The sequence below is a fragment of the Citrobacter sp. Cu233 genome (assembly GCF_030332225.1).
In the GTDB taxonomy this organism is placed as follows: Bacteria; Pseudomonadota; Gammaproteobacteria; order Enterobacterales; family Enterobacteriaceae; genus Citrobacter.
The window spans coordinates 57,672-115,342 of record NZ_JAOWIF010000043.1 but is presented as its reverse complement, the minus strand read 5'-3'; the positions used below and the strand labels follow the sequence as shown (position 1 = coordinate 115,342).

At 52.4% G+C, this 57,671-nt stretch carries 55 protein-coding genes and 1 riboswitch (2 of these 56 cut by a window edge); of the genes, 37 read left to right on the top strand and 18 right to left on the bottom strand.

The genetic code is table 11. The features are described 5' to 3' along the window. From OGX95_RS21355 to OGX95_RS21300, 12 genes are all read left to right on the top strand, one after another. A protein-coding gene (locus OGX95_RS21355; protein ID WP_286630907.1) for an STY4199 family HEPN domain-containing protein crosses the window boundary here: on the top strand, positions 1–389 show its final stretch. 1,471 nt of this gene lie to the left of the window's left edge; only the last 389 of its 1,860 coding nucleotides appear in the window; its start codon lies beyond the left edge, outside the window; its stop codon occupies positions 387–389. Between the two features lie 38 nt (positions 390–427). Then, positions 428–2,539 (top strand): hypothetical protein, encoded by a 2,112-nt coding sequence (locus tag OGX95_RS21350; RefSeq protein ID WP_286630905.1) that lies wholly within the window; start codon positions 428–430, stop codon positions 2,537–2,539. A 276-nt stretch (positions 2,540–2,815) separates the two neighbouring features. Next, on the top strand, positions 2,816–3,886 hold the full coding sequence (dhaK, locus tag OGX95_RS21345) for a dihydroxyacetone kinase subunit DhaK (RefSeq protein ID WP_286630904.1): 1,071 nt from the start codon (positions 2,816–2,818) through the stop codon (positions 3,884–3,886). 11 nt (positions 3,887–3,897) lie between these two features. Further along, complete coding sequence (gene dhaL, locus OGX95_RS21340) at positions 3,898–4,530, top strand: dihydroxyacetone kinase subunit DhaL (protein ID WP_286630994.1); 633 nt, start codon at positions 3,898–3,900, stop codon at positions 4,528–4,530. 10 nt (positions 4,531–4,540) lie between these two features. Then, positions 4,541–5,971, top strand: a complete 1,431-nt coding sequence (gene dhaM, locus OGX95_RS21335; RefSeq protein WP_286630903.1) for a dihydroxyacetone kinase phosphoryl donor subunit DhaM — start codon at positions 4,541–4,543, stop codon at positions 5,969–5,971. Positions 5,972–6,143: 172 nt separating this feature from the next. Next, positions 6,144–7,856: an alpha,alpha-trehalase gene (locus OGX95_RS21330; RefSeq protein ID WP_286630902.1), complete on the top strand. Its 1,713-nt coding sequence runs from the start codon at positions 6,144–6,146 to the stop codon at positions 7,854–7,856. 209 nt (positions 7,857–8,065) lie between these two features. Beyond that, positions 8,066–9,088: an ABC transporter substrate-binding protein gene (locus OGX95_RS21325; RefSeq protein WP_286630901.1), complete on the top strand. Its 1,023-nt coding sequence runs from the start codon at positions 8,066–8,068 to the stop codon at positions 9,086–9,088. After that, on the top strand, positions 9,088–10,074 hold the full coding sequence (locus OGX95_RS21320; RefSeq protein WP_286630900.1) for a FecCD family ABC transporter permease: 987 nt from the start codon (positions 9,088–9,090) through the stop codon (positions 10,072–10,074). The genes OGX95_RS21325 and OGX95_RS21320 overlap by 1 nt, the downstream gene beginning before the upstream one ends. Further along, positions 10,071–10,832, top strand: a complete 762-nt coding sequence (locus OGX95_RS21315; protein WP_286630899.1) for an ABC transporter ATP-binding protein — start codon at positions 10,071–10,073, stop codon at positions 10,830–10,832. Before OGX95_RS21320 ends, OGX95_RS21315 begins: the two co-directional genes overlap by 4 nt. A 9-nt stretch (positions 10,833–10,841) precedes the next feature. Next, the gene (locus OGX95_RS21310) at positions 10,842–11,654 is read left to right on the top strand and encodes a class I SAM-dependent methyltransferase (RefSeq protein WP_286630898.1); all 813 of its coding nucleotides are present in this window, start codon (positions 10,842–10,844) and stop codon (positions 11,652–11,654) included. After that, positions 11,651–12,508 (top strand): ModD protein, encoded by an 858-nt coding sequence (modD, locus tag OGX95_RS21305; RefSeq protein ID WP_286630897.1) that lies wholly within the window; start codon positions 11,651–11,653, stop codon positions 12,506–12,508. The genes OGX95_RS21310 and modD overlap by 4 nt, the downstream gene beginning before the upstream one ends. A 23-nt stretch (positions 12,509–12,531) precedes the next feature. After that, entirely contained in the window at positions 12,532–14,502 is a 1,971-nt protein-coding gene (locus OGX95_RS21300) for a TonB-dependent receptor plug domain-containing protein (RefSeq protein ID WP_286630896.1), read from the top strand. A 47-nt stretch (positions 14,503–14,549) separates the two neighbouring features. Here OGX95_RS21300 and OGX95_RS21295 read toward each other — a convergent pair whose 3' ends face one another. Next, entirely contained in the window at positions 14,550–14,804 is a 255-nt protein-coding gene (locus OGX95_RS21295; protein ID WP_048212573.1) for a GlsB/YeaQ/YmgE family stress response membrane protein, read from the bottom strand. A 201-nt stretch (positions 14,805–15,005) separates the two neighbouring features. Here OGX95_RS21295 and ycgR point away from each other — a divergent pair, with 201 nt between their 5' ends. Further along, positions 15,006–15,740: a flagellar brake protein YcgR gene (ycgR, locus tag OGX95_RS21290; RefSeq protein WP_286630895.1), complete on the top strand. Its 735-nt coding sequence runs from the start codon at positions 15,006–15,008 to the stop codon at positions 15,738–15,740. An 11-nt stretch (positions 15,741–15,751) separates the two neighbouring features. On the opposite strand, the gene emtA is transcribed toward ycgR, so the two are convergent. After that, positions 15,752–16,363: a membrane-bound lytic murein transglycosylase EmtA gene (emtA, locus tag OGX95_RS21285; protein ID WP_040232326.1), complete on the bottom strand. Its 612-nt coding sequence runs from the start codon at positions 16,361–16,363 to the stop codon at positions 15,752–15,754. A 98-nt stretch (positions 16,364–16,461) separates the two neighbouring features. On the opposite strand from emtA, the gene ldcA reads away from it, so the two are divergent. Both ldcA and OGX95_RS21275 read left to right on the top strand, forming a co-directional pair. Further along, positions 16,462–17,376, top strand: coding sequence for a muramoyltetrapeptide carboxypeptidase (gene ldcA / locus OGX95_RS21280; protein WP_286630894.1), 915 nt, complete (start codon positions 16,462–16,464; stop codon positions 17,374–17,376). 97 nt (positions 17,377–17,473) lie between these two features. Beyond that, positions 17,474–19,207: a potassium/proton antiporter gene (locus tag OGX95_RS21275; RefSeq protein ID WP_040232328.1), complete on the top strand. Its 1,734-nt coding sequence runs from the start codon at positions 17,474–17,476 to the stop codon at positions 19,205–19,207. A gap of 51 nt (positions 19,208–19,258) precedes the next feature. Here the strand turns inward: OGX95_RS21275 and dadX are convergent, their stop codons facing one another. Continuing rightward, on the bottom strand, positions 19,259–20,329 hold the full coding sequence (dadX, locus tag OGX95_RS21270; protein WP_286630893.1) for a catabolic alanine racemase DadX: 1,071 nt from the start codon (positions 20,327–20,329) through the stop codon (positions 19,259–19,261). A 12-nt stretch (positions 20,330–20,341) separates the two neighbouring features. Next, a complete protein-coding gene (locus OGX95_RS21265) occupies positions 20,342–21,640 on the bottom strand; it encodes a D-amino acid dehydrogenase (protein ID WP_286630892.1) in 1,299 nt (432 codons plus the stop codon). Between the two features lie 322 nt (positions 21,641–21,962). On the opposite strand from OGX95_RS21265, the gene OGX95_RS21260 reads away from it, so the two are divergent. Then, complete coding sequence (locus tag OGX95_RS21260; protein WP_286630891.1) at positions 21,963–23,495, top strand: SpoVR family protein; 1,533 nt, start codon at positions 21,963–21,965, stop codon at positions 23,493–23,495. 102 nt (positions 23,496–23,597) lie between these two features. Here OGX95_RS21260 and fadR read toward each other — a convergent pair whose 3' ends face one another. Continuing rightward, positions 23,598–24,317: a fatty acid metabolism transcriptional regulator FadR gene (fadR, locus tag OGX95_RS21255; protein ID WP_005122254.1), complete on the bottom strand. Its 720-nt coding sequence runs from the start codon at positions 24,315–24,317 to the stop codon at positions 23,598–23,600. Positions 24,318–24,554: 237 nt separating this feature from the next. Here fadR and nhaB point away from each other — a divergent pair, with 237 nt between their 5' ends. From nhaB to OGX95_RS21240, 3 genes are all read left to right on the top strand, one after another. Further along, positions 24,555–26,099, top strand: a complete 1,545-nt coding sequence (gene nhaB / locus OGX95_RS21250) for a Na(+)/H(+) antiporter NhaB (protein ID WP_286630890.1) — start codon at positions 24,555–24,557, stop codon at positions 26,097–26,099. Between the two features lie 141 nt (positions 26,100–26,240). Continuing rightward, positions 26,241–26,771 carry a disulfide bond formation protein DsbB gene (dsbB, locus tag OGX95_RS21245; RefSeq protein ID WP_286630888.1) on the top strand — a complete coding sequence of 177 codons (531 nt, stop codon included), beginning with the start codon at positions 26,241–26,243 and terminating at the stop codon, positions 26,769–26,771. Between the two features lie 108 nt (positions 26,772–26,879). After that, complete coding sequence (locus OGX95_RS21240; RefSeq protein ID WP_003020940.1) at positions 26,880–27,221, top strand: TehB family protein; 342 nt, start codon at positions 26,880–26,882, stop codon at positions 27,219–27,221. Between the two features lie 29 nt (positions 27,222–27,250). Here OGX95_RS21240 and ycgN read toward each other — a convergent pair whose 3' ends face one another. The 3 genes from ycgN to OGX95_RS21225 all read right to left on the bottom strand — a co-directional run bounded on the left by ycgN (position 27,251) and on the right by OGX95_RS21225 (position 28,812). Next, a complete protein-coding gene (gene ycgN, locus OGX95_RS21235) occupies positions 27,251–27,697 on the bottom strand; it encodes a cysteine cluster protein YcgN (protein WP_135322144.1) in 447 nt (148 codons plus the stop codon). Between the two features lie 92 nt (positions 27,698–27,789). Further along, positions 27,790–28,449, bottom strand: a complete 660-nt coding sequence (locus OGX95_RS21230; protein WP_286630887.1) for a fumarylacetoacetate hydrolase family protein — start codon at positions 28,447–28,449, stop codon at positions 27,790–27,792. Positions 28,450–28,518: 69 nt separating this feature from the next. Further along, positions 28,519–28,812 carry a YcgL domain-containing protein gene (locus OGX95_RS21225; RefSeq protein WP_137381645.1) on the bottom strand — a complete coding sequence of 98 codons (294 nt, stop codon included), beginning with the start codon at positions 28,810–28,812 and terminating at the stop codon, positions 28,519–28,521. A 126-nt stretch (positions 28,813–28,938) separates the two neighbouring features. Between OGX95_RS21225 and minC the strand changes: the two genes are divergently transcribed. Genes minC through minE form a run of 3 tightly spaced genes read left to right on the top strand, consistent with a single transcriptional unit; the run spans position 28,939 to position 30,752 of the window. Further along, positions 28,939–29,646: a septum site-determining protein MinC gene (gene minC / locus OGX95_RS21220; RefSeq protein WP_286630886.1), complete on the top strand. Its 708-nt coding sequence runs from the start codon at positions 28,939–28,941 to the stop codon at positions 29,644–29,646. Between the two features lie 23 nt (positions 29,647–29,669). Then, positions 29,670–30,482 (top strand): septum site-determining protein MinD, encoded by an 813-nt coding sequence (gene minD, locus OGX95_RS21215; protein ID WP_005122235.1) that lies wholly within the window; start codon positions 29,670–29,672, stop codon positions 30,480–30,482. A 3-nt stretch (positions 30,483–30,485) separates the two neighbouring features. Beyond that, entirely contained in the window at positions 30,486–30,752 is a 267-nt protein-coding gene (gene minE, locus OGX95_RS21210; RefSeq protein ID WP_003833739.1) for a cell division topological specificity factor MinE, read from the top strand. A gap of 85 nt (positions 30,753–30,837) precedes the next feature. Here the strand turns inward: minE and OGX95_RS21205 are convergent, their stop codons facing one another. Next, positions 30,838–31,755 carry a LysR family transcriptional regulator gene (locus OGX95_RS21205; RefSeq protein WP_286630885.1) on the bottom strand — a complete coding sequence of 306 codons (918 nt, stop codon included), beginning with the start codon at positions 31,753–31,755 and terminating at the stop codon, positions 30,838–30,840. Between the two features lie 103 nt (positions 31,756–31,858). Here OGX95_RS21205 and OGX95_RS21200 point away from each other — a divergent pair, with 103 nt between their 5' ends. The 5 genes from OGX95_RS21200 (at position 31,859) to OGX95_RS21180 (ending at position 38,461) form a co-directional block, all read left to right on the top strand. After that, on the top strand, positions 31,859–32,941 hold the full coding sequence (locus OGX95_RS21200) for a tartrate dehydrogenase (RefSeq protein WP_286630884.1): 1,083 nt from the start codon (positions 31,859–31,861) through the stop codon (positions 32,939–32,941). Positions 32,942–33,198: 257 nt separating this feature from the next. Then, complete coding sequence (locus OGX95_RS21195; protein ID WP_286630883.1) at positions 33,199–34,800, top strand: BCCT family transporter; 1,602 nt, start codon at positions 33,199–33,201, stop codon at positions 34,798–34,800. A 44-nt stretch (positions 34,801–34,844) separates the two neighbouring features. Beyond that, positions 34,845–35,969 (top strand): carnitine monooxygenase, oxygenase subunit YeaW, encoded by a 1,125-nt coding sequence (gene yeaW, locus OGX95_RS21190; RefSeq protein WP_286630882.1) that lies wholly within the window; start codon positions 34,845–34,847, stop codon positions 35,967–35,969. 18 nt (positions 35,970–35,987) lie between these two features. Next, on the top strand, positions 35,988–37,436 hold the full coding sequence (locus OGX95_RS21185) for an NAD-dependent succinate-semialdehyde dehydrogenase (protein ID WP_286630881.1): 1,449 nt from the start codon (positions 35,988–35,990) through the stop codon (positions 37,434–37,436). Positions 37,437–37,495: 59 nt separating this feature from the next. After that, positions 37,496–38,461, top strand: a complete 966-nt coding sequence (locus OGX95_RS21180) for a PDR/VanB family oxidoreductase (protein ID WP_286630880.1) — start codon at positions 37,496–37,498, stop codon at positions 38,459–38,461. A gap of 50 nt (positions 38,462–38,511) precedes the next feature. On the opposite strand, the gene rnd is transcribed toward OGX95_RS21180, so the two are convergent. The 5 genes from rnd to yoaA form a co-directional block, all read right to left on the bottom strand. Then, positions 38,512–39,627 carry a ribonuclease D gene (gene rnd / locus OGX95_RS21175; RefSeq protein ID WP_286630879.1) on the bottom strand — a complete coding sequence of 372 codons (1,116 nt, stop codon included), beginning with the start codon at positions 39,625–39,627 and terminating at the stop codon, positions 38,512–38,514. Positions 39,628–39,711: 84 nt separating this feature from the next. Next, positions 39,712–41,397: a long-chain-fatty-acid--CoA ligase FadD gene (gene fadD, locus OGX95_RS21170; RefSeq protein ID WP_271441529.1), complete on the bottom strand. Its 1,686-nt coding sequence runs from the start codon at positions 41,395–41,397 to the stop codon at positions 39,712–39,714. Between the two features lie 204 nt (positions 41,398–41,601). Next, the gene (locus tag OGX95_RS21165; protein ID WP_137381866.1) at positions 41,602–42,186 is read right to left on the bottom strand and encodes a Slp family lipoprotein; all 585 of its coding nucleotides are present in this window, start codon (positions 42,184–42,186) and stop codon (positions 41,602–41,604) included. A 95-nt stretch (positions 42,187–42,281) separates the two neighbouring features. After that, the gene (tsaB, locus tag OGX95_RS21160) at positions 42,282–42,977 is read right to left on the bottom strand and encodes a tRNA (adenosine(37)-N6)-threonylcarbamoyltransferase complex dimerization subunit type 1 TsaB (RefSeq protein ID WP_286630878.1); all 696 of its coding nucleotides are present in this window, start codon (positions 42,975–42,977) and stop codon (positions 42,282–42,284) included. Between the two features lie 58 nt (positions 42,978–43,035). After that, positions 43,036–44,946, bottom strand: a complete 1,911-nt coding sequence (gene yoaA / locus OGX95_RS21155; RefSeq protein WP_286630877.1) for a DNA repair helicase YoaA — start codon at positions 44,944–44,946, stop codon at positions 43,036–43,038. A 141-nt stretch (positions 44,947–45,087) separates the two neighbouring features. Here yoaA and OGX95_RS21150 point away from each other — a divergent pair, with 141 nt between their 5' ends. Then, positions 45,088–45,432: a RidA family protein gene (locus OGX95_RS21150; protein WP_042307863.1), complete on the top strand. Its 345-nt coding sequence runs from the start codon at positions 45,088–45,090 to the stop codon at positions 45,430–45,432. Positions 45,433–45,438: 6 nt separating this feature from the next. Here the strand turns inward: OGX95_RS21150 and OGX95_RS21145 are convergent, their stop codons facing one another. Further along, positions 45,439–45,618 (bottom strand): YoaH family protein, encoded by a 180-nt coding sequence (locus OGX95_RS21145; protein WP_003020986.1) that lies wholly within the window; start codon positions 45,616–45,618, stop codon positions 45,439–45,441. 80 nt (positions 45,619–45,698) lie between these two features. Here OGX95_RS21145 and pabB point away from each other — a divergent pair, with 80 nt between their 5' ends. The 4 genes from pabB (at position 45,699) to pdeD (ending at position 50,925) form a co-directional block, all read left to right on the top strand. Beyond that, entirely contained in the window at positions 45,699–47,063 is a 1,365-nt protein-coding gene (gene pabB, locus OGX95_RS21140) for an aminodeoxychorismate synthase component 1 (protein ID WP_286630993.1), read from the top strand. A 3-nt stretch (positions 47,064–47,066) separates the two neighbouring features. Beyond that, a complete protein-coding gene (locus tag OGX95_RS21135; RefSeq protein WP_286630876.1) occupies positions 47,067–47,645 on the top strand; it encodes a CoA pyrophosphatase in 579 nt (192 codons plus the stop codon). A gap of 183 nt (positions 47,646–47,828) precedes the next feature. Next, positions 47,829–49,193, top strand: a complete 1,365-nt coding sequence (sdaA, locus tag OGX95_RS21130) for an L-serine ammonia-lyase (protein ID WP_286630875.1) — start codon at positions 47,829–47,831, stop codon at positions 49,191–49,193. Positions 49,194–49,323: 130 nt separating this feature from the next. Further along, positions 49,324–50,925 carry a cyclic di-3',5'-guanosine monophosphate phosphodiesterase PdeD gene (gene pdeD / locus OGX95_RS21125; RefSeq protein WP_286630874.1) on the top strand — a complete coding sequence of 534 codons (1,602 nt, stop codon included), beginning with the start codon at positions 49,324–49,326 and terminating at the stop codon, positions 50,923–50,925. A 6-nt stretch (positions 50,926–50,931) separates the two neighbouring features. Here pdeD and yoaE read toward each other — a convergent pair whose 3' ends face one another. Together yoaE and OGX95_RS23060 are read right to left on the bottom strand one after the other, a co-directional pair. Further along, positions 50,932–52,491 carry a CNNM family cation transport protein YoaE gene (yoaE, locus tag OGX95_RS21120; protein WP_286630873.1) on the bottom strand — a complete coding sequence of 520 codons (1,560 nt, stop codon included), beginning with the start codon at positions 52,489–52,491 and terminating at the stop codon, positions 50,932–50,934. Continuing rightward, positions 52,479–52,637: a protein YoaL gene (locus tag OGX95_RS23060; protein ID WP_371747004.1), complete on the bottom strand. Its 159-nt coding sequence runs from the start codon at positions 52,635–52,637 to the stop codon at positions 52,479–52,481. The genes yoaE and OGX95_RS23060 overlap by 13 nt, the downstream gene beginning before the upstream one ends. Positions 52,638–52,952: 315 nt before the next feature. On the opposite strand from OGX95_RS23060, the gene manX reads away from it, so the two are divergent. From manX to mntP, 5 genes are all read left to right on the top strand, one after another. Then, positions 52,953–53,915 carry a PTS mannose transporter subunit IIAB gene (gene manX / locus OGX95_RS21115; RefSeq protein WP_005122176.1) on the top strand — a complete coding sequence of 321 codons (963 nt, stop codon included), beginning with the start codon at positions 52,953–52,955 and terminating at the stop codon, positions 53,913–53,915. 58 nt (positions 53,916–53,973) lie between these two features. Next, positions 53,974–54,774 (top strand): PTS mannose/fructose/sorbose transporter subunit IIC, encoded by an 801-nt coding sequence (locus tag OGX95_RS21110; RefSeq protein WP_005122174.1) that lies wholly within the window; start codon positions 53,974–53,976, stop codon positions 54,772–54,774. Positions 54,775–54,786: 12 nt separating this feature from the next. Next, a complete protein-coding gene (locus OGX95_RS21105; protein WP_006684184.1) occupies positions 54,787–55,638 on the top strand; it encodes a PTS mannose transporter subunit IID in 852 nt (283 codons plus the stop codon). Positions 55,639–55,699: 61 nt separating this feature from the next. Further along, positions 55,700–56,158, top strand: a complete 459-nt coding sequence (locus OGX95_RS21100) for a DUF986 family protein (protein WP_286630872.1) — start codon at positions 55,700–55,702, stop codon at positions 56,156–56,158. 197 nt (positions 56,159–56,355) lie between these two features. Then, positions 56,356–56,459: riboswitch (yybP-ykoY riboswitch) on the top strand. Positions 56,460–56,590: 131 nt separating this feature from the next. Next, a complete protein-coding gene (mntP, locus tag OGX95_RS21095) occupies positions 56,591–57,157 on the top strand; it encodes a manganese efflux pump MntP (RefSeq protein WP_286630871.1) in 567 nt (188 codons plus the stop codon). Here the strand turns inward: mntP and rlmA are convergent. After that, on the bottom strand, positions 57,154–57,671 hold the 3' portion of the coding sequence (gene rlmA, locus OGX95_RS21090) for a 23S rRNA (guanine(745)-N(1))-methyltransferase (protein ID WP_286630870.1). 292 nt of this gene lie beyond the right edge of the window; the window shows 518 of its 810 coding nt (coding positions 293–810); its start codon lies off the right edge, out of view; it ends in the stop codon at positions 57,154–57,156. The two genes, mntP and rlmA, sit on opposite strands and share 4 nt — an antisense overlap.

The window sequence follows — 57,671 nt, the reverse complement described above, 5'->3', positions numbered from 1 at the left end:
TCTGTTCTTCTGCCAGGGATGTTCAGGGTATTAAAGCGGAACTGGACAGCGCGCTTAATTTTGAGAAAGCCCAGAAGAAAGCTTATGATGAAGAAATGGCCAAAAATGAACCTGCAGGTCGCTGTGAACGCCGTCTGATGGCCGATAATGCACGTGAGTTGCTGGCAGACGCGGCGCAGTTTTCACTGCAAAGACCTACCACCTATTCACTCCATGATGTGCTATTGAAAGAACTGAATACGCGTCTGATGTTCGGCACACTCAATGGGGCGGAGTTAAAAAGCCTGGTTAAGAACTACTGCGTAAAACAAGAAAGCCATGAACCCAATATTGCGATTGGCGATGACCTGAGCCGCTCACAACGGGTTATTTATAACGTAGTCAAATAATGAGCGATACAACAATGCATTCATCGAAAGAGAATTATATGTTCGCATTCAACAATGCATGGCCGCAGTTTACTTTTGAGTTCAATCCGTCGCAGCGTGATGCACCGACAGGCAGCCTGCTGATCGGGTTGGGCGACGGCAATGATACTGAAAGCCAAAAGGGTGTCGCGCTCAATAACAAAGGATACCGTGCAGGTCGCTACAATTCGGTGAGTGAACTGGTGGCAAATGCCGACGATCGTCAATGGGCGGTATGGCGCAGCAAACTTTCAAGTGTCCAGGGAATACAGCGAATCGTTATCGAAGATTTCTCTCTGGATACCTGTTTTACGCTGTTGCTGTTTTTGAACCATCTCGATGGGGCGGGTTCGCTGTCGCTATCAACACACCCGTGGCTGGAATACGTCACCGCATGGGAAAACGGTATTTATCTGGACGGTGATGATACAACTCGTTCTGCCGCTTGCTTGTTATCTGCCCTCGCGCATAGCAGCCTGTGCGAGCAATCCATGGATGATACTGCCGTTGTTCGCCACAACATACTGGCCTGCCTGCACCTGTTGAGCGATATGATGATAGCCAACCCGGATCCCACCGCAGGCATTCTGCCCATGCACACGCATTTTTATGCAAGTGCGATAGCAAACCTGGCGTATGAGCAACAGATTTACCAAAACGTTATCAAGCGCTCGGTGACCTGCCAACTCCTGCTGGACCTCGGCACAGGCCAGCGGCAAACGGTGGTGGATGCGCTGTTTATTACCGAAACGCTCCCTTCCGGGATGCTGAAAATTCTCGCGCGCTGCGATAAAGAACGCAGTTGGACGCACAATGGATTTGGGTTGCTGGCCATTTATCGCCCGCGAGAAGTGGGCACGGGCAATGATATCGTTATTTCGCTCAACCCCATTCAGGGGACGCGCCTTGATGCCCTGTGGTCCACTCTGGAACAACGTGAAGATGCCGCCTGGCAAGGGCTACGCCCGCACGATACTCCGCGTTTTCTCGAAAGCTATCGCCTGGCCGGAAGCGATACATTAATCCCAGGGGCACCGAACCAACCCTGGTACGACGATCAAGGCAGAATGACGCTAATTGCGGCACCGAAGCAGCTTGCGCCAGGAGTGCCCGGCTCGAAACTGACCTGGCAAAAAGACGTTTTGCCTGCAATCTGGGATAATTATTTTACCCGTTACCTTGATAACGCCATTGTACCAATAGCTTTACCCGAACTTGATTGCCGCGCAAAGGGTAAATGCATTCGTATCTATCAGCATCGCATCCCTGAGGGAGGTGATATTACGATCGTGCCGCTGATGCGAATGATCGACACCCCCACCTTCCATGCCTGGCTGGCAGTACAGAGCGATAGCACGCGCGTCGTCCGGAGTCCTGCTGATCTGCCCCCCGCCAGCGAGTACCACTGCCAGTGGTACAGCAATATTCTGGTCGTCGCTCACCGTCATGGCGTCACGATCTTCTGTCGCCAGGAAGAGGATAAACATCTGGCGATACTGATTAAAGCCGCTATTTCAGTCGCGGATGTCAGCCATGAGTATGAAAATTTTCTGGCGAACTCTGCCCAACAGATCGAACAGTGGCTCAGGGATCTGCTCGAATCGCAGCAAATGCACAACCGAAAGGGCAAAATTCGTCGTCTCTCTGACTGGTCCAAAATGATGCTGGAAACCAAAGCCCGGGCACTAAAAGCCATGAATAAAGGGGCTTTGGTTGGCAACGATGCCCTGCATAACCAACTGAGTGAAGATCTCTCGCGGCAATGGGGATTGTCTGAACAACGCCAGGAGCTCATGACGCAGATAGAGCAATTGGATCAGCTCATGCGCGAGGCGATTAGTCAGCGTCAGGAAAAACGCCAACGTCTTTACGGCGCACTGTTTTCCGCTTTAGCACTCGGCGCGGCGGCTAACCATATTTGGGAACCGATTAAAGAGATAAAAACAACAAACCTTTATGAATGGCAACTCATGCTATTCAAAGAGCAGCCAGCTCCGGCAATTGACACACTACAGGCGATTGCTGCAGATGCCGCACGATATGAAGTCTATACCCTGGCTATTCTGCTGATTTTTGGTTTTATTGGTTTTATCTTGTTCTGGTTTTTCGATTTTAATGGCAAAGAAGAGTAAGGAATAACGTTTTACTCACGATGCCGTCAGCATAAACCTTGCCGCATCTCTCACTTCCGCTGTTTTATGCACCACAACGTTTCAATATGGAACATTACAAGATACCAATGTTCCGTATTGAAACGCCAATCACATCAATTTTCTTTTGACTACCCGTGTGCAAAATTACCTTATCGGCAGCGAGAGGTCGCCGTGGCGCTGTACAAACCGATACCCTACATCAGATGTCTGCCTGATATGTGCAGCCATCTCAGGACTGTCTGCGGAGCATAAACAATGAAAAAATTGATCAACCGTGTTGAAGACGTACTGAACGAACAACTCGCCGGGCTGGCAAAAGCCTACCCTTCTCTGGCGTTGCACCAGGACCCGGTATATGTCACTCGCGCAGATGCGCCAGTGATAGGCAAGGTGGCGCTGCTTTCCGGTGGTGGTAGCGGCCATGAACCAATGCACTGCGGCTACATTGGCCAGGGTATGCTCTCCGGTGCCTGTCCGGGTGAAATTTTCACCTCGCCGACGCCGGATAAAATGTTTGAATGCGCCATGCAAATTGACGGCGGCGAAGGCGTTCTGCTGATCATCAAAAATTACACCGGCGACATTCTTAACTTCGAAACGGCAACCGAGCTGTTGCACGAAAGCGGCATCAAAGTCACCACGATGGTCGTGGATGATGACGTGGCGGTGAAAGACAGTCTGTACACCGCCGGTCGTCGCGGTGTGGCCAATACTGTATTGATTGAAAAACTGGTCGGTGCGGCCGCAGAACGCGGTGACTCACTGGATGCCTGCGCAGCACTGGGGCGCCAGTTGAACAATCAGGGTCATTCCATCGGGATTGCCATTGGTGCCTGTACCGTTCCGGCGGCCGGCCAACCGTCATTCACCTTGCAGGACAACGAAATGGAGTTCGGCGTCGGTATCCACGGCGAACCCGGCATTGACCGCCGTCCATTCTCTTCGCTTGATCAAACTGTGGATGAAATGTTTGACACCCTGCTGGAAAACGGCAACTACAGTCGTACGCTGCGTCACTGGGATCACGTTCAGGGCGCATGGCAGGAAGGGAAAGAAAGCAAACGCGCGCTACAAAGCGGCGATCGCGTTATTGCGCTGGTCAATAATCTCGGTGCGACACCGCTGTCTGAACTCTTCGGCGTGTATAACCGCCTTGAAAGCCGTTGCCAGGATGCCGGTATTGTCATCGAACGTAACCTGATTGGCTCTTACTGCACCTCTCTGGACATGACCGGTTTCTCAATCACCCTGCTACAAGTGGATGACGAAACGCTGAGCTTATGGGATGCACCGGTTCACACCCCTGCACTCAACTGGGGTAAATAAGGAGATTCATGATGTCCCTCACCAGAACACAAATTGTTAACTGGCTCTATCGCTGCGGTGAAATATTCACCACCGAAAGCGATTTTCTTACCGGCCTTGACCGGGAAATCGGCGACGCCGACCACGGTCTGAATATGCACCGCGGCTTCAGTAAAGTGGTCGAAAAGCTCCCGTCCATTGCGGATAAAGACATCGGTTTTATTTTGAAAAATACCGGGATGGTACTGCTCTCAAGCGTCGGTGGCGCCAGTGGCCCGCTGTTCGGCACCTTTTTCATCCGCGCCGCGCAGGTCACTCAGGCCCATCAAAGCCTGACGGTTGACGAGTTGTATCAGATGATACGTGATGGCGCGGAAGGGGTCATTAGCCGTGGTAAAGCTGAACCGGGTGACAAAACCATGTGCGACGTTTGGGTACCCGTCGTCGAATCTTTGCGCCAGTCCAGCGAGCAAAAGCTGAGCGTACAGGCCGCTCTGGAGGCGGCAAGTGCCCAGGCAGAATCTGCGGCGCAAAGTACCATCACGATGCAGGCACGCAAAGGCCGCGCCAGCTACCTTGGTGAGCGCAGCATTGGGCATCAGGACCCCGGCGCAACGTCCGTTATGTTTATGATACAAATGTTGGCTCAGGCTTCCAGAGAGTAAGGATAAAACGATGGTAAACCTGGTTATTGTGTCTCACAGCGCCCAACTGGGCGAAGGCGTCGGTGCGTTAGCCCGACAGATGTTAATGGGTGATGGCTGTAAACTCGCCATTGCCGCAGGCATTGACGATCCTGAGAACCCCATTGGTACCGACCCCATCAAAGTGATGGAGGCCATTGAGTCAGTGGCAGACACGGATCACGTGCTGGTGATGATGGATATTGGCAGCGCGTTACTGAGTGCGGAAACCGCGTTGGATCTGCTCGATCCGGCGATCGCCGCCAGGGTGCGTCTGTGCGCTGCCCCGCTGGTTGAAGGTACGCTGGCGGCAACCGTCAGTGCTGCCGCGGGCGCCGATATCGACCGGGTCATCAATGATGCCATGAATGCCCTCGATGCCAAGTGTGAGCAACTGGGTTTACCTTCGTCGTCTGCCGCGAAGACCGCACCTGCTGAATTGTCACCCGACGCTGATGCCCGTTCGGTTGCCGTGGTCGTAAAAAACCCCAACGGCATACATGTTCGCCCGGCATCACGGCTGGTCTCCACATTGTCTGGCTTTAATGCCGACATGTGGCTGGAAAAAAACGGCAAGTGCGTCGTCCCTGACAGTCTGAATCAGATAGCACTGCTGCAGGTGCGCTGTAATGACACGCTGCGCCTGATTGCCAAAGGTGAACAGGCAGACGCGGCGCTGGCTGCGTTTAAACAACTGGCGGCTGAGAATTTTGGCGAATCCGTCGAAGAAGCTCGCGCTGAAAGTATCGCCATACCGGTGCCTGCGCTGGCAACGGGTACAGCCTTTTGCTATACGCCGTTCTCACCGGAAGTCACCCGTCGACCCGCCACGAATGTGCAGGACGAGCAGCAGCGGCTAAAAGCGGCCATTCAACGCACACTCGACGACCTGAGTGATTTAACCGCACTGGCAGAGGAGAAATATTCCGCTGATATCGCCGCCATTTTCTCTGGTCATCACACGCTGCTCGACGATCCTGAGCTTTTCGATATGGCCTGTGATTTAATGCGCGAAGAGCAGTGTAGCGCAGCATATGCCTGGCATAACGTACTAAGCGATCTGAGTCAGCAGTATCTGCAACTCGACGATCCTTATTTACAGGCGCGATACATTGATATTGAGGATTTGCTGTCCCGTACGCTGCAACATTTAACCGGCGAAAGTGCACATTTCCCCGCGTTTATTCGACCGACCATTCTGGTCGCCGATGTCGTCTATCCGTCTACCGTGCTGCAACTCGATCCGCTAACGATCAAAGGGATCTGTCTGCGAGCCGGTAGTGAAGCCTCCCACCCGGCGATTATTGCCCGCGAGATGGGCTTGTGCTGGGTATGCCAACAAGGCGAAACCCTCGATGCTATCCAGATGGGTGACGCTCTTACTCTGGACGGTGTAGCAAATCGGGTGATCCTCGCAGGCTGATACCGACAGCCCACCCTCTATCTGTAAAAGGTGGGCTATTTCACTCCCCCCGTCAGGAAATGTCTGTTTAATCGCAAAATGGGGGGCCGATCACGCGCAACGGTCGATCCTGAACTAAGGTTTTCTCATGGTAAATGCCGCCGCTTCGGCACGCCGCTAAGGAGATTAACCGATGATAACGCCTGCAATTCGCCACCCAGGCCTGCTCTCAGTTGCGATAAAACTGACGCTCGCAAGCACCTTTTTTGCTCTGGCCTCTTTTACTGCGAACGCTGAGGATTCACTTGCCGCTACGCCTTCTCCTCCTGATATTCTGCTTGGTCCGTTATTCAATGATGTACAGACAGCAAAGCTATTTCCCGATCAGAAAACATTTGCCGATGCCGTGCCCAACAGCGATCCGCTGATGATCCTTGCCGATTATCGGATGCAGAAAAATCAGTCCGGCTTCGATTTACGTCACTTTGTGGAAGTGAATTTTACGTTGCCAAAAGCGGGTGAGAAATACGTGCCCCCGGCCGGGCAATCGCTACGCGAGCATATCGACGGACTGTGGCCGGAACTCACTCGCTCAACCACCGATGTCGAAAAATGGGACTCTCTGCTGCCACTACCAGAACCCTATGTCGTGCCGGGCGGGCGTTTTCGTGAAATTTATTACTGGGATAGCTATTTTACCATGCTGGGGCTTGCCGAGAGCGATCGCTGGGACAAGGTCTCTGATATGGTGGCCAACTTCGCTTATGAGATTGATTCGTGGGGACACATTCCTAACGGCAACCGAAGCTACTACCTGAGCCGTTCGCAGCCACCATTCTTTGCCTTTATGGTTGAACTGCTGGCGCAGCATGACGGTAACGACGCGCTGAAAAAATACCTCCCACAGATGCACAAAGAGTACAGCTACTGGATGGAAGGAGGCGAAGCACTTCAGCCCGGTCAACAGCATAAACGTGTGGTCAAACTGGCTGATGGCACCCTTTTAAACCGCTACTGGGATGACCGGGATACGCCAAGACCTGAATCCTGGGTTGAAGATATTGCCACCGCCAAAAGCAACCCGAACCGCCCTGCCACTGAAATTTATCGCGACCTGCGCTCAGCCGCCGCATCCGGCTGGGACTTTAGTTCGCGCTGGATGGATAACCCCAACCAGCTAAGTACCCTGCGCACCACCAGCATCGTGCCTGTCGATCTCAATGCGTTGTTATACAAAATGGAAAAAATGATCGCTCTCGCCAGTAAAGCCGCAGGTGACGATGCCAAAGCAGCGCAGTACGAGGGCTTTGCCAATGCCCGCCAAAAAGGGATTGAAACCTGGTTGTGGAATGACAAAGAAGGCTGGTATGCCGACTATGATCTGAAGAGCCACAAAGTACGTAATCAATTAACTGCCGCCGCACTGTTCCCATTATTTGTGAATGCGGCAGCAAAAGATCGCGCCGGCAAGGTCGCAGCAGCAACTCAGGCGCATCTGTTGCAACCTGGCGGACTCGCAACCACGTCGGTGAAAAGTGGTCAGCAGTGGGATGCCCCCAACGGCTGGGCCCCGTTACAGTGGGTCGCCGCATCGGGATTACAGAACTATGGCCAAAATGATGTCGCTATGGATGTCACCTGGCGATTCCTCACCAATGTGCAGCACACTTACGATCGGGAGAAAAAACTGGTTGAGAAGTATGACGTGAGCAGCACAGGAACCGGCGGAGGTGGTGGCGAATACCCGCTACAGGATGGTTTCGGCTGGACTAACGGCGTAACGTTAAAAATGCTCGATCTGATATGTGCTAAAGATAAACCCTGCGACAACGTTCCCGCAACGCGCCCCGCCCCCGCCAGTAGCACGCCTTCCGAGGCCAAAAAGCAAACTCAACCAACGCCCTAATCTTCTTCTGGTGTCTTAAACGTCCTCTAAATCCGCGCCTTGTCGCGGATTTTTTTGGTGCCATATATCTCCATTTCAGGTGTATCCATTGCATCTAGCCCTTATGGGGTAGCCCCTGTTTTCATCCGTGTGAAATTGATTCTGAACATGTTTTTATTCGCTATATATGTAAATATATAGCGATTTTATGACTGTTCAGGATCAACATAATGCCACTGACAAGAAGGATGTTTGCCCAACTCGTGGCATCTGCGCTGCTGTTACGCCATTTTCCGGCTCTTGCCCAAACACCGCTTACCGTTGCTGTCGGTTCACCGCCGTTACCCGACACCATCCAGCGCGTAGTCAGTGCCGGAGCACCTGCCGATATGCTATTGCTGGCTGTCGCACCGGAAAAGCTGGTGGGATTTTCATCATTTGATTTTTCTCACCAGGCTGCAGTGCCGTTCCATCATGACATTTTGACGTTACCGAAGTTAGGAAGACTGGCAGGACGCGCCAGCACCCTGTCACTGGAGGCCTTGTTAGCGCTGAAACCCGATCTGGTGGTTGACTGCGGCAATGCTGATGAAACCTGGCTTTCTCAAGCCCGGCAGGTCAACGCGCAAACGCGCGTTCCATGGCTGCTGATTAACGGCGAGCTCCGACAAACCCCGGCGCAACTGCAAGCCGCTGGGGCCGCGCTGGGTACGGCAACACGGGCCTCAGCACAAGCCGCACTGGCCCGTCAATTTATTGATGACGCAGATGCGTTTTCGCACTCCCCCGCAGCAAAACTGCGCTTTTATGCCGCACGCGGTGCCAGAGGACTGGAAACCGGTTTGCAGGGGTCACTGCATACCGAAGCTCCAGAGTTACTGGGATTACACAATGTCGCGCAAATCCCGGGACGACATGGATTGACCCAGGTATCCATGGAAAATCTGTTGAGCTGGCAGCCCGATATTATTCTGGTTCAGGATGCAGTAACAGCACAGTACCTGCGAGAAGATCCCATCTGGCAAGGGGTCAAAGCCGTTGCTGAGCAACGTATTCTGTTTCTCAGCGGACTGCCGTTTGGCTGGCTGGACGCCCCGCCTGGCATCAACCGGTTGCTGGGATTGCGTCGCCTGCACGCGTGGCTTGACCCCCAAATTGAAACCCACTTTAAGACCGATATGCAGCGCTACGCAGAGTTGTTCTGGCACACCTCATTAAGCGATGCACAGTTTCAGAAGCTGGTGGCACTCTGATGAGAATGACAACGCTGAGTGTCCTGTTGATCGCAGCCATTGCCGCGTGTGTCATCGTCGCAACGGTTTCAGGTGCATACCGCCTGGATGCCCGGCAGGTGATGAGCCTCATTGCTGACCATCCAGGCGTGCCGGCACAGGACAAAATCGTCTTCTGGCAGATTCGATTGCCACGCATTCTGGCTGCATTGCTGCTGGGTGCTGCTCTGGCAGGCGCAGGGACCACTTATCAGGGTATGTTCCGTAACCCACTGGTATCGCCGGATATTCTCGGCGTGGCGGCCGGGGCGGGTTTAGGGGCCTGTACAGCCATCCTGCTGGGTTTACCGATCCTGTTTAGTCAACTGTATGCGTTTGTCGGTGGCCTGTTAGTGGTGGCGGGCGTGTGGCTCATCACCCAGCGGGTAAAACGCCACGATCCGGTACTCACCCTTGTGCTGGTCGGCATTGCGTTAGGTACGGTGTGCGGCGCAGGAATTTCGCTCATCAAAACGCTGGCTGACCCGTATACCCAGCTACCGTCGATTACCTTCTGGCTACTCGGTGGTCTGTCGACCATCACCGCCCATGACCTGTGGTTGTCCGCACCGCTGATTGTGGCAGGTTTGGTGCCGCTGTTACTGCTACGCTGGCGTATGAATTTGCTCACCCTCTCGGATGATGAAGCCCGTTCTCTGGGTATCAACGTATCCCGACTGCGACTCTGGCTGATTATCTGCGCCACGCTTATCACCGCCTGTACAGTGGCGATTGCCGGAATTATTGGCTGGATTGGGCTGGTGGTGCCACACATTGGCAGACTGCTTTGCGGGAACAACCACCAACGGCTACTGCCCGTTTCAATGGGGATCGGCGCTATTTTACTGCTGCTGACAGATACCCTTGCCCGTACCCTGAGCAGCACGGAAATCCCGCTGGGGATCCTGACCGCGTTTATTGGTGCCCCCTTCTTCCTGTTACTTCTGCTCCGGGGAGGCCGACAATGACGCTGCTGGCCGTACAACATGCTTCTCTCGGTTACCATTCCCGACACCCTGTATTACGCGATGTCTCGTTTAGCGTCGCACCGGGGTCAATCTGTTGCCTGATTGGCGCCAATGGCAGCGGGAAAACCACCCTGATGCGTACCATTCTTGGCGTTCTTCCACCGCTTGCTGGCCACATTACGCTCGATGGTATCGCGGTTAATCATCTCAGCGACCGTGAACGCGCCGCCGCCATCGCCTGGGTTCCTCAGGCACATGACGGTGCGTTTGCCTTCACGGCTCTGGACATGGTGATGATGGGACTGGCCCCGCAAATGGCGGCATTTTCCGTTCCCGGTGTCAAAGAGCGCGATATCGCCCTTGAACAACTGGACGTGCTGGCGATCCCACATCTCGCGCCCCGGCGCTGGAACACACTCAGTGGTGGTGAACGCCAACTGGTGTTGATTGCCCGTGCGCTGGCACAACGTCCACGTCTTTTACTGCTGGATGAACCGGCTTCCAGCCTCGATTTTGGTCACCAGATCCGACTGCTCGACACACTGGTCACGCTAAAAGATTCTGGCATGGCGCTGCTGATGTCGACCCACCATCCGTTGCATGCACGCGCCATTGCCGACAGCGTGGTGCGCGTCGAGCCAGACGGTCTGGTGTCACAGGGGGGGCCTGAACACCAACTGGCTGCTGAACGTCTGGCCACGCTGTATCGGGTCACGCCCTCACAAATAGCCCATCACCTCTTTGGCTCACACGATTAAGGAATCACGATGCTCATTGACGACATTGATTTTGCTGACCTGTACCGCAAACAGTTACTTCTGGCGAAGCGAACCGAGAAAAAACCAGAGCACTGGGACAAACGCGCGGAAAAAATGGCAGAGAATTGCGCCTCATTGACCGACAGCTACCTGCTCCAGCTATTGAGCAAGATTGACCTGAAAGGTGCTGAATCACTGTTTGATATGGGTTGCGGCCCCGGAACGGTTGCGCTGGCGCTGGCCAAAAAAATGCCGATCGTTTACGGCGTAGACTACAGCCAGGGAATGCTGAGCGTTGCCGCTCGCCGTGCCGGGCAGATGGACGTGCGTCACGTACAGTGGGTGCAGCGCGCCTGGGAAGAACACTGGGACGATTTACCTCAGTGTGATATCGCCGTCGCCTCACGTTCGACGCTGGTTGCCGATATGCGCCAGGCCATGACCAAACTGAATAATCAGGCACGGTTACGGGTTTACACCACCCATCTCGTCAGTTCCTCATTTGTATCACCCACTATTCAGCGCGCGTTGGGGCGCGAGGTGATTGAGCTTCCCAACTATATCTATGCACTGAATGTTTTGTATCAGATGGGCATTCATGCACATGTTGATTTTATCCGTGGACCAAACTGTCAGCAGGACAACAGCACCTGGACACGTTTTCTGGAGAACGTGCGCTGGAGCATGGGGGAACTGAGCACCGACGAAATTGAGCGTCTGGAGCACTGGTATCATCAGCAGGACCCTCGCTCCATCGCGCCCGCCAGTCGCGACTGGGCGCTTATCTGGTGGGACAGCGTACCGCGGGAGGCGCTGCAATGATCTACTTCTCACAGGCGCAAGTCGATGCGCTGCTGCTGGAGGATATTCAGGGCGGTGATTTAACTACCCGCGCGTTGGGTATCGGCGCACAGCCAGGAAGTATGGGTTTTTATCACCGCCAGGGCGGGTGCGTGAGCGGAACCGCTATTGCCAGACAAATGCTGACATCACTGGGTTTGACCGTTACCGACCTTGTGGCAGATGGCGAACGGGCGAACACCGGACAGTTACTTCTACGCGCACACGGTAACGCAGCGGCACTACACCAGGGCTGGAAAGCGGTACAGAACGTGCTGGAGTGGAGTTGCGGTGTCTCACGCTATCTCGACAATATGCTGAACATCCTACGTCAGCGCTATCCTGATGGCCAGATTGCCTGCACCCGCAAAACTATCCCTGGCACCCGTATGCTGGCGACCCAGGCGATCCTTGCTGCCGGGGGCATTATCCACCGGGGCGGGTGCGCCGAAACCGTTCTGCTGTTTGCGAATCATCGCCGCTTTCTTGCCGATCCGAACGACTGGGCCGCGGCAGTCGCGCAGCTACGCGCCCATGCGCCAGAAAAAATGATTGTGGTCGAAGCAGATACCCCCGATGAGGCACAGGCCGCGCTGCATGCTGCGCCTGATGTGCTGCAACTCGATAAGTTTACCCCTGAGCAGGCAGCAGACATCGCTCGCCTGGCACCTTCTCTGGCCCCCCATTGCACGCTGGCGCTGACTGGCGGCATTACCCTCGCCTCGCTGGCGAGTTATCTCGACTGTGGCATCAGGCTCTTTATCACCTCCGCGCCTTACTACGCCCCACCGGCGGATATCAAAGTTAGCCTGAGCCCGGATGCACGTGGCATATAACATTTATAAATGGACTATAAATAATGAATTTCAACAAAAGTTGTCTTTACACAGCCCTGTCGTTTGCTTTCGCGCAAGGTGCTTTTGCTGGGCAGGAAAGCGAAACCATGACCGTCTGGTCTAGTCCGGCCTCCGCCGCAACCACTACGGTTCTCGGCCAGGAAACGATGCAGCAACTGGATAAACAAAACGTGGCGCAGGCGCTAAGCGTCGTTCCCGGCGTCGTGCTGCAGAAATCCGGTAACCGTAATGAGCAACAAGTGAAGGTACGCGGTTTTGACAGCCGTCAGGTCCCGGTCTTTTTCGACGGTGTTCCGGTGTACATCCCCTACGATGGCAACCTTGATTTAGGTCGTTTTCTGACATCCGATATCGCTTCTGTCGAAGTCTCTAAAGGCTACTCATCCTTACTACAGGGGCCGAACCAGATGGGTGGCGCTATCAACATCACCACCAAAAGGCCCACCAAACCGATTGAAGGCTCTATAGGGTATCGTCAGGGCTGGAGCCGTAGCAAAGACAATGCCCATGATATGCACGCTTCGTTCGGTGCCAGCAACGATCTCGGATATATCCAGCTCAGTGGTAGCCAGCTAAAACAGGATTTCCTCGGATTACCTCATGGTGTTGATAACCCGGTAGCGGGCAGCAATGGCAAGATTACCAACTCGTCAGCCGATGATAAACGCGGCATCGTGAAACTGGGATTCACGCCACGCGGCGATGATGAGTATGTTCTGACCTACATTAATCAGGACGGCGAAAAAGATAACCCGCCCTATGCCGGGACCAGCAGCCAGAAATCACGTTATTGGCAATGGCCACAGTATGATAAAGAAAGTTATTACTATCAGGGCACCACGCATTTGGGCGATCGCTTTACATTGAAAAGCCGCCTGTATCGCGACACCTTTGAAAATACACTGATGATGTACAATTCCCTTGCCGATCTGAAAAATAAGAAAGGCAGCTACAGCCATTATTCTGACTACAGCGACGGCGCGGGTTTGCAGCTTTCCGCAGATATGCGGGAAAACGATATGCTCTCTTTCGCCGTGAACTGGAAAGACGATGTTCATCGCGAAAAAGGGGCTCCGAATGCAGCTTATGACCGCTACGAAGATCGCACCTGGTCTGTCGCCAGTGAATATCAATGGGCGGCTGCGGATAATGTCGATGTGGTGGCGGGTATCAGCTACGACTGGCGTGACAGCGTAGAGGGGATGAAGCACGAGAAAAACGGCAGCGTTACCCATTATGATGACAACAACCAGTCCGCCTTTAACTGGCAGGTAATGACCAAATACCACTTTGAAAATTCTGACACGTTAGCGCTCTCCTACTCTGACAGAACGCGCTTCCCCACACTGAAAGAACGCTACACCACGTCAAAACCGGCTTATAACCAGGTAGCGCTGGTCAACCCGCAGCTAAAACCGGAACGCGCCCGTAGCGTCGATCTCACATGGAACGGTTCGTTCACCCAGAACTGGGGATTCGAAGCCAGCGTGTATTACAACCGCATTACTGATGCGATTCTGTCCCACAATATTGATGCCGACACGATTCAGAACCAAAACAGTGGTCGGGTGGATTACACCGGCCTGGATGCAGGCGTCAAAGGTAAGGTCTTTGACATGCTGGATGTGGGGCTGAGCTACGGTCTTATCCATGCTGACGTTAAACGCAGCGACATCGGTAAAATTACCGATCTGCCAACGCAAACGCTAACCGCCTGGATGACGCTGAAACCATGGGATCCACTCAGCATTACGCTGTCCGAAGAAGCCCGCTCTTCAAGCTATAGCAATTCTGATGGTTCACAAAAAGCGGCCGGATTCGCCATTACCCACCTGCGGGCAGATTACACCATCGGGCATGGCTTTAGCGTTAACGCGTCGATCAACAACCTGTTTGATACACAGTACGTCTACAGCGAAGGGTTTATCGAAGAAGGTCGAAATTACTGGGCCGGGGTTGAGTATACGTTCTAACGTATCGCCATTCAGAGAAGTAAACGGCCCCCGCAGGGGCCGTTCTGTTAATCTCGTCGTACCAGTCGGAAAACACCCAGTACCACAATCGCGCCGACCACGGCCACCAGGAAGCTGTGGAGATTAAACCCACTGACATCGCCGCCGATACCAAACATCGTTGCCAGCCACCCACCGACCACAGCACCGACAATACCGAGAATGCAGGTCAGGATAAACCCGCCGCCATCACGCCCCGGCATAATCAGCTTGGCGATAACCCCCGCAATCAGACCAAAAATAATCCAGGCAATAATTCCCATTTTCAGGCCCTCTTTCCAGTGAACGCACGCGCAAGACACTCCTGCGCCAGCACGTTAAGTATAGGCAAGCCATCGCTACCTGCTGTTTGCACTCAGACTTAATTCATTGGCTTTGGTAAAAAATTTCATCCATTTGTATTAAGTTCCGTCTCGCGATGCCGATAACCCAACGATAAGCCAGGTATCCAGGAGTCATTAGGTGTGAGTAACTACAATGAGCAGTTCCTGAAGCAAAACCCGCTCGCAGTATTAGGGGTACTCCGGGACTTAAATTCACAGCAGGTTCCGCTGCGTATCTCCTGGTCAGGAGGTCAGTTCATTAGCAAAATTCTTGCTGTCAGCCCGGACGAATTGATCATGGATTTTGGCAGTCAGGAATATGAAAACCAGGCCGTGCAACGCGCCAGCCAGATCTCAATTATCGCCGAAACTCAGGGTGCCAAGGTGGAGTTTACCCTCCCCCAACTGATAAAAGGCGAGTATCAACGATTGCCCGCTTTTGTCTCATCGTTGCCACCTTCGCTGTGGTTCGTTCAGCGCCGGGAATACTTCCGCATCGGTGCACCGTTACACCCGCCCTATCACTGCAAGGCGAAAATGCCGGACAACAGTATCCTGCATTTTCGCTTATTCGATTTGTCCCTTGGCGGCATGGGGGCACTATTAGAAGGGGCTACACCGGAGGGGCTGGTCGAAGGTATGCGCTTCTCGCAGGTTGAACTGAATATGGAACAATGGGGCGTGTACCACGTTGATGCCCAGCTCATCTCGATTACCGAGCGAAAAGTGATCGACGGGAAAAATGAGACCATCACCACTCCCCGCCTGAGCTTTCGTTTTCTCAACGTCGGCCCGGCGGTGGAGCGGAATTTACAGCGGATTATTTTTTCACTTGAGCGCGAGGCTCGGGAAAAATCGAATAAAGTGCGCGAGTAATATCACGCGCGTTACATCGCATCCAGCGCTCGCTGAAGCTTCCAGATATAACGTGGAGCCTGCGGCGCAGGATGGTTATCAACAACATGCTCGAAAAACTCATCCGCACTCAGATCGTTGATTTTACTGATGGCTTTTTTCCTGTCAGAGGAGAATGTCCGCAGCAGCGCCCCCGCACCGTTCGCGTATGACACCACCAGCGCATATTGCATCACCTGTGGGTCTTCTATTCCCGCCAGCGGGCCAGTTTCAAGAATGCTCAGATACGCCGCCCCCATGGAGATATTGCGCTCTGGATTTTTCAGCTCACTGGTCGATGGCTCTCCGCTCCATCCCATGCGACGATAAACATCCCGCCCGGAGGTGGAGGCTTTAAGCTGCATCAGACCGATGGCATTAGATTTACTGACTGCATTGGGGTTACCCCCTGATTCAATAGCGATAATCGCCGTAATCAATTGCGGGCTCACTCCCCAGGCAGCACCGGCTTTTTCACTGATAGGCATCCATTGCATCGCGCGTTTAACCGGAACTTCTGCGTTCCATGGCGGATTTTTGTAATCCTGTTTTGAACTACAGCCCGCAAGTATTACAACCAAAAAAGCAAACCATCTCAATTTCACGTCATCTATCCTTATAGCCGGAACCTGTCGCTGAGGTGACAACGACATACCTACGCGGCATGATATACATTTGGTTTTGGTTGTAGCAAGGAAATGCCATGTCCCGGTTTCACTTAATTGCCCCGTCGGGCTACTGTATCAACCAGCAGGCAGCATTACGTGGGCTTGCCCGTCTTACCGAGGCCGGCCATCAGGTCGATAACACCGCCGTCATTGCCCGCCGCTGTCAGCGTTTTGCCGGTACCGAAGCAGAGCGCCTGGCGGATGTGAATTCACTCGTTGAGCTAAAAACGCCCGATACTATCGTGATGGCGGTGCGCGGCGGCTACGGTGCGAGCCGTTTGCTGGCGGATATTGACTGGCAGGGGCTGACCGTTCGTCAGCAGCAGGACCCACTCTTGCTATGTGGTCACAGCGATTTTACGGCCATTCAGTGTGGGCTGCTGGCGAAGAGTCATGTCATCTCGTTTAGTGGCCCGATGCTGGCAGCTAACTTCGGTGCCGAAGAAATGAACGCATTTACCGAGCACCATTTTTGGCAGGCTTTGCGCAATGCCGAATTTACCCTCGACTGGCAAGGCCATGGCCCGGATTGCGCTACCGAAGGCACGCTGTGGGGAGGAAATCTGGCAATGCTCATTTCGCTGATGGGAACGCCGTGGATGCCCACCATCGAGAACGGCATTCTGGTGCTGGAAGACATCAACGAACACCCGTTTCGCATCGAGCGCATGCTGCTACAACTTTATAATGCCGGGATACTCGCCCGCCAGAACGCCATCATTCTCGGCAGTTTTAGCGGCAGTGCGCCAAATGATTATGATGCCGGTTACAGTCTTGATTCAGTCTGTGAGTTTTTGCGTGCCAAATTATCCGTTCCACTGTTAAGCGGCCTCGATTTTGGCCATGAACAACGCACCGTCACCTTACCTTTAGGAGCTAAAGCCGTGCTGAAAAATGATAAAAACGGCAGTCAACTCACAATCTCCGGACATCCGGTTCTTAAATCGTAAAAAAAGCCGTCCTCAGGGCTAAGTAAAACGCTGTTTCTGTCGTTATTATGTTAGGGTTTATTAATACGAAACAGCGTAATTCAGGAGTAACCGAACGTTGGATGCCGCAGCAATCATTAGCCTTTTTATTTTGGGTTCCGTTCTCGTCACCTGCAGTATCTTGCTTAGTTCATTCTCATCACGTCTTGGTATCCCGATTCTGGTGATTTTCCTCGCTATTGGCATGTTAGCGGGCGTGGACGGTGTTGGCGGCATTCCTTTTGATAACTACCCTTTTGCCTACATGGTGAGTAACCTGGCTTTGGCCGTGATCCTGCTTGACGGCGGGATGCGGACTCAGGCCAGCTCCTTTCGTGTTGCGCTAGGCCCGGCATTATCGCTGGCGACCGTGGGCGTGCTGATTACCTCTGGTTTAACCGGCATGATGGCGGCATGGCTGTTTCATCTGGATCTCATCGAAGGGCTGCTGATTGGCGCGATTGTCGGCTCAACCGATGCCGCAGCGGTATTTTCCCTGCTCGGCGGTAAAGGACTTAACGAACGTGTAGGCTCGACGCTGGAAATTGAGTCAGGTAGTAATGACCCAATGGCCGTATTTCTGACTATTACGCTTATCGAAATGATCCAGAACCACGAGACCGGTTTAAGCTGGATGTTCGCCGTGCATATTATCCAGCAGTTTGGCTTAGGCATCGCTATCGGTCTCGGCGGCGGATACCTGCTCCAGCAGATGATTAATCGTATTTCACTGCCTGCCGGTCTGTATCCGCTGCTGGCCTTAAGCGGCGGGATCCTGATTTTTGCCCTGACTACCGCGCTTGAAGGCAGCGGTATTCTGGCGGTTTATCTGTGTGGTTTCCTGCTGGGAAATCGCCCGATCCGCAACCGATTCGGTATTCTGCAAAACTTTGACGGACTGGCCTGGCTGGCGCAAATTGCCATGTTCCTGGTGCTGGGATTGCTGGTGACGCCGTCCGACCTGTTGCCGATCGCGATTCCGGCGCTGATTTTGTCCGCCTGGATGATTTTCTTCGCGCGTCCGTTGTCGGTGTTCGCCGGATTGCTGCCATTTCGTGGTTTCAATCTGCGCGAACGCATCTTCATTAGCTGGGTTGGCTTGCGCGGTGCGGTACCGATCATCCTTGCCGTCTTCCCGATGATGGCGGGTCTGGAAAATGCGCGTTTGTTCTTTAACGTCGCATTCTTTGTGGTACTGATCTCGCTGCTGTTCCAGGGAACATCGCTGTCGTGGGCCGCCAAAAAAGCCAAAGTCGTGGTACCTCCTGTTGGCTGGCCAGTTTCTCGTATTGGTCTCGATATTCACCCGGATAATCCCTGGGAGCAGTTTGTTTATCAACTGAGCGCAGATAAGTGGTGCGTGGGTGCCGCACTGCGCGACCTGCATATGCCAGAAGAAACGCGTATTGCCGCACTGTTTCGTGACAACGTGCTGTTTCACCCATCAGGCAGTACCCGCCTGCGTGAAGGCGATGTGCTGTGCGTCATTGGTCGCGAACGCGACCTGCCCGCCTTAGGCAAGCTGTTCAGCCAGTCACCGCCAGTGTCGTTAGACCAGCGTTTCTTTGGTGATTTTATTCTCGAAGCCAGCGCGAAATATGCCGATGTGGCACTGATTTATGGCCTGGAGGATGGCACCGGGTATCGCGATAAGCAGCAAACGCTGGGTGAAATTGTTCAGCAACTGTTGGGTGCTGCGCCGGTCGTCGGTGACCAGGTGGAATTTGCCGGTATGATCTGGACGGTAGCCGAAAAAGAAGATAATGCCGTGCTGAAAGTGGGTGTCCGCGTGGCAGAAGATGAGGATGAATAACGCAGATGTTTTTTGCCGGGTGGCGGCTACGCCTTACCCGGCCGACAAAAGTTACACCGTCACTACCGGCACGCGCAGCGCCAGCGAGCACATTAATTCATAGCCGACCGTGCCTGCCGCTGTTGCCACATCGTCAATTTTAATCTCTTTGCCCCACAGTTCCACAGGCGTTCCTATCCCCGCCTGTGGGCAGGGTGTCAGGTCAACCGCCAGCATATCCATGGATACCGTGCCGACTGTCCCGGTACGTACACCGTCCACCAGTACAGGCGTCCCACTCGGAGCATGGCGCGGATAACCATCGGCATAGCCTGTCGCCACAATTCCAATGCGCTGGTCACCGCTGGCAGTGTAACGGCCACCGTAACCAACCCGGTCGCCTGCTTTCAGCGTTTGCACACCGATAATCTCACTGCTCAGCGTCATCACTGGCTTAAGTCCGGTATTGGCAATATCCCGCCATTGTCCCGATGGCGATGCGCCGTACAGAATAATGCCTGGACGAACCCAGTCATAATGCGCTTGTGGGTGCCACAGCGTCGCAGCCGAATTCGACAGCGAACGTCTACACTCCAGCCCTTCCGTTGCCTGTGCAATACGCGCCATCGCGTCCCTGATGCCATCCGGATGTTCAGCATCAGCAAAATGCGACATCAGCGTCATTTCACCCACGTTAGGCATTGCCCGTAACAGTTGCCAGACGGTCGCCACTCGCTCGGGTAAGAAACCCAGCCGGTTCATGCCGCTATTCACCTTCAGGTAAATATCCAGCGGTGCGTTCAGGCGGGCATTTTGCAATGCTTTGAGCTGCCAGTTACTGTGGACACAGGTCGTCAGACGATATGTGTCATAGATCGTCAGGTCTTCGGCATGGAAAAAACCCTCCAGCATTAAAATGGGTCCTTTCCATCCCCGCTCCCGCAGGGTAATCGCCTCCTCGAGATTGAGCATAGCGAAACCATCGGTCGTTCCCAGTGCATTCCAGACACGTTCTATACCGTGTCCGTAGGCATTGGCCTTTACGACCGACCAGACGCGGGAGTCCGGCGCAGCCTGACGCGTAATGGTCAGGTTTTGTTTCAACGCCTGCAGGTCAATGCTGGCCAGTATCGGGCGGGTCATCTCGCGTCCTTATTAGTTATGTACGCCGTGTAAATGCCGCGGGCGAGACGGGGTAAATCCCGGACTGTAACGCGCCACGCTCAGATCGTCATAAGGTATGGCTGGCGTGCGACCAGAGAGAATATCGCTCAGCAACTGACCAGATCCACAGGCCATCGTCCAACCCAATGTGCCATGACCCGTATTGAGCAGCAGATTCTTAAAGCGGGTACGCCCCACCACTGGCGTTCCGTCTGGCGTCATCGGACGCAGCCCGGTCCAGAATGTTGCTTGTTCAACATGACCGCCGCGCGGAAAGAGATCGCGCACCACCATCTCCAGCGTTTCACGACGTGGTTGTAGTAGCTCGGTATTAAAACCGACAATCTCTGCCATACCGCCAACACGGATACGCTCATCAAAACGAGTAATGGCGATTTTGTAGGTTTCATCAAGAATAGTGGAAACCGGCGCACCATCATCTTCTGCCACCGGAATGGTTAATGAGTAGCCTTTGAGCGGATATACCGGAATATCAACGATCCCTTTGAGCATCGCCGTGGAGTACGAACCAAAGGCCATAACATAGGCATCGGCTTTGATCACTTCGTCGCCACACTGGACACCATAGATTTGTTCGCCTTCGCTGAGTAGCTTATCGACGGGGGTATTAAAACGGAATTTTACCCCCGCCTGCTCGGCCATTTGCGCCAGACGCTGGGTAAACAGCTGACAGTCACCGGTTTCGTCATTCGGCAACCGTAATCCCCCTGTCAGTTTGTACGCGACCTCTGCCAGCGCAGGTTCGACTTCCGCCAGACGATTCGCCTCCAGAAGTTGGTACGGCACACCGGCATCTTCCAGCACGGCAATATCACGCGTGGCGTTCTCATACTGTTGAGCGGTGCGGAACAGTTGTAACGTTCCTCCCTGACGTCCTTCGTACTCAATACCGGTAGAGGCACGCAGCGCTTTCAGGCAATCACGGCTGTATTCCGCCAGGCGCACCATCCGGCCCTTGTTTTCCATGTAGTGGCTGGTGTCGCAGTTGCGTAGCATTTGCCACATCCATTTCAACTGGAACTGCGTCCCGTCGAGGCGCACGGCCAACGGAGCATGACGCTGAAACATCCATTTTATTGCTTTTAGCGGTACGCCTGGCGCCGCCCACGGCGCGGCATAACCAGGAGAGATTTGCCCGGCGTTCGCCGCACTGGTTTCCAGTGCCGGCCCCGGCTCACGATCGATGACGGTGACATCGTGTCCAGCCTGACTTAAATACCAGGCGCTGGTCACGCCAACGACGCCACTTCCCAGTATGACAACTCGCATAGCCACTCCGTTAACAGTAAAAGAACAATCTTCTAATTACATCTTGATAACTCAGTTGAAAATATTATTCAACATATGGCTTTTTTATGGTGATGTATCTCACACATAGCAGTGATTGCAGGGAAGTCTCTGCTTTGGCATCTCCTGCTGTGCGTTATTTTTATCCAGCATAAAATTTTGTTGACCTGCCGTTTTTCGACTCTTCGTTGATGTGAAATCGCAAAGAAAAAAATTCTCCTGCAGCACGCTTTTTAACACCATGATCTATGCTTGAAATGAGGTACTCCAGACAGAGAGTACCGCCAACAATGAGGGTGCGCGAATGGCTACGATTGATTCCATGAACAAGGACAGCACACGGTTAAGCGATGGACCCGACTGGACGTTTGATCTGCTGGATGTCTATCTGGCAGAGATAGACCGCGTGGCGAAACTCTACAGGCTGGATACCTACCCGCACCAAATCGAGGTGATCACTTCTGAGCAAATGATGGACGCCTACTCCAGCGTCGGGATGCCAATCAACTATCCGCACTGGTCGTTTGGTAAAAAGTTTATTGAAACCGAACGCTTGTACAAGCATGGTCAGCAAGGACTGGCCTATGAGATTGTTATTAACTCCAACCCGTGTATCGCGTACCTGATGGAAGAGAACACCATCACCATGCAGGCACTGGTCATGGCGCATGCCTGCTATGGACATAACTCTTTCTTCAAGAATAACTACCTGTTCCGCAGCTGGACGGACGCCAGCTCCATCGTCGATTACCTGATCTTTGCGCGAAACTACATTACCCAGTGTGAAGAGCGTTACGGTGTTGATGAAGTTGAGAAACTCCTCGACTCCTGCCATGCGCTGATGAATTACGGCGTTGACCGCTATAAACGCCCGCAAAAGATCTCACTACAGGAAGAGAAGGCCCGGCAGAAAAGTCGTGAAGAGTATCTGCAAAGTCAGGTGAATATGCTGTGGCGTACGTTGCCGAAGAAAGAGGAAGAGAAGACGATCTCTGCCACGCGTCGTTATCCTTCTGAGCCGCAGGAAAACCTGCTGTATTTTATGGAGAAAAATGCCCCACTGCTTGAGTCCTGGCAACGAGAGGTCCTGCGCATTGTGCGTAAGGTGAGCCAGTATTTTTATCCGCAGAAACAGACTCAGGTTATGAACGAGGGATGGGCAACCTTCTGGCACTACACCATCCTCAATCACCTTTATGATGAAGGCAAAGTCACCGAACGCTTCATGCTGGAGTTTCTGCATAGCCATACCAACGTGGTATTCCAGCCACCGTATAACAGTCCATGGTATAGCGGGATAAACCCTTATGCGCTGGGCTTTGCTATGTTCCAGGATATCAAACGTATTTGTCAGTCGCCCACCGAGGAGGACAAATATTGGTTCCCAAGTATTGCGGGTTCCGACTGGCTGGAAACCCTGCATTTCGCGATGCGTGATTTTAAAGATGAGAGCTTTATCAGCCAGTTCCTGTCACCAAAAGTGATGCGCGATTTCCGCCTGTTCACAGTGCTGGATGATGATCGCCATAATTATCTGGAAATTTCAGCGATTCACAATGAAGAGGGGTATCGCGAGATCCGTAACAGGCTGTCATCGCAATATAACCTGAGCAACCTGGAGCCGAATATTCAAATCTGGAATGTCGATCTGCGCGGCGACCGTTCACTGACCTTGCGTTACATTCCACATAACCGCGCGCCGTTGGATAAAGGACGCAAAGACGTGTTGAAGCATGTTCATCGGCTGTGGGGATTTGATGTGATGCTGGAGCAGCAAAATGAAGATGGCAGCGTTGAGCTGCTGGAGCGTTGCCCGCCAAGGATGAACGGCCTGTGAAGCTTATTGCCGGAGACGGTGTAAACACCTTATCCGGCCTACGACACAGACGCATTGTAGGCCGGATAAGACGCGTTGGCGTTACCATCCGGCATTGAGCGATTAGCGTCCCTGAATAGCTAAATCGCCCGGTAAATTCTTCTGCATACGGTGCCAAATCTCACCACTGTCGTGACCATAGCGACGCACCGTTTCATAGACCAAATCATGAGCGCCCTGCTCACACAGCTCTGACAGCTTACGGTAGAAGTTCAACGCCAGGCCGCGCGCTTCCGGGTTGGCAAAGTAATGACGGCCAATACGCGTATAAAGTCCTTTCATACCATTGAGGATCAAACCGTAAATCGGATTGCCCGACGCAAATGCCAGACCGCGGAAAATGTTGTAGTCCAGATCGGCAAACGCGTCAGCATGGTCAGCAACCTGATTCGCCGTGGCCAAAACGTCCTGGGCTTTATCAGGATGTTGGCGGAATGCGGTGCGAATAAAGATCGTCGAGATGTTGGTACGTACAGACAGCAGATTATCAATCAACTGCGGAACGCTTTCGTGATCGAGACGCGCCAACGTTTCCAGGATATTCAGTCCGGAGGTTTCCCAGAAGTTATTCACTTTCGTCGGTTTGCCGTGTTGAATGGTCAACCAGCCGTCCCGCGCCAGACGCTGCAATACTTCGCGTAACGTGGTACGTGTTACTCCAATAAGTTCGGAGAGTTCACGTTCAGCGGGCAAAATAGTGCCAGGTGGGAAGCGGTTATTCCAGATACTCTCAATGATGTACTCTTCCGCGAACCCAGCAGGGCTTTGCGCCTTAATGACCATAGCGATAATTCCATTACACAGCAAAACATAGTTACACACATCATACCAGACGGGTTTCTTAGCTGATAGCTGACGTAACGAAGAAAAAGTGGATCAAGGCTTCATTTTCCAGATAAGGCGGATACGCAGTCGGTACGATAAGCCACGTGAAGAGCTTGCCTGCGTTCCCTCGTGCCGCTAAGCTTTGCGGTCAAACATAAAAACATGATTTCATTTTTACAGGTAAGGGAAACTGCCATGGAGCTATCATGGGGCCGCGCTATGTGGCGCAATTTTTTAGGCCAGTCGCCGGACTGGTATAAACTTGCACTGCTCGTCTTCTTAATCATTAACCCGCTTATTTTTTTCATCAATCCTTTTATCGCGGGTTGGTTGCTGGTGGCCGAATTCATTTTTACGCTGGCAATGGCGCTTAAGTGTTATCCACTGTTGCCGGGCGGGCTGTTAGCCATCGAAGCTGTCGTCATCGGCATGACCAGCGCCACTCATGTTCGTGAAGAAGTTGCAGCCAACCTTGAAGTGCTCTTGCTGCTGATGTTTATGGTGGCGGGCATCTACTTTATGAAGCAACTGCTGCTGTTTATTTTTACCCGACTGCTGCTCAGTATTCGCTCCAAGATGCTGCTGTCGCTGGCCTTTTGTGTGGCCGCTGCCTTCCTTTCTGCGTTCCTCGACGCCTTGACCGTGGTCGCAGTAGTGATAAGCGTAGCGGTTGGTTTTTACGGTATCTACCATCGCGTCGCCTCTTCCCGTCCGGAAGATAACAATTTGCTGGATGACAGCCATATCGACCAGCACAATAAAGCCGTACTGGAGCAGTTCCGTGGTTTTCTGCGCAGCCTGATGATGCACGCGGGAGTCGGCACAGCGTTAGGCGGTGTGATGACCATGGTTGGCGAACCGCAGAACCTGATTATCGCCAAAGCGGCTGGCTGGCATTTTGGTGATTTTTTCCTGCGCATGTCGCCGGTCACTGTCCCGGTGTTGCTTTGCGGTCTGCTCACCTGCCTGCTGGTTGAAAAGTTACGTTGGTTTGGCTACGGTGAAACATTGCCGGAGGCTGTCCGTGGCGTTCTGCAACAGTTTGACGATGAAAGCCGTCAACAACGTACCCGCCAGGATAAAATCAAGCTGATTATTCAATCGGTTATCGGCGTATGGTTGGTCGTTGCCCTCGCACTGCATCTGGCAGAAGTCGGACTCATTGGCCTGTCAGTGATTATTCTGGCCACGTCGTTAACCGGTGTCACTGACGAACACGCTATTGGTAAAGCGTTCACCGAGTCGCTACCGTTCACCGCGCTGCTGACCGTGTTTTTCTCCGTGGTGGCGGTAATTATCGATCAGCAGCTTTTTGCGCCGATCATTCAGTTTGTTTTGCAGTCTTCTGAACATGCACAGCTAACCCTGTTTTATCTTTTCAACGGCCTGCTGTCGTCAATTTCAGACAACGTCTTTGTTGGCACAATTTACATCAACGAAGCGAAAGCGGCGCTGGAGCACGGGACGATTAGCCTGAATCAATATGAACTGTTAGCGGTGGCGATTAATACCGGAACCAACCTGCCTTCTGTGGCTACGCCAAATGGTCAGGCGGCATTCTTGTTCCTGCTTACCTCCGCACTGGCACCACTGATTCGCCTCTCCTACGGTCGTATGGTGTGGATGGCATTGCCGTATACGATCGTCCTGACGCTGGTGGGTCTGTTGTGCGTAGAGTTCACGCTGGTCCCAGTGACCGAATGGATGACGCAAACAGGCTGGTTAGCTACACTTTCATAACAATAAACCGGGTAAATCACTGCCCGGTTTGACTTTTTGCATGATAATTATCCGATTACACAATATTTCAATTGCCGCTAGTGGCGCATAAATTGAATTGGTTTAAACTGCGGTCTCTACGCATGTTGCAGGGAAATTATTATGTTGCGATTTTTAAACCAGTGCTCCCGTGGTCGTGGAGCATGGTTACTGTTGGCGCTAACCGCCCTGGCGCTGGAACTCGTCGCGTTATGGTTCCAGCACGTTATGCTGCTTAAACCTTGCGTGTTGTGTATTTACGAACGTAGTGCGTTATTCGGCGTGATGGCTGCAGGCCTGGTGGGTGCTATTGCGCCAAAAACACCGTTGCGCTATGTGGCGATGATTATCTGGATTTACAGCGCCTGGCGCGGGCTTCAGTTAGCGTATGAACACACGATGATTCAGCTTCACCCGTCACCGTTCATGACCTGTGATTTTGCCGCACGCTTCCCGAGTTGGTTACCGCTGGATAAATGGCTGCCGCAGGTATTTATGGCATCCGGTGACTGCGCTGAGCGTCAGTGGTCATTTTTAACCCTGGAGATGCCGCAGTGGCTGTTGGGGATTTTTGCCGCATATCTGGTCGTTGCCGTGTTGGTGCTGATTGCCCAGCCCTTTAAACCGAAAAAACGTGACCTCTTCGGTCGTTAACAGAACGCTCCTTCGGGAGCGTTTTTTTACCTTAAATTCATTGCCTGTTGGCATTTATAAGATGTATATTAAATACATCTTATAAATGCCACATAAAGGAGATGTCTTATGTCCCACTTACGCATCCCGGCAAACTGGAAAGTTAAACGCTCTACTCCCTTCTTTACGAAAGACAATGTCCCGGCAGCTCTGCTTTCTCACCACAACACCGCTGCAGGTGTGTTTGGACAACTCTGCGTAATGGAAGGTACGGTAACGTATTACGGCTTTGCCAATGAAGACGCGAAAGAACCTGAAGTGAAAGTGGTGATTAATGCCGGTCAGTTTGCGACCAGCCCACCGCAGTACTGGCATCGCGTGGAATTAAGCGACGACGCGCAGTTCAACATTAATTTCTGGGTTGAGGATGACAACCACGGAGATGAGATGTACCAGGCGAAAAAGTCTTAATCCTTAACGCCTGTTAATCGATGGGCGGCTCAGTCCGCCCATGAAGGTTTGTTCAATATATGGTCCTGCCAGTCGTGTACTTCTGATTCCTTCACCGCAATATGGCGAACTGAAATACGCTCACCGTGCATCGCTGCTTTAGAGCCGGTCAGCAGCGGGTGCCAGTCCGGCAGGCCTTTCCCTTCCGCCAGCAAACGATACGCACAGGTCATCGGCAACCACTCAAAAGTGGGCAGATTATCACGCGTCAGCTTGATGCAGTCAGGCTCATACTCGAATCGACGCTCGTAGTTACGGCACTGGCAGGTTTTGATATTGAGCTGCTTACAGGCAACATTGGTGAAGTAAATTTCATCGGTGTCTTCATCCATCAACTTGTGCAGGCAGCATTGTCCGCAGCCGTCGCACAACGACTCCCATTCGGCGTCGGTCATTTCATCAAGGGTTTTACTTTGCCAAAAAGGTAATTCGCTCATCGGGATGTCCACATCAAAAATCAGGTTGCACCTTATAACCAGTCTGGCACGCTGATGCAAGTTTTGCCGCCCGAAAAGGCGGCAAGAAGAGATTACAGCACTCTTGTCGTGAGCGTTTGGCCATGGAAACTAATAGCCAGCTCATCACCGCTGTGTAACGGCCCAACGCCTGCTGGCGTCCCAGTCAGCACCACATCACCGGCCCTAAGCGTGAAGAATCGGCTCATATAAGCAATCAATGGAACAATATGATGGATCATATCCGCCGTAGTGCCCTGCTGGCGCACTTCGCCGTTCACCGTTAATCCGAGCTGAGTATTCTGCGGATCACCATTAAATTCCGCTACCGGAATAAACCCCGACAGCGGGCAAGAGTTGTCAAATCCCTTCGCTTTCTCCCACGGCTGCCCCGCTTTTTTCATTTTGCCCTGGATATCACGCAGGGTCAGGTCCAGCGCCACACCATAGCCAGCGATGGCTTTGCGCACATGCTCTTCTGTCGCCTGGCGCAGGTTTGCACCGATCAGCACGGCCAGTTCAACTTCGTGATGAACAGACCCCATATCCGCCGGAATGACCAGCGGTTGGCGCAGGTCGCACAGCGCCGTTTCCGGTTTGATAAACAGCACCGGTTCATCCGGCGTTGCGCTGCCCATCTCTTTAATATGGTTTGCGTAATTGCTACCTACACAAACCACTTTGCTCACCGGATAATCCAGCAGAGCACCATGCCAGTTATGATGTTGATACATTACTTTCCCCTAACGTAGTCATAGATTTCAGGTACTGCATCGATGAGACATGCTGCTGCCGGATGCAGTTTAACGTTTAGCGTCTGGTGTATTTTGTTTTACCGCAGATAAATGCTGTTTGAGTAAATCCTCAGGCGGCGGTGGTATTTGTAAATAATAGCCCTGCTCGGTGAGTGCCTGTTTTACTTTTTCAAGATCGGCATTAACCAGTTTTTTACGACCATCAAGCGGTAAAATCATTGCCAGTTTTGGCTGACCAAATCCTTTCATCAGTTCTTCAGGAACACGCGAGAAATCGTCTTTTTTTTCGACATATAAATAGGTCTGGTCACGTTTGCTGCTTCGGTAGATCACACAAAACATATCTTTTACTCTGAATTCACGGAATGGTGGCTTGCCTCAATATAATACTGACTATAACATGCCTTATAGTCTTCGGAATATCACCCCGCACTGGGGATGATAAATAGCAAATTGAGTAAGGCCAGGATGTCAAACACGCCAATCGAGCTTAAAGGCAGTAGCTTCACCTTATCAGTGGTTCACTTACATGAAGCAGAACCCAAGGTTATTCGTCAGGCGTTGGAAGACAAAATCGCGCAGGCACCTGCTTTTTTAAAACATGCTCCCGTGGTGATCAACGTGAGTGGCCTTGAAAGCCCGGTAAACTGGTCGGCGCTGCAAAAAGTCATCACGTCTACGGGACTGCGCATTATTGGTGTTAGCGGATGCAAGGATGCAAAACTTAAGGCAGAAATCGACGAAATGGGTCTTCCTTTACTGACAGAAGGCAAAGAAAAAGCGATTCGTGCCGCGCCTGTTGAAGCTCCGGCACCTGCCGTACCGCCACAAAACGTTACTCCCATCACAAAAACACGATTAATAAATGTCCCGGTTCGTTCCGGTCAGCGTATTTATGCTCCACAATGTGATCTGATTGTTACAAGTCACGTCAGTGCGGGCGCTGAGCTTATCGCTGATGGCAATATTCACGTTTATGGCATGATGAGAGGCCGTGCCCTGGCGGGCGCAAGCGGCGATCGGGAAGCGCAAATTTTCTGTACCCACCTGACGGCAGAACTGGTGTCTATCGCAGGTGTTTATTGGCTGAGTGATAAAATCCCAGCAGAATTTTATGGCAAAGCGGCACGTCTGCAATTGGCAGAGAACGCTTTGACAGTTCAACCGTTGAATTGATCCCTTTTTAACAAGGAATTTCTATGGCACGCATTATTGTTGTTACTTCGGGTAAAGGGGGCGTTGGCAAAACCACCTCCAGCGCGGCCATCGCTACAGGTTTGGCCCAGAAGGGAAAGAAAACTGTCGTTATTGATTTTGATATCGGCCTGCGTAACCTTGATTTAATTATGGGTTGTGAACGTCGCGTCGTTTATGACTTCGTCAACGTTATTCAGGGCGATGCGTCGTTAAATCAGGCGTTAATCAAAGATAAACGTACCGAAAATCTCTTTATTCTTCCGGCCTCACAGACTCGTGATAAAGACGCGCTGACACGTGAAGGCGTCGCGAAAGTTCTGGATGATCTGAAAGCGATGGATTTTGACTTCATCGTCTGCGACTCCCCGGCAGGTATTGAGACCGGTGCGCTGATGGCCCTGTATTTTGCCGATGAAGCCATTATTACCACCAACCCGGAAGTGTCTTCTGTACGTGACTCTGACCGTATTCTGGGTATTCTGGCGTCGAAATCTCGTCGCGCTGAAAATGGCGAAGATCCGATTAAAGAGCATCTGCTGCTTACGCGCTATAACCCTGGCCGCGTAAATAAAGGTGACATGCTCAGCATGGAAGACGTACTGGAAATTCTACGAATCAAGCTGGTTGGCGTGATTCCTGAAGATCAGTCAGTCCTGCGCGCGTCTAACCAGGGTGAGCCGGTTATTCTCGACATCAATGCTGATGCCGGTAAAGCCTATGCTGATACCGTAGACCGTCTGTTGGGAGAAGAACGTCCTTTCCGCTTCATTGAAGAAGAGAAGAAAGGTTTCCTCAAACGCCTGTTCGGAGGATAAGTTATGGCATTACTGGATTTTTTTCTCTCGCGGAAAAAGAGCACAGCGAACATCGCTAAAGAGCGACTGCAGATTATTGTTGCGGAACGTCGTCGTAGTGACGCCGAACCGCATTATTTACCGCAGTTGAGGAAAGATATTCTCGACGTTATCTGTAAGTATGTACAAATTGATCCTGAAATGGTCACCGTACAGCTTGAACAAAAAGACGGCGATATTTCTATCCTTGAACTTAACGTGACTTTACCTGAAGCAGAAGAGTCTAAATAACGTCTTTTGTAAATAAGTCATGGTTGAAAAAAGGCAGATTATTCTGCCTTTTTTATTTCTGATCTTAGTCCGGGCTGCGCCCCATTTATTCCAAAGTGAACTTCGGGTAGTTCTCAGCAAAATAGCGACGTAAATACTCCACAGTAATACGGATTTTGGCCGACGTCGCCAGGCGTGACACATAAACAGCCCAAATATTTGCTGGTTGATAATAGTCAGGCAATATATGAACCAAATGCCCACTGGCGATGTTATCGCAGACATCCCACCATGAACGTAGCGCAATCCCCTGACCATCCACACACCATTGGTGAACAACTTCGCCATGATTGGAGGAGAGCGGCCCCGTCACCTTAATCGAGTGCACTCCCTCTTTGTTGCGCATTTGCCAGATGCCAAATGGATGATCGCGCTCTTTAATCACCAGACAGGGCAAAGTGGACAGATCGTTCAGTTGTTTCGGTGTACCGTACTGCGCCACAAACTCAGGTGATGCACACAATATTCGATAATTGGTTGCCAGCTTCCGTGCGATCAAATTGGGTGCAATATCATCCCCGATACGGATATCAAGATCGACACCTTCATTAACCAGATCGACTAACCGATCCTCAACGTCAAACCGCAACTCCAGCTGCGGATACTCTTTTGCCAGCGCTGACAACGCTGGAGCCACTACACGGCGACCAAAACCAAAGCTGCTGATAATACGTAACATCCCCTGCGGGATCTGCCGGACATCAGACAGCTCATCCATCATCTGATCAACATCCTGTAGGATCCGCTGGGCCCATTCGTAGATTCGTTCCCCTTCTTCCGTGATGGTGACACGCCGTGTTGTGCGGTGTAACAGCACGACGTTCAGTGTCTGTTCCAATAACGCAACACGCTTACTGATAAAAGCGGGTGAAACGCCTAGCTCCTCGGCAACGGCGGCAAAACCCGCGCGGCGGGCAACCAGCATAAAGACGCGTAAATCATTTAACAGCGGCAGATTATTCATGATCTGTGTTTTATGTTTCACCAGTTGGCGGGATTAACTATTAATCAGTCAATTATAGGATAAGGGGAAAGTCAATTTTGATGGCGTACAAGTGAGAGCTGCTATGAAGAAAACCTGTCGTATTGCCGCTATCCCCGGAGATGGCATTGGTAAAGAAGTCCTGCCTGAAGGTATTCATGTGTTACAGGCAGCCGCCGAACGCTGGGACCTGTCGCTCAGCTTTGAGCAAATGGAATGGGCCAGCTGCGAGTACTATACGCATCACGGCAAGATGATGCCGGATGACTGGCATGAACAGTTGAAATCCTTCGATGCTATCTACTTTGGTGCCGTCGGCTGGCCAGACACTGTACCGGATCACATCTCACTATGGGGCTCGTTACTCAAGTTTCGTCGTGAGTTCGATCAATACGTCAACCTGCGTCCGGTACGCCTGTTTCCTGGTGTACCTTGCCCGTTGGCGGGTAAGAAACCCGGCGACATTGATTTCTACGTTGTGCGTGAAAATACCGAAGGCGAGTATTCTTCACTGGGCGGGCGCGTAAGCGAGGGTACCGAACATGAAGTGGTCATTCAGGAGTCGGTCTTCACGCGTCGTGGCGTTGATCGCATTTTGCGTTACGCGTTTGAAATGGCACAGAGCCGTCCACGTAAGACACTGACCTCAGCCACCAAATCAAACGGCCTTGCCATTAGCATGCCTTACTGGGATGAGCGCGTTGAAGCAATGGCTGCCCAGTACCCTGAAATCCGCTGGGATAAACAGCATATCGACATTCTGTGCGCCCGTTTTGTTATGCAACCGGAGCGTTTTGACGTGGTGGTCGCCTCTAACCTGTTTGGCGACATCCTGTCCGATTTAGGTCCTGCCTGTACTGGCACGATTGGCATTGCACCCTCGGCAAACTTAAATCCGGAACGAACCTTCCCATCGTTGTTCGAACCGGTCCACGGTTCAGCCCCGGATATCTACGGCAAGAATATTGCTAACCCAATTGCCGCCATCTGGGCTGGCGCGATGATGCTGGATTTCCTTGGCAACGGCGATGCGAATTATCAGGCCGCCCACGATGGCATTATGGCCGCAATTGAACAGGTTATTGCCAGCGGCCCTAAAACGCCGGATATGAAAGGCAATGCCACCACTCAACAGGTAGGTGACGCTATCTGCCGGGCGCTGCGTTAGAGGTCAAACCACGAAATATGAGCCGCGTCACTGACGCGGTTTTTTTATGTGTTCTGAGCGTCAAATAACCTGCTTGAATTCACTTTTTATTATTTCCGTTCCGTGTTTTATTGCTTCACGCATCAGGCAATTGTTTAATTCATGTAAAGAACAAATAATAAAATTGTTAAATACGAAGCGACAAAATCTTACCCTACAGCATGATAACAACGACAGGCTAATGCCAAACGCGGGCGACTATGCCCAGGAGATCATCCATGTTGAGCAACGTAAAGAAAAAAGATGTGCCACTGATAGCCATCAGTCTGGTGGCCATTCTTTTTATCGCCGCCACACTCAGTCTCTTCCCTCAGCAGTCTGCACAAGCAGCGAATGCCATTTTTAACGGTGTCACTCGCATGCTGGGTTCTGCCGTGCAGATCCTGGTCCTCATGGCTATGGGGCTGGTTGTCTGGCTGGCCACCAGCAAATACGGCAATATTCGCCTCGGTGAAGGTAAAGCAGAATACAGTACGCTGTCCTGGCTGTTTATGTTTATTTGCGCCGGATTAGGCTCCTCCACGCTCTATTGGGGGGTTGCTGAATGGGCCTATTACTACCAAACGCCGGGTCTGAACATCGCCCCACACTCACAAAAAGCGCTGGAATTCAGTCTGCCCTACTCCTTTTTCCATTGGGGGATCAGCGCGTGGGCGACCTACACACTGGCCTCGTTAACCATGGCCTACCATTTCCATGTGCGTAAAAATAAAGGGTTGAGCCTGTCCGGGATCATTGCTGCTATCACCGGCGTTCATCCACAGGGCGTATGGGGAAGACTGGTCGATTTGATGTTCCTGATCGCCACCGTCGGCGCGTTAACCATCTCCCTGGTCGTTACCGCTGCAACCTTCACCCGTGGTTTATCAGCACTTACTGGTTTGCCGGATAACTTTACGGTGCAAGCCTTTGTGATCCTGTTCTCTGGCGGCATCTTCTGCCTCAGCTCCTGGATTGGCATCAACAATGGTCTGCAACGTCTGAGCAAGATGGTGGGCTGGGGGGCATTTTTACTGCCGTTGATCGTACTGATTGTCGGCCCAACCGAGTTCATCACCAATAACATCATCAACGCTATCGGCCTGACAACACAAAACTTTTTGCAGATGAGTCTGTTTACCGACCCACTCGGTAACGGTGAATTTACCCGCAACTGGACAGTGTTCTACTGGCTGTGGTGGATCTCCTACACCCCAGGAGTCGCTATGTTTGTGACGCGCGTTTCTCGCGGGCGCAAAATTAAAGAGGTTATCTGGGCGTTAATCCTCGGTAGCACCGTCGGTTGTTGGTTCTTCTTTGGCGTGATGGAAAGCTACTCTATCCATCAGTTTGTCAATGGCGTCATAGACGTGCCGCAGGTCATGGCGACGTTGGGTGGTGAAACGGCTGTGCAGCAGGTACTGATGTCATTGCCTGCCGGGAAGCTGTTCCTGGTCGCGTATCTGGCCATCATGATTATTTTCCTTGCCTCGCATATGGATGCTGTGGCCTACACCATGGCAGCCACCAGCACACGTAACCTACAGGAAGGTGAAGATCCTGAACGTGGCTTACGTCTGTTCTGGTGCGTGGTCATCACATTGATTCCATTATCAATTTTATTCACTGGTGCGTCTCTGGAAACCATGAAGACCACGGTGGTTCTGACCGCCCTTCCCTTCCTCGCCATCCTGTTGGTGAAAGTCGGCGGTTTTCTTCGCTGGGTACGGCAGGATTATGCCCATGTTCCTGCTCACCAAATTGAAAGTCATCTTCCCGAAGCACCGGCCGACGCGCCTGTCACGCCACCGGCTGAGACACTACTCAAAGGCGGCAATTAAGCGCCAGTAAAAAATCCTCTTACTCACAAATTAAAGGTAATCCAATGAGCAATCTGAGCCCTGAGTTTATTCTGCCGCAAAATTTTTGTGCTAATCCGCAGGACGCCTGGACTATCCCGGCACGGTTCTATACCGACCAGCAGGCGTTTGAACACGAACAAGAGAACGTGTTTGCCAAAAGCTGGATTTGTGTTGCCCACAGCAGCGAACTGGCAAAGCCAAATGACTATGTCACACGTGAAGTGATTGGTGAGAACATCGTGCTGGTGCGTGGTCGCGATAATGTACTGCGCGCATTCTACAACGTCTGCCCGCATCGTGGTCATCAACTGCTGAGCGGCGAAGGGAAAGCCAAAAACGTGATTACCTGCCCTTACCACGCGTGGGCGTTCAAGCTTGATGGCAATCTGGCTCATGCCCGTAACTGTGAAAACGTCGCCAACTTTGACAGTGAGAAGGCTCATCTGACACCAGTACGACTCGAAGAATACGCCGGTTTTGTATTCATCAACATGGACCCGAACGCCGGTAGCGTAGAAGATCAGCTTCCGGGACTGGCAGCCAAAGTCGTCGAGGCCTGCCCTGACGTGCACGATCTGAAACTCGCAGCGCGTTTCACTACCCGCACACCGGCCAACTGGAAAAATATCGTTGATAACTATCTGGAGTGCTACCACTGCGGTCCGGCCCACCCTGGTTTTTCCGACTCAGTACAGGTTGACCGTTACTGGCATACCATGCACGGCAACTGGACTCTGCAATACGGTTTTGCCAAACCCTCTGAACAGTCGTTTAAGTTCGAAGAAGGTGTTGATGCTGCGTTCCACGGCTTCTGGTTGTGGCCGTGCACCATGCTCAACGTCACGCCAATCAAAGGCATGATGACCGTTATTTATGAATTCCCGGTGGATGCAGAAACCACACTGCAAAACTACGACATCTATTTCACTAATGAAGAGCTGACTGATGAGCAAAAAGCGCTGATCGAATGGTATCGCAATGTCTTCCGCCCTGAGGATTTACGCCTGGTGGAGAGCGTACAAAAAGGTCTGAAATCACGCGGCTATCGTGGACAGGGACGCATTATGGCGGATACCAGCGGTAGCGGAATCTCCGAACATGGCATTGCCCATTTCCATAATCTGATCGCTCAGGTGTTTCAGGATTAATCCGCGAAGGAGTTCGTTATGACCGTTTTTCAGACTTCACTTTTTCGCCAGCAGGCGTTTATCGCCGGACACTGGTGTGATGCCGATGACAGTAACACGTTGTCGGTCAGCAACCCGGCAACAGGGGCCGTTCTGGGGCAAATTCCCAACATGGGAACTTCAGAGGCGCAACGCGCCATTGATGCCGCATCTCAGGCGCTACCGGTCTGGCGGGCAATGACCGCCGCTCAACGTTCCACGTTGCTTAAAGCCTGGCATCATTTAATTCTCGACAACAAAACGGCGCTGGCGCAAATCATGACCGCCGAACAGGGCAAGCCGCTGGCTGAAGCGGAAGGAGAGATTGTCTATGCCGCGTCGTTTATTGAGTGGTTTGCCGAGCAGGCTAAACGTACTAATGGCGAGATTATCCCCTCGCCTGCGGCGGATAAGCGGTTGATGGTGATCCGCCAGGGTATCGGAGTCTGCGCGGCAATTACCCCCTGGAACTTCCCTGCGGCAATGATTACCCGCAAAGCCGGTCCCGCACTAGCCGCAGGTTGTACGATGGTAGTAAAACCGGCCAACGAAACGCCGTTTACCGCTCTGGCGCTGGCAGAACTCGCACGTCAGGCCGGTATTCCGGCGGGGGTTATCAATGTCGTGACCGGAAAGTCTCGCGAAATTGGTGCATTGTTCACCGCTGACGATCGCGTACGCAAACTGTCGTTTACCGGCTCTACCGAGGTAGGGCGCGTACTGATGCGCCAGTGTGCCGATTCTATCAAAAAGGTCTCACTGGAGCTGGGTGGCAATGCGCCGTTTATCGTATTTGAGGACGCGGATCTCGACAAAGCCGTTGAAGGCGCGCTGGTGGCTAAATTCCGCAATGCCGGACAGACCTGTGTTTGTGTGAACCGTTTTTACATTCATCAGGCTGTCTATGACGCGTTTTGTGAGAAATTCGTGGCTCGGGTCGCCGCTCTGAAAGTCGGCAACGGTGAGCAACCTGGCGTACAAACCGGTCCGCTAATCAATACTGCTGCCGTAAACAAAGTGCAGTCGTTGCTCGACGACGCGCTGACGCGGGGCGCCACGTTGTTAACCGGTGGTCAACGCCATGCGCTGGGAGGAAACTATTTTACGCCCACCGTCATCGGCAACGTGCAGCCTGGCACGCAGTTGCTACAGGAAGAGATCTTCGGACCGGTCGCCGCGCTGGTGAAGTTTGACGATGAACAGGATGTGATCCGCCAGGCAAATGACACCATTTATGGACTGGCATCCTACTTCTACAGCAATGATGCCGCGCGTATCTGGCGTGTTTCTGAGCAACTGGAGTATGGCATGGTCGGTATTAATACCGGACTGATCTCGAATGAAGTCGCCCCTTTCGGTGGTGTGAAGCAATCAGGGCTGGGGCGAGAAGGTTCTGAACACGGTATCGAAGATTACCTGGAAATGAAATATCTCTGCCAGGGGCTGTAACGACAGATTCCGGCGTGCCGGGTAACCCGCGCCGGACAGATTTTTTAGGGAGTGCCGCAATGTCTGAATATCAAATGCGAGAAGTTCTGGTCAGTCAGATTGAAACGATTACCGCGCATGTAAAGCGCTTCACCTTAACGGCTGCCTCAGGCGATCTGTTACCTGCGTTCCAGGGCGGCAGCCATATTATTGTGCAAATGCGCGATGGCGAAAATCTCTATAGCAACGCGTACTCGCTGATGAGCTCGCCGTTGGATACCCGCACCTGGCAAATTGCTGTGCGCCTGGAGGAAAATTCCAAAGGCGGTTCACGATACCTGCATCAGCATGTCAAACCCGGCGATACTCTGACGATTTCCACGCCCAATAATCTTTTCGCCCTCGAACCGCAGGCGCAAAAACATCTGTTAATTGCTGGCGGTATTGGTATTACACCCTTCCTGTCGCAGATCCCGGAACTCGAAAACGCCAGGGCACAGTGGCAGCTACATTACTGTTCACCTAGCCTGGAAAACTGCGCGTTTCATGATGAACTGAAACAGCACCACCAGGCCGATCGCATTCATCTGCATCTTTCGAGTGAAGGCACACGCCTCGACCTGACACGTCTGCTTGCCGATGTAGAACCCGGTACGCATATTTACACCTGCGGTCCTGCTGTACTTAACGATGCCGTAAGAAGCGAAGCAGCGCGCCACGGCCTGGACAACAATACGCTACATTTTGAACAATTTGCGGTAGAAGATAAGAGCGGTGATGCGTTCACCCTCGTGCTGGCACGTTCCGGACGTGAGTTTTTAGTTCCGCAAGAGATGACCATTTTGCAGGTTATCGAAAATAACAAAGCCGCCAGAGTCGAATGTCTGTGCCGTGAAGGCGTGTGTGGTACCTGCGAAACGACGATTATTGAAGGGGAAGCGGATCACCGCGATCAATACTTTAGCGACGACGAAAAAGCCAGCCAACAGAGCATGCTTATCTGCTGTTCACGCGCCAAAGGCAAACGCCTGGTGCTTGATTTGTAAACGTGTCAGGCCGGGTGAGCGATAGCGCTACCCGGCATAGTCTGGTCAACTTACTGCGGATAGTCCAACAACAGCGCGTTAAGTCGCTCGGCCATCAGTTCACCACGCCAACCGGAAATCAGTTCCGGCAGGGACGCCTGCGGCTTTAATTTCCAGTGCCAGTTTAGCAGCTGATTGATTTGACGACGCGAAGCAAGGAGTTCCACGCTGAGATTCTGCTCTGCACTCACTTCGGCCACCAGGGCTTTAATGGCTTTGAATGCCTTGCGATAACCCGGCATATCCATCAGATTCAGCAACGGTTGCGGCAATGCTTCTTCCGGCATTGTCTGCGCTTTCTCGACCAGTGAAATCAGCGTCTTACCATGGAAACGAATTTCACTACCTGAGAGGCCCAGGCTGTCCAGTTCCCCCAGACTTCCCGGCATATAGCGGGCTACCGCCCACAGATGTTCTTCGCGCACCACGAAGTTCACTGCCAGATCACGCTCACGTGCTTTGCGCAACCGCCAGTCGGCCAGTAGTTGCAGGCAAGCGAGCTGACGGGTACGCAACTGCCAGGCATTGGTAATTTCTCGCCACGCATCTTCAGGCGCCAGAATTTCCTGACGACGCTGTTGCATCAAACGACATTCGTCCAGCGCCGCGGGCAACCAGCCGGACGCATCGGTTTCGGCCATCAGTTTTGTGGTGATCGGTAATAAATACCAGACATCTGCTGCCGCATACTCGCACTGCCGCTCGGTCAGCGGTCTGGCCAGCCAGTCGGTGCGTGATTCACTTTTATCCAGCGCCACACCGGTGAACTCTTCCACCATCGCCGCAAAGCCCCACGACAGCGGGCGTCCACAAAAGGCGGCCAGAATCTGTGTATCGATCAGTGGTTGTGGGAGTTCACCAAACGTGTTGAGAAACACTTCCAGGTCTTCACTTCCGGCATGCAGAAATTTAGTGATCGCGGTATCACGCAGAATATCGCGCAATGGCGACCAGTCGGTGATCCCGAGCGGGTCAATCAGAGCAACGTGTTTGCCATCAAACAGCTGGATCAGCCCCAACTGCGGGTAGTAGGTACGCGTGCGAACAAATTCAGTGTCCAGGGCTATCGCCGGAAATTCACGGACGGCTTCGCACAGCGTGGCTAACGCGTCGTCCGTAGTGATCATTTGATAATTCAAATCGTGCTCTCTTAGGTTTTCGCCAAAAAAAACGCCGGATTATCCGGCGTTTTCTGCTGGCTGTCTTAACGCTCAGCCTTTATTGTCCACTTTGCTGCGGGCTTCGTCACGTAATTCTCGTCGCAAAATTTTACCGACGTTAGATTTCGGCAACTCATCACGGAATTCCACCAGTTTCGGAACTTTGTAGCCTGTCAGATGACGACGGCAAAAAGTCACCAGCGCTTCATCGGTTAACGAAGCATCCTTCTTCACCACAAAGATTTTTACCGCCTCACCACTGCTGCCCGATGGTACGCCGACGGCAGCCACTTCCTGAACGCCAGGGTGCTGCATGACTACGTCTTCAATTTCGTTCGGATAAACGTTAAAACCCGACACCAGGATCATATCTTTCTTACGATCGACAATACGCAGGAAGCCTTCGTCATCCATCACTGCGATATCACCCGTGTGCAACCAGCCATTCTTGACAATTTCATCGGTCGCATCCGGACGCTGCCAGTAGCCCAGCATCACCTGTGGCCCTTTAACACACAGTTCACCCGGCTCTCCCGGCGGAACTTCATTGTCGTCATCATCCACCAGTTTGACCTCAGTAGACGGAACCGGTAACCCGATACTGCCGCTATGATAGTCGATATCGTGCGGGTTAACGCTTACCAGTGGAGCACATTCGGTCAGACCATAACCTTCCAGCAGATATTGGCCGGTCAGCTTCACCCAGCGTTCTGCCACCGCCTGCTGAACGGGCATTCCGCCCCCTGCAGACAGGTGCAGCGACGAAAAGTCCAGTTGCTGGAACTCCTTGTTATTCAGCAACGCGTTAAACAACGTATTGACGCCGGTCATCGCGGTAAACGGGTATTTTGCCAGTTCTTTCACCAGCCCCGGAATATCACGCGGGTTAGTGATCAGCAGGTTTTGTCCACCCAGTTCAATAAACAGCAGGCAGTTCATGGTGAGCGCGAAAATGTGATACAGCGGTAGCGCCGTCACTACCAGCTCTTTACCCGGATGCAGCAATGGCCCGTAAGTGGCATTAACCTGCTCCAGGTTAGCCAGCATGTTACGGTGCGTAAGCATTGCGCCTTTCGCTACACCGGTGGTACCACCGGTATACTGCAGAAAAGCCAAATCTTCAGACACGACTTCCGGTTTCACATACTGCATGCGGTAGCCGTTTTGCAGCGCACTGCGAAATGAGATGGCATCCGGCAGGTGATATTTTGGCACCAGACGCTTGATATACTTCACGACGAAGTTAACCAGCGTCCCTTTCGCGGTCGACAACTGATCGCCCATACGCGTCAGAATCACGTGTTGAACCGAGGTCTTATCGACCACTTTCTCCAGCGTGTGAGCAAAGTTTGAGACGATGACGATCGCCGACGCACCGCTATCGTTGAGCTGATGCTCCAGCTCGCGAGGCGTATACAGCGGGTTAACGTTCACCACAATCATGCCAGCACGTAAAATCCCAAACAGGGCAACGGGATATTGCAACAGGTTGGGCATCATCAGTGCCACGCGATCGCCCTTTTTCAGTCCAAGTCCTTGTTGCAAATAAGCCGCAAAAGCCCGACTGCGCTCTTCGAGCTTGCGGAAGGTCATCACCTCCCCCATGTTCATAAACGCAGGCTGATCGGCATAGCGTCTTACTGAGTGTTCGAAGAGTTCCACCAGGGATTGATAACGGTCAGGATTGATCTCCGCGGGAACACCTGCGGGATAACGGTTAAGCCAAACCTTTTTCAATACATCACCTCTAAAATGCGTATTCGTCGTCATCACAACCCCAGACAATAAACAAACTGTTAACATAATATTAACTCAGCGTACCAGTTTGTTTATTACACAACGACAAGGTTGCGAAGCACGTCACTATTTATTTTTCTTATATCCACGTTAATGCAGAAACAGCGGACGAGCCGCTGTTTCTTTTACCATTAAAACAAAGAGTTACTCTGTTACTATCGTCTGAACCTGTGCGGGACCAGGATTGTACCATCCCCATCCGCCGTAGCCACCGTAAGGCCAGCCACGCGCACCGTAGAACCAGGGGTCAATCGGCTGCGGAGGCATCACAATCTGCTGGGTAATATGCCAGCGTTTATAACCAGTTACCTGCATAAGCATGAACTTATACGGTGTACTACCAATTTTTCCGTCCACTGTTCCGCTTATGGGTCCGACTACGGTGACCAGTTGACCACGAAAATCTACCGGGTCGAGGAAGCCGTTAACATCGGCATAAATTCGCCCGCGCGAAGCTTCGCCCAGAATCGGTCGTGCCCCGCTATCGAGCGGCATGGTGGCGATCTCCAGCCGGGATTTCCCCTGCTGGTTTTGAATATCCACCACCTTACCGCCAAAACGTGCTTCCTGTCCGACGTACAGCTGCGGCGCATTCATCACCCGCACCAGATCCTGCTGCGGTGTCGGGCTCGAACCTTTAATCGCATCCGGGATGGTGACACAGCCGCTTAGCGATAACGCCAATACGCCTGCCAGTACACCTTTCATTAACTGCTTTTGGACCACCATGTTGCGACTCCCTTTTCTTAGCGCCTGCCCCGGCACGTTCGGACTACTGCACATCGGCGGCTGTTCGTATTAACCGGGGGATTTACTACTAAGATTCATTCTTTACCAGGAAGTTTCTTCCACGCCACGGTGTTACGTAAATAAACCGGTTCAGCATGTTCAACAGCCACGGTCTTGCCACATGCCAGCATTTGCGTCGCGACCGGCAGCATATCTTCTGCCGCTGGAAGCAATACGTCGCCATCGTTCAGCGTCAGACCACTGTCTTTGCCGAGTTCAGGCCAGGCTGGCCAGCCCGTGCCAACGGTTACCCATTCACCAGAAAGCTGCAGCAGGCGTTCGTGTACCTGCTCCGGCGTTAACACCGCTTCTGTCTCTTCGCCGTGCCAGATGCCATCTTCATCACGCAGGTATTCAGCCCAATACACTTCACCCATACGCGCATCAATCGCTGCAAGCACGCGTGTCGAACCGGATTTACGCCAGGCACCCTGTGCCATTGTCGCCAGAGTAGAAACCCCGATCATCGGTAAATTCGCCCCTAACGCCAGCCCCTGAGCGATACCAATACCGATGCGTACACCGGTGAAACTGCCGGGACCGCGACCAAATGCCAGGGCATCAATATCGGTGAGCGTTAAATCGCCAGCGGCCAGGATCTCCTGGACCATCGGCAAAATTCGTTGGGTATGTTCTCGTGGGCAAAGCTCGAAGAGAGCCTTGATAGTACCGTCATTCCACAGGGCAACAGAGCACGCCTCTGTGGCGGTATCGATAGCCAGAATTCGCATGGGTATTTGTGATCAGATCAATAAATTTGGCGCGCATCTTACCACACTCCGTAACAAATTACTCAGCCGATGGTATAGCAAGGAAGCGAACAGCACGCGCAATATCACGCGTGCGTGGCGCAGGCGGAAGGCTTGCCAGGAAGGTCGCGCCATAAGGGCGCATCACCAGACGGTTATCACAAATCACCAGCACACCGCGGTCATCAGCATCACGGATCAGTCGCCCTACCCCCTGTTTCAGCGTGATAACCGCATCCGGGAGCTGAACTTCTTCGAAAGGATCGCCCCCCCGCAGGCGGCAGTCTTCCATCCGCGCTTTTAACAGCGGATCGTCCGGGGAGGTAAACGGCAACTTGTCGATAATCACCAGCGACAGCGTATCGCCACGCACGTCTACCCCTTCCCAGAAACTACTGGTGGCAACCAGCAAGGCATTACCTGCGCTGACAAACTGCTGCAGCAGTTGCCCTTTACTGGTTTCGCCCTGTAAAAGTACGGGGAGTGTCATGGTGGCACGGAATTGTTCCGCCAGATCGCGCATCATTGCATGCGAGGTACACAACATAAAGCAGCGCCCGTTGTTCGCTTCAATAATAGGGCGCAACATAGCCGCCAGTTGACGCGCCGCGCCCGGCTGGTTGGTTTGCGGCAGATTGCGTGGTACGCACAACAGTGCCTGACGCGTGTAATCAAAGGGGCTCGGCAGCAGCATCGACTCTGCGTCATCAATGCCCAACCGTGCCGTAAAATGGTGGAGATCGTCGTTTACCGACAATGTCGCGGAGGTGAATATCCAGCACCCCGGCTTTTGTTCCATCACTTCTTTGAACTTGTCAGCCACGGTAAGCGGCGTCAATGCGAGCGTAAAATGCCGGGACGTACATTCATACCAGTAGCTGAATCCTGGCTGGTTGATCTCTTTCAGGCGTTTTAATCGGGCACGGTACAGCGTGGCGCGCTCAAACGCGGCATCCAGCAGCGCAGAGCGCCCGAGGGACAATTTCGCCACGTCGTAGCACAGCTCAAGGGTGTCATCAAGCAGTAGAAATGCCCGTTGCACACGTTGGTCAGCCAGCAGCTCTCGTAGGTTTCCACGATAGCCGGGTTCGCCGAGCTGTAAGCGAAAGTCCTGCGCGCTTTGCGCCAGACGATCAGCACATTTTTGTAGCTGCTGGGTGTCTTTCAATTCAGTGCGATACGCAATCGTAATGTCTTTCGCCAGGTCGAGTAGTTGCCGGCTGGAGAGTGATTGACCAAAGTACTGGCTGGCGATATCCGGTAGCTGATGGGCTTCATCGAAGATCATTACATCAGCCTCGGGGATTAATTCACCAAATCCACTCTCTTTCACCACCATATCGGCGAGAAACAGATGGTGGTTGACCACCACCACATCGGCATCCATTGCTTTTTTACGCGCTTTGACAACGAAACACTCTTTATACAGCGGACAGTCGCTGCCAAGACAGTTGTCGTTAGTGCTGGTCACCAGTGGCCAGGCCTGTGAATCTTCCGCCACGCTGACACAGGTGCTGATGTCCCCATCAAGCGTTTGGTTTGACCATGAGCGCAGCAGTATGACATCGCTTAACGTTTGTACCGGCAGATCGCCACCCGCCAGCGCCTGCTGTTCGAGGCGTTCCAGACACAGGTAGTTGGATCGCCCTTTTAGCAACGCCAGCTTACCGGTGAATTTCAGTGCGTTGGCAACGGTGGGGAGATCGCGACTGTAGAGCTGATCCTGCAACGCTTTGGATCCCGTCGACACAATCACTTTCTTTCCAGCACGAAGCGCCGGGGCGAGATAAGCGTATGTTTTACCTGTGCCAGTGCCAGCTTCTACAACAAGCGGTTGTGATTTTTCAATGGCATGACTGACAGCAATCGCCATCTGTCGCTGTGGTTCACGCGGTTTAAAACCCGGTATCGCTTTAGCCAATTGACCGTCTGCTGCAAAATCGTCCGTCACACTGCCCCCTGTTCATTTGAACAGGGATTATGTCAGGCCAGCGGGTCTTTCGCCAGTTGAAGAGGTGACGCGGGCGCAACAATATGGCAGTCTTGGCGCAATCTGAAGCCCATGAAGAAAAATGTAAATAAGGAATGATTTATGACGATTGTGCGCATTGATGCCGAAGCACGTTGGTCTGACGTGGTTATCCATAACAACACGTTGTACTACACCGGCGTACCGGAGAACCTGGACGCTGATGCCTTTGAACAAACTGCAAATACGCTGGCACAAATTGATGCGGTGCTGGAAAAGCAGGGCAGCAACAAGTCACGAATCCTTGATGCCACCCTTTTTCTGGCAGACAAAAGTGATTTTGCCGCAATGAATAAAGCCTGGGATGCGTGGGTAGTTGCCGGTCACGCGCCTGTACGTTGTACGGTACAGGCCGGATTGATGAACCCGAAATACAAAGTCGAGATCAAGATTATCGCTGCGGTTTAGGCAACGTTACTCGTCTTCATCTTCAAAACGCGCCACGATCCGTTCGCCGGTATGGCTGGCGCGTAGCTCTTCAGCAACCAGAGCAATCGCCTGTCCGCTGCTCATCCCCTGCGACATCAGTTCCTGAATACGCTCGACGGCTTTTTGCTGCTGCTCATGACTGAGTGAAGGTAAACCTGCAAACATTGTTAACTCCTGCTAAATTGTCTGCGCTAATTATTTCATGCTACCGGGCAGTTAGCCAGTAGAGTAGCAACGAGTCAGGACTGATGAAGACGTTATCTCCCGCAGTAATCACATTACCCTGGTGTCAGGACGCCGCTGAACGCTATTTTTCGACCTTAAGCCAGCATCCGTGGGCGATGCTGTTACATTCAGGTCATGCTGATCATCCGCATAACCGTTTTGATATTCTGGTCGCCGACCCCGTAGCGACGCTGGTCACACGTGCTCAGGAGACGGTGGTCAAGGACAGGCAAGGCATTTTGCGCACGCTTGATGACCCGATGACAGTATTACATTCAACGCTAACCGCCCTGGCTATTCAGCCTGATTATCATCCCGACGTCCCGTTCCAGGGCGGCGCGCTGGGCCTGTTTGGCTACGATCTGGGCCGCCGCTTTGAATTGCTGCCGAATATTGCCAAATGCGATATCGCCCTGCCGGATATGGCCGTCGGTATCTATGACTGGGCGTTGATTGTCGATCACCAGCTACAGACTGTATCACTGCTTAGCCATAGCGATGTGCACGCTCGTCTGGCCTGGCTCGAAGATCAACTGCCGCCTGTACGCGAGCCATTTACATTAACGTCGGCATGGCGCTCGAATATGAGCCGTGAGCAATACGGCGAAAAGTTTCGTCAGGTGCAGCACTATCTGCACAGCGGCGACTGCTATCAGGTCAACCTGGCCCAACGTTTTCAGGCACAGTATCAGGGCGATGAATGGCAAGCGTTTGTGCAACTCAATCGCGCCAACCGCGCGCCATTCAGTGCGTTTATACGCCTGGAAGACGGGGCGATCCTCAGCCTGTCACCGGAGCGCTTTATTCAACTGGAAAATCAACATATCCAGACGCGCCCCATCAAAGGCACGCTACCCAGACTGGACGATCCTGATGCCGATCGCCAGCAAGCCGACAAGCTGGCAAATTCGCCAAAGGATCGGGCGGAAAACCTGATGATCGTCGATTTGATGCGTAACGATATCGGACGCGTCGCCGTTCCAGGCTCGGTTAAGGTTCCGGAACTTTTTGTGGTTGAACCCTTCCCGGCCGTACATCATCTGGTCAGTACCATCACCGCACGTTTGCCGCAGACGCTGCACGCGACCGACCTATTACGTGCAGCCTTCCCTGGTGGCTCCATTACGGGCGCACCAAAAGTGCGGGCGATGGAAATTATTGATGAGCTGGAGCCACATCGCCGTAACGCCTGGTGTGGCAGCATCGGTTATCTGAGTTTTTGCGGCAATATGGATACCAGTATCACCATTCGCACCCTGACAGCGACCGGCGGGCAGTTGTACTGTTCAGCTGGCGGCGGCATTGTGGCGGACAGTCAGGAAGACGCGGAATATCAGGAAACATTTGATAAAGTGAATCGTATTTTGCATCAACTGGAGAACTGACACGTGGCAAACAGCAGCCTGACGCTTGATGATTTTTTATCACGTTTTCAACTCCTGCGCCCGCAGGTCAATCATGATGCGCTAAACCAACGCCAGGCTGCCGTACTGATCCCTATTGTCCGTCGCCCACAGCCAGGGTTGCTATTGACTCAGCGCTCCGTTCATTTGCGAAAACATGCCGGGCAGGTCGCGTTTCCCGGGGGCGCGGTGGACAGCAGCGATGCGTCGTTGATTGCCGCCGCACTGCGCGAGGCCCAGGAAGAAGTGGCCATTCCGCCTTCATCCGTTGAGGTCATTGGCGTGCTGCCGCCGGTCGATAGTGTAACCGGGTTCCAGGTCACGCCAGTGGTGGGCATCATCCCGCCCAATTTACCGTATCGAGCCAGTGAAGATGAGGTTTCAGCGGTGTTTGAAATGCCGTTGGCGCAAGCCCTGCATTTAGGTCGTTACCATCCCCTCGATATCTACCGCCGCGGCGATTCACATCGTGTGTGGCTTTCCTGGTATGAACACTATTTCGTCTGGGGAATGACCGCCGGAATAATTCGTGAACTGGCGCTGCAAATTGGCGTGAAGCCCTGACTATACTTATCTTTACGCACACCATAGACAACTTGAAACTCAGGTCACAACATTAGTAAAACCGCGGTTATCTATTAGTTTAATTCATGTGAATAGTTAAGCCGATCGCCGCGTTCCCTCTTACACTATGCGCAGTTATAACATCGTTACTGGAAAGCCCAGTCGCCCTGTAGGAGTATTATCGTGATTAGTCTATTCGACATGTTTAAGGTGGGGATTGGTCCCTCATCTTCCCATACCGTAGGGCCTATGAAGGCGGGTAAACAGTTCGTCGATGACCTGGTCGAAAAAGGATTACTGGACAACGTTACTCGTGTTGCCGTCGACGTGTATGGTTCACTGTCGCTCACGGGTAAAGGTCACCACACCGATATCGCCATTATTATGGGTCTGGCGGGCAATGAGCCTGCTACCGTGGACATTGACAGCATTCCCGGATTTATCCGCGATGTAGAAGCGCGTGGACGCCTGCTGCTTGCACAGGGTCAACACGAAGTGGATTTCCCGCAGAATGACGGCATGCGTTTTCACAACGGCAATTTGCCGCTGCATGAAAACGGGATGCAGATCCATGCGTACAACGGCGAAACCGTCATTTACAGCAAAACGTACTATTCCATTGGCGGTGGATTCATCGTTGATGAAGAACATTTTGGCCAGGATGCAGCGAATGAGGTCAGCGTACCTTATCCGTTCAAATCCGCGACCGAAATGCTGGAATACTGCAACAGCACCGGTCTGTCTCTCTCTGGCATGGTGATGCAGAACGAACTCGCACTGCACAGCAAGAAAGAGATTGAAGATTACTTTGGCAACGTCTGGCAAACCATGCAGGCCTGTATCGATCGAGGAATGAACACCGAAGGCGTTCTGCCTGGACCGCTGCGCGTTCCTCGTCGTGCCTCCGCTCTGCGTCGTATGTTGGTCTCCAGCGACAAGCTCTCCAACGATCCGATGAACGTGATCGACTGGGTGAACATGTTTGCGCTGGCCGTTAACGAAGAAAACGCTGCGGGTGGTCGCGTAGTAACAGCACCCACTAACGGTGCCTGCGGGATCGTGCCTGCCGTTCTGGCTTACTACGATCACTTTATTGAATCTGTCAGCCCGGATATCTACACCCGTTATTTCCTGGCGGCGGGGGCAATTGGTGCGTTGTACAAGATGAATGCTTCTATCTCTGGTGCCGAAGTAGGCTGTCAGGGTGAAGTCGGTGTGGCATGTTCCATGGCGGCAGCTGGTCTGGCTGAGCTACTGGGCGCCAGTCCGGAACAAGTTTGTGTGGCTGCCGAGATCGGTATGGAGCACAACCTGGGCTTAACCTGCGACCCGGTTGCCGGACAGGTGCAGGTTCCGTGCATCGAACGTAACGCTATTGCGTCCGTGAAGGCGATTAACGCCGCACGTATGGCGATGCGTCGTACCAGTGCGCCGCGAGTCTCGCTGGATAAAGTCATCGAAACCATGTACGAAACAGGCAAAGATATGAACGCCAAATATCGCGAAACATCACGCGGTGGTCTGGCAATCAAAGTCCAGTGTGACTAATACTTAATTTTCGCCCATCTGCGACGGATGGGCGAATTTACCCCTTCCCGCTCGTCTACTGTAATTTTCCCCACTACACTTGCTCTGTTGCTGTTGGCTTCTGGGACCAACGGCTTATCGGGCGGCCCGCATGCAAACAGCACAACGGATCATTCAAAACTATCGCCGTAATCGCTTAATCGTCTGCACAATATGTGCACTACTGACGCTTATCCTCACATTAACGGTCCGATTTATTTCGGAGCGTAATATAAATCACCGTTACACCGTCACTTTTGCTAATCATGCCGTTGAAGCACTGGATGATGTGCTGCTTCCACTGCAGGCCGGGCGCGATATGCTGCTCCCGTTGATTGGTCTTCCCTGCTCTGTGGCGCGTTTACCCTTGAGCAAGCATGCTGCCAGGCTACAAACCGTGCGCTCTATCAGTCTGATTCAGGGGGGCATTCTTTATTGTTCCAGTATCTTTGGCTATCGCAATGTGCCTATCCGCCAAATTCAGCCTGAATTACCTAGCCGGGAGGCGCAACTGCTGTTGTCCACCGACCATTCGCTGATTAAAGGTAGTCCCATTCTGACGCAGTGGTATCCGGCCTCTGCGGATGGCGAAAATGGGGTGCTGGAAATCGTCAATATTGATTTATTGTCGACCATGCTACTGGAACCCCAGCCACCGCAAATCACCAACGCCAGTTTAACCGTCGGTAACCGCCACCTGCTCTACGGACAAGGTGTTGTCGAGACCTTGCCTGCACTGAACGATGAAAAACGTTATCAGCTTTCATCGCAACATTTCCCCTTCACGATCAGTGTCACCGGCCCAGGCGCCAGTGAATTGGCGATAAAACATCTGCCGACACAACTGCCGCTGGCTGTGATCCTGAGCCTGTTGGTGGGATACCTTGCCTGGCTGGCAACCGCCAGCAGGATGAGTTTTTCCTGGGAGATTAATCTGGCTCTCGCGGCGCACGAGTTCGAGTTGTTTTGTCAGCCACTGCTGAACGCGCAGACCCAGCAATGTATGGGTGTAGAAATTCTGTTGCGCTGGAACAACCCGCGTCAGGGCTGGATTTCGCCGGAAGTGTTTATTCCTATCGCCGAAGAGCACAACCTGATCGTTCCTCTTACCCGTCATGTCATCGCAGAAACCATTCAGCAACGACACGTTTTTCCGATGAGTAGCCAGTTTCATATCGGCATCAATGTTGCCGCCAGCCATTTCCGCCACGGTACGCTGTTAAAAGACCTCAATCAGTACTGGTTCAGCCAGCATCCCATCCAGCAACTGGTTATTGAACTGACCGAACGCGATGCCTTACTGGATGTGGATTATCGGATTGTGCGCGAGTTGAACCGCCTCGGCGTTAAGCTGGCGATTGACGATTTTGGTACCGGAAACAGTTCGCTCTCCTGGCTGGAAAAATTGCGCCCGGATGTGCTGAAAATTGATAAATCATTTACTTCGGCGATCGGAACCGACGCCGTGAATTCAACCGTCACAGATATCATTATCGCGCTGGGAAAAAGGCTGAATATCGAACTGGTGGCTGAAGGCGTAGAAACGCAGGCACAGGCGCAGCATTTACGTCGTCATGGTGTACATATCTTGCAAGGTTTTTTGTATGCGAAGCCGATGCCGCTTCGTGATTTTCCCAAATGGCTGGCGGGCAGTACACCACCACCCGCCAGGCATAACGGGCGCCATATCATGCCCATTATGCCGTTTCGCTAACGCCGCTTACTCGTCTTCGTCGTGAGCGGGTCGTTCTTTAACAATGCGCACTAAATCCACACGATAGTCATTGGCTTCGACAATCGTAATGCTCAGCGGTGCGACCTCAATAACATCACCTACACGCGGGATGTGACCGTTAGCCGCAATCACCAGCCCTGCTACAGTGGCGATGTCTTCGTCCTCATCCACCAGCGTATCCACATCCAGCGCCTGTTGCAGCGCGTGCAGATCGGTTCCCCCTTTCACCAACCAGCCATCGGCGTCAGCAATGATTTCAGGGGTTTCATCAGCATCCGGGAACTCACCTGCGATCGCTTCTAATACGTCCAGCGGTGTTACCAGCCCCTGCACCACACCAAATTCGTTAGTGACGATGACGAAGCTACCGCGGGCACGACGCAGCACACCTAGCAGATTAATCGGGTCCAGCGTTTCCGGGACGACAATTGCCGGCGAGGCAGACGCAATCGCTGCGACATCCACACCCTCTTCCAGCGCCACCAGCAGCTCTTTAGCACGCACGATGCCGATAATTTCATCAAGCTCGCCACGACACACCGGGAACAGGCTGTGTGGAGAAGAAAGCAACTGTTCGCGAATTTCCGCTACGCTCAGCTCGGCGTCGACCCAACTAATTTCACCACGAGGTGTCATGATGCCGCGTAATGAACGGGATGCCAGTGAGAGAACGCCGTTGATCATATAGCGTTCTTCTTCCACAAACGCGCCTTCCGGGACCGGAACTGGCACCGGATTGTCGGATTCCATCTGCACGCTGGCCTGACGTTTACCCCCCATCAGACGCAAGATTGCATCCGCAGTACGCGCACGCAGCGGCAGAGTCGACTGGTGGCGAATAAAGTTACGACGGGCAATCTGGTTAAACAGTTCGATAATAATTGAGAAGCCAATCGCTGCGTACAGATAACCTTTCGGAATATGGAAGCCAAACCCTTCGGCAACCAGGCTCAAACCGATCATCAGCAGGAAACTCAGACACAGGACCACAACCGTCGGATGTTGGTTCACAAATCGCGTCAGCGGCTTCGAGGCCAGCAGCATCACCGCCATCGCAATCACCACCGCCGCCATCATCACTGGCAGATGGTTGACCATACCGACTGCAGTAATGACCGCATCCAGTGAGAACACCGCATCCAGGATAACAATCTGCGTCACCACGACCCAGAAGCTCGCATAGCCTTTTGACTGCCCGGTATCATGTTCACGGTTTTCCAGCCGCTCATGCAGCTCTGTCGTAGCCTTGAACAAGAGGAAGATCCCCCCCAGCAGCATAATCAGATCTCGCCCGGAAAACGCGTAGTCCATGACCGTAAACAGCGGTTTTGTTAGCGTCACCATCCACGAAATAACAGACAGCAGGCCCAGACGCATAATCAGCGCCAGTGACAAACCAATGAGACGCGCTTTATCTCGCTGTTTCGGTGGCAGCTTATCGGCAAGGATTGCAATGAAGACCAGGTTATCGATACCCAGAACAATTTCGAGAACAACAAGCGTGAGCAACCCCACCCAAATCTGCGGGTCCATTAAGAGTTCCATGACAAGCTCCTGCTTAAGGAATGATCAAACTGCGCCCTGAACATCTCAGGCGTTAAAGCAATATGCAGATAAAGTTTGTGGCAAAAAGTGCCAAACTGACAGGCTTGATACGGCCTAAAGGTGAAATGACGTCGGTGACGATCCATATGGTGGGCTACTGCCCTATACTCCTGAGTAATTAAACAGATGCTCAACATAACAGAGACAACCGGTTTTTAGCAAAGATTTACCTTCCTTTGCAATAAGTTGTTTCGGAGATATTTCACCCTTCGAAATTTCTTATGATCGGAAGTTAAATTACGGATCTTCATCACATAAAATATTTTTTTCGATATCTAAAATAATTCACGAAAATCATAGATTTTTCTTTGTAACCCTTATCTGAATCGATTCGATTGCGGACGAGCGATTCAAAATGCATCTTCACGTTGATGTGTTAACGATAATAAAGGAGGTAGCAAGTGACCATTGCTATTGTAATAGGCACACATGGTTGGGCTGCAGAGCAGTTACTTAAAACAGCAGAGATGTTGTTAGGCGAGCAGGAAAACGTCGGCTGGATAGATTTCGTTCCAGGCGAAAATGCCGAAACGCTGATTGAAAAGTATAACGCTCAGTTGGCAAAACTGGATACCAGTAAAGGCGTGCTGTTTCTCGTTGACACATGGGGAGGCAGCCCGTTTAACGCTGCGAGCCGCATTGTCGTCGATAAAGAGCATTACGAAGTTATCGCAGGCGTGAACATTCCCATGCTGGTAGAAACCTTCATGGCGCGAGACGACAACCCCAGCTTCGATGAATTAGTTGCACTGGCGGTTGAAACGGGAAGCGAAGGCGTAAAAGCGCTGAAAGCAAAACCTGTTGAAAAAGCCGCTCCAGCCCCCGTCGCAGCACCTAAAGCAGCGGCACCCGCGAAACCGATGGGCCCGAACGACTATATGCAGATCGGCCTTGCGCGTATCGATGACCGTTTAATCCACGGTCAGGTGGCAACCCGCTGGACCAAAGAAACAAACGTAACGCGCATTATTGTCGTCAGCGATGAAGTCGCTGCTGATACCGTGCGTAAAACGTTGCTGACTCAGGTCGCACCGCCAGGTGTTACAGCACACGTGGTTGATGTCGCGAAAATGATCCGCGTCTATAACAACCCGAAATACGCCGGTGAGCGTGTAATGCTGCTGTTCACCAACCCTACCGATGTAGAACGCATCGTCGAAGGTGGCGTAAAAATTACCTCTGTTAACATTGGCGGCATGGCATTCCGCCAGGGTAAAACGCAGGTAAACAACGCGATTTCGGTGGATGAAAAAGACATCGAAGCTTTCAAGAAACTCAACGAACGCGGTATTGAGCTCGAAGCCCGTAAGGTTTCTACCGATCAGAAACTGAAAATGATGGATTTGATTGCCAAGGCGAAATAACTACCTGGCATTTACTTAGTTTTCACACTTAAGTCTGTATAGCAATAGGAGAAGTACAATGGAGATTACCACTCTTCAGATTGTGCTGGTGTTCATCGTCGCATGTATCGCGGGTATGGAGTCGGTACTCGATGAATTTCAGTTCCACCGTCCATTGGTGGCCTGTACGCTGATTGGTGCCGTTCTCGGGGATATGAAAACCGGTATTATCATCGGTGGTACCCTGGAAATGATCGCGCTGGGCTGGATGAACATCGGTGCTGCGGTTGCACCTGATGCCGCACTGGCTTCCATTATCTCTACCGTTCTGGTTATTGCGGGTCACCAGAGTATCGGTGCAGGTATCGCGCTGGCCATCCCGCTGGCAGCTGCAGGCCAGGTTCTGACCATTATCGTTCGTACCATCACCGTAGCATTCCAGCACGCGGCGGATAAGGCGGCCGAAAACGGCAACCTGACGGCGCTCTCCTGGCTGCACGTTTCCTCCCTGTTCCTGCAGGCTATGCGTATCGCTATCCCGGCGGTAATCGTAGCGATTTCTGTCGGTACCAGTGAAGTTCAGAGCATGCTGAACGCAATTCCGGAAGTCGTTACTGGCGGCCTGAATATTGCCGGTGGCATGATCGTCGTAGTGGGTTATGCGATGGTCATCAACATGATGCGCGCAGGCTACCTGATGCCGTTCTTCTACCTTGGCTTCGTCACTGCAGCATTTACTAACTTCAACCTGGTTGCTCTGGGTGTGATTGGTGCCGTAATGGCCATCCTCTACATTCAGCTGAGCCCGAAATATAACCGCGTAGCCGGTGCGCCAGTACAGGCGGCGGGTAACAACGATCTTGATAACGAACTGGACTAGCAGGTGAGCGAAATGGTTGATATGACTAAAACTACCACCGAGAAAAAACTCACTCCGAGTGACATTCGTGGCGTGTTCATTCGTTCTAACCTGTTTCAGGGTTCATGGAACTTCGAACGTATGCAGGCGCTGGGCTTCTGTTTCTCCATGGTACCGGCTATTCGCCGCTTGTATCCGGAAAACAACGATGCTCGTAAGCAAGCCATCAAGCGTCACCTGGAATTCTTTAACACCCATCCCTATGTAGCGGCACCGGTTCTGGGCGTTACACTGGCAATGGAAGAACAGCGTGCGAATGGCGCAGAGATTGACGATGGTGCTATCAACGGTATCAAAGTTGGTCTGATGGGGCCGCTGGCAGGCGTGGGCGACCCGATTTTCTGGGGTACAGTGCGTCCGGTATTCGCCGCGCTCGGCGCGGGCATCGCAATGAGCGGTAGCCTGCTGGGTCCGCTGCTGTTCTTTATCCTGTTCAACCTGGTACGTCTGGCAACCCGTTACTACGGCGTGGCATACGGCTACCGTAAAGGCGTCGATATCGTTAAAGATATGGGCGGCGGCTTCCTGCAGAAACTGACTGAGGGGGCGTCAATCCTCGGCCTGTTTGTTATGGGGGCCTTGGTTAATAAGTGGACGCATGTGAATATCCCACTGGTGGTTTCCACAATCACCGGTCAGGATGGACAGACACGCGTGACCACCGTGCAGACAATCCTTGACCAGCTGATGCCGGGACTGGTTCCTCTGCTGCTGACCTTCGCCTGTATGTGGCTTTTGCGTAAGAAAGTAAACCCGCTGTGGATCATCGTTGGTTTCTTCATCATCGGTATTGCGGGCTACGCTGTCGGCCTGCTCGGCCTGTAAGACTGTTGTAAATCACCGGGGGCTTGCCCCCGGTTTTTTCTATTTAGAGGGTTGAGGATTCATGACTATCACGGACCTGGTGCTGGTTCTTTTTATCTTATCGCTGCTGGCGTATGCCATTTACGATCAGTTCATCATGCCCCGCCGTAATGGCCCCACTCTACTTACTGTTGCCCTGCTTCCACGCAGTCGAGTCGACAGCGTTATCTTCATAGGCTTGATTGTTATTCTGATCTACAACAACATCACCAGCCACGGAGCACAATTCACCACATGGTTATTATGTGCACTGGTGTTAATGGGGTTGTATCTGTTCTGGATCCGTACACCCAAAATTATTTTCAAACAAAAAGGTTTTTTCTTCGCCAATGTCTGGATCGAATATGACCGGATTAAAGAGATGAATTTATCAGAAGATGGTGTGCTGGTGATGCAATTAGAGCAGAGACGATTGCTTATTCGCGTACGAAATATAGACGACCTGGAGAAGATATATAAACTTCTCATTTCAAACCAATAAGTTAAAAATATAGCCCGAACTATGTTTTTTTATATCTCAGTGAAAAACAAACATAGCTAAGGCTATATTCCTCCGCCCATATACTATTTAACTTAACGTTTTATCTATAAATAAATCTAAATGAAAATTGTTTTCATTTAGAAGTCAAATAATATTTCTGCGTTTCTTGTCTTATATTCCAAAAATATGTTAAGGTTGCGCCCGTCGTTGGGGAGTAGCCGATTTCCAGACTCCGGAAATGTACGTGTCAACATACTCGTTGAAAAACGTGGCACGTACGGACTGAACATCACGTTTAGTCAGGCGAGACCATAGGCACATCAACTGCAATGCATATTTGAATGGCTCTGTATAGACAGTGGGTCCGCTCAGTGTGCATAGTTACTGGGGGCAGTGATGTGTTTTATGGAATACCCCGGTCAGGACGCTGTTATGAATATCACTGCAACTGTTCTTCTCGCTTTCGGCATGTCGATGGATGCTTTCGCAGCATCAATTGGCAAAGGCGCCACCTTACATAAACCTAAATTCTCTGAAGCCCTGCGTACCGGCCTTATTTTTGGCGCAGTCGAGACCCTTACGCCGCTGATTGGCTGGGGAATGGGCATGCTTGCCAGCAAATTCGTGTTGGAGTGGAATCACTGGATCGCCTTCATCCTGCTTTTCTTTTTAGGTGGCCGAATGATAATCGAAGGTTTCCGCGACAATGGCGATGAAGACGAAGAGCCACAGCGCCGCCACGGTTTTTGGCTACTGGTTACCACCGCAATTGCCACCAGTCTCGATGCAATGGCCGTCGGCGTGGGTCTGGCCTTTCTTCAGGTGAACATCATCGCGACTGCGCTTGCTATAGGCTGCGCCACATTAATTATGTCTACTCTCGGGATGATGATCGGACGTTTTATTGGCCCGATGTTGGGCAAACGCGCGGAAATTCTGGGTGGGGTAGTCCTGATTGGTATCGGTGCCCAGATTCTCTGGGCACACTTTCACGGTTAATCTACACGCTGCCAGATATGAATACTAAAGTCTGTCTGGCAGTCAAATACCGATTTCTTCGCCAGCGCCTCCCAGACTTCCGGTTTTGCTCGCCAGGCAAAAGGCGTCATTTGCAGTAATGAGACCGCCTCACTACCATTGAGCTGCATCTGATACCCCAGAGCAATACGCTGTTGCAGGACAAAGCCGTCAAGCTGCTCTGTATGTGCCGCATGCAGACGCACCTCATCATAAATCAGCCCCTTAAGCTCCATTAAATGCCGCGGGCCTGGCGTGGCCGTAATCACCCCCCCACCCGGTTTAACCACACGAGCCAGCTCTTCTGCTTTACAAGGTGCGTAGATCCTGATGATGGCGTCCATTGACGCATCGGCAAACGGCAGACGATGACTTGAGGCAACGCAAAAAGTCACTTGTGGATAGCGCCGGGCTGCAGCCTTAATCGCCACTTTCGAAACGTCCAGACCAAAGGTCGAGCTATTCGCTATCGCATCCGCGAAAGCGTGGGTGTAGT

Coding starts and splice junctions, on each gene's coding strand:
- tsaB (WP_286630878.1), bottom strand. CDS start 42,977: ATGCGAATTCTGGCTATCGATACCGCCACAGAGGCGTGCTCTGTTGCC.
- OGX95_RS23060 (WP_371747004.1), bottom strand. CDS start 52,637: ATGGATCGTCACCGACGTCATTTCACCTTTAGGCCGTATCAAGCCTGT.
- minE (WP_003833739.1), top strand. CDS start 30,486: ATGGCATTACTGGATTTTTTTCTCTCGCGGAAAAAGAGCACAGCGAAC.
- pdeD (WP_286630874.1), top strand. CDS start 49,324: ATGCAAACAGCACAACGGATCATTCAAAACTATCGCCGTAATCGCTTA.
- OGX95_RS21105 (WP_006684184.1), top strand. CDS start 54,787: ATGGTTGATATGACTAAAACTACCACCGAGAAAAAACTCACTCCGAGT.
- dsbB (WP_286630888.1), top strand. CDS start 26,241: ATGTTGCGATTTTTAAACCAGTGCTCCCGTGGTCGTGGAGCATGGTTA.
- OGX95_RS21195 (WP_286630883.1), top strand. CDS start 33,199: ATGTTGAGCAACGTAAAGAAAAAAGATGTGCCACTGATAGCCATCAGT.
- ycgN (WP_135322144.1), bottom strand. CDS start 27,697: ATGAGCGAATTACCTTTTTGGCAAAGTAAAACCCTTGATGAAATGACC.
- dhaM (WP_286630903.1), top strand. CDS start 4,541: ATGGTAAACCTGGTTATTGTGTCTCACAGCGCCCAACTGGGCGAAGGC.
- OGX95_RS21260 (WP_286630891.1), top strand. CDS start 21,963: ATGGCTACGATTGATTCCATGAACAAGGACAGCACACGGTTAAGCGAT.
- OGX95_RS21110 (WP_005122174.1), top strand. CDS start 53,974: ATGGAGATTACCACTCTTCAGATTGTGCTGGTGTTCATCGTCGCATGT.
- nhaB (WP_286630890.1), top strand. CDS start 24,555: ATGGAGCTATCATGGGGCCGCGCTATGTGGCGCAATTTTTTAGGCCAG.
- dhaK (WP_286630904.1), top strand. CDS start 2,816: ATGAAAAAATTGATCAACCGTGTTGAAGACGTACTGAACGAACAACTC.
- rnd (WP_286630879.1), bottom strand. CDS start 39,627: ATGATCACTACGGACGACGCGTTAGCCACGCTGTGCGAAGCCGTCCGT.
- OGX95_RS21315 (WP_286630899.1), top strand. CDS start 10,071: ATGACGCTGCTGGCCGTACAACATGCTTCTCTCGGTTACCATTCCCGA.
- OGX95_RS21145 (WP_003020986.1), bottom strand. CDS start 45,618: ATGTTTGCAGGTTTACCTTCACTCAGTCATGAGCAGCAGCAAAAAGCC.
- OGX95_RS21185 (WP_286630881.1), top strand. CDS start 35,988: ATGACCGTTTTTCAGACTTCACTTTTTCGCCAGCAGGCGTTTATCGCC.
- minD (WP_005122235.1), top strand. CDS start 29,670: ATGGCACGCATTATTGTTGTTACTTCGGGTAAAGGGGGCGTTGGCAAA.
- OGX95_RS21150 (WP_042307863.1), top strand. CDS start 45,088: ATGACGATTGTGCGCATTGATGCCGAAGCACGTTGGTCTGACGTGGTT.
- OGX95_RS21180 (WP_286630880.1), top strand. CDS start 37,496: ATGTCTGAATATCAAATGCGAGAAGTTCTGGTCAGTCAGATTGAAACG.
- yoaE (WP_286630873.1), bottom strand. CDS start 52,491: ATGGAACTCTTAATGGACCCGCAGATTTGGGTGGGGTTGCTCACGCTT.
- mntP (WP_286630871.1), top strand. CDS start 56,591: ATGAATATCACTGCAACTGTTCTTCTCGCTTTCGGCATGTCGATGGAT.
- OGX95_RS21310 (WP_286630898.1), top strand. CDS start 10,842: ATGCTCATTGACGACATTGATTTTGCTGACCTGTACCGCAAACAGTTA.
- OGX95_RS21100 (WP_286630872.1), top strand. CDS start 55,700: ATGACTATCACGGACCTGGTGCTGGTTCTTTTTATCTTATCGCTGCTG.
- OGX95_RS21240 (WP_003020940.1), top strand. CDS start 26,880: ATGTCCCACTTACGCATCCCGGCAAACTGGAAAGTTAAACGCTCTACT.
- OGX95_RS21300 (WP_286630896.1), top strand. CDS start 12,532: ATGAATTTCAACAAAAGTTGTCTTTACACAGCCCTGTCGTTTGCTTTC.
- ldcA (WP_286630894.1), top strand. CDS start 16,462: ATGTCCCGGTTTCACTTAATTGCCCCGTCGGGCTACTGTATCAACCAG.
- yeaW (WP_286630882.1), top strand. CDS start 34,845: ATGAGCAATCTGAGCCCTGAGTTTATTCTGCCGCAAAATTTTTGTGCT.
- OGX95_RS21325 (WP_286630901.1), top strand. CDS start 8,066: ATGCCACTGACAAGAAGGATGTTTGCCCAACTCGTGGCATCTGCGCTG.
- OGX95_RS21230 (WP_286630887.1), bottom strand. CDS start 28,449: ATGTATCAACATCATAACTGGCATGGTGCTCTGCTGGATTATCCGGTG.
- OGX95_RS21350 (WP_286630905.1), top strand. CDS start 428: ATGTTCGCATTCAACAATGCATGGCCGCAGTTTACTTTTGAGTTCAAT.
- OGX95_RS21295 (WP_048212573.1), bottom strand. CDS start 14,804: ATGGGAATTATTGCCTGGATTATTTTTGGTCTGATTGCGGGGGTTATC.
- modD (WP_286630897.1), top strand. CDS start 11,651: ATGATCTACTTCTCACAGGCGCAAGTCGATGCGCTGCTGCTGGAGGAT.
- OGX95_RS21205 (WP_286630885.1), bottom strand. CDS start 31,755: ATGAATAATCTGCCGCTGTTAAATGATTTACGCGTCTTTATGCTGGTT.
- OGX95_RS21225 (WP_137381645.1), bottom strand. CDS start 28,812: ATGTTTTGTGTGATCTACCGAAGCAGCAAACGTGACCAGACCTATTTA.
- dadX (WP_286630893.1), bottom strand. CDS start 20,329: ATGACCCGCCCGATACTGGCCAGCATTGACCTGCAGGCGTTGAAACAA.
- fadR (WP_005122254.1), bottom strand. CDS start 24,317: ATGGTCATTAAGGCGCAAAGCCCTGCTGGGTTCGCGGAAGAGTACATC.
- dhaL (WP_286630994.1), top strand. CDS start 3,898: ATGTCCCTCACCAGAACACAAATTGTTAACTGGCTCTATCGCTGCGGT.
- OGX95_RS21265 (WP_286630892.1), bottom strand. CDS start 21,640: ATGCGAGTTGTCATACTGGGAAGTGGCGTCGTTGGCGTGACCAGCGCC.
- OGX95_RS21200 (WP_286630884.1), top strand. CDS start 31,859: ATGAAGAAAACCTGTCGTATTGCCGCTATCCCCGGAGATGGCATTGGT.
- OGX95_RS21165 (WP_137381866.1), bottom strand. CDS start 42,186: ATGGTGGTCCAAAAGCAGTTAATGAAAGGTGTACTGGCAGGCGTATTG.
- OGX95_RS21320 (WP_286630900.1), top strand. CDS start 9,088: ATGAGAATGACAACGCTGAGTGTCCTGTTGATCGCAGCCATTGCCGCG.
- minC (WP_286630886.1), top strand. CDS start 28,939: ATGTCAAACACGCCAATCGAGCTTAAAGGCAGTAGCTTCACCTTATCA.
- OGX95_RS21330 (WP_286630902.1), top strand. CDS start 6,144: ATGATAACGCCTGCAATTCGCCACCCAGGCCTGCTCTCAGTTGCGATA.